This window comes from Pedobacter sp. AK017, assembly GCF_014200825.1.
Classification (GTDB): domain Bacteria; phylum Bacteroidota; class Bacteroidia; order Sphingobacteriales; family Sphingobacteriaceae; genus Pedobacter; species Pedobacter heparinus.
In genome coordinates this window covers 346029-403699 of record NZ_JACHCW010000002.1, presented here as the reverse complement: position 1 = coordinate 403699, position 57671 = coordinate 346029, and the positions used below count along the sequence as shown (strand labels likewise).

The 57671-nt window shown below is 40.9% G+C and carries 50 protein-coding genes and 2 tRNA genes (1 of these 52 only partly in view); 17 read left to right on the top strand and 35 right to left on the bottom strand.

The window, feature by feature from the left end; translation table 11 throughout:
• The 3 genes from HDC92_RS04905 to HDC92_RS04895 form a co-directional block, all read right to left on the bottom strand.
• A protein-coding gene (locus HDC92_RS04905; protein WP_183872689.1) for a SusC/RagA family TonB-linked outer membrane protein crosses the window boundary here: on the bottom strand, positions 1–2229 show its 5' portion. The gene continues 1302 nt to the left of window position 1, outside the view; only the first 2229 of its 3531 coding nucleotides appear in the window; its start codon is at positions 2227–2229; its stop codon lies beyond the left edge, outside the window.
• A gap of 232 nt (positions 2230–2461) precedes the next feature.
• Entirely contained in the window at positions 2462–3619 is a 1158-nt protein-coding gene (locus HDC92_RS04900; protein ID WP_183872687.1) for a FecR family protein, read from the bottom strand.
• Between the two features lie 89 nt (positions 3620–3708).
• Positions 3709–4290, bottom strand: coding sequence for an RNA polymerase sigma factor (locus HDC92_RS04895; protein WP_183872685.1), 582 nt, complete (start codon positions 4288–4290; stop codon positions 3709–3711).
• Between the two features lie 202 nt (positions 4291–4492).
• On the opposite strand from HDC92_RS04895, the gene HDC92_RS04890 reads away from it, so the two are divergent.
• Positions 4493–5251, top strand: a complete 759-nt coding sequence (locus HDC92_RS04890; RefSeq protein ID WP_183872683.1) for a LuxR C-terminal-related transcriptional regulator — start codon at positions 4493–4495, stop codon at positions 5249–5251.
• Between the two features lie 185 nt (positions 5252–5436).
• Here the strand turns inward: HDC92_RS04890 and HDC92_RS04885 are convergent, their stop codons facing one another.
• Both HDC92_RS04885 and HDC92_RS04880 read right to left on the bottom strand, forming a co-directional pair.
• Positions 5437–7275 carry a RagB/SusD family nutrient uptake outer membrane protein gene (locus HDC92_RS04885; protein WP_015809937.1) on the bottom strand — a complete coding sequence of 613 codons (1839 nt, stop codon included), beginning with the start codon at positions 7273–7275 and terminating at the stop codon, positions 5437–5439.
• Between the two features lie 11 nt (positions 7276–7286).
• The gene (locus HDC92_RS04880; RefSeq protein ID WP_015809938.1) at positions 7287–10706 is read right to left on the bottom strand and encodes a SusC/RagA family TonB-linked outer membrane protein; all 3420 of its coding nucleotides are present in this window, start codon (positions 10704–10706) and stop codon (positions 7287–7289) included.
• Between the two features lie 246 nt (positions 10707–10952).
• Here HDC92_RS04880 and HDC92_RS04875 point away from each other — a divergent pair, with 246 nt between their 5' ends.
• Positions 10953–11699, top strand: a complete 747-nt coding sequence (locus HDC92_RS04875) for a DeoR/GlpR family DNA-binding transcription regulator (RefSeq protein WP_015809939.1) — start codon at positions 10953–10955, stop codon at positions 11697–11699.
• A gap of 37 nt (positions 11700–11736) precedes the next feature.
• Here the strand turns inward: HDC92_RS04875 and HDC92_RS04870 are convergent, their stop codons facing one another.
• Positions 11737–12936: an anhydro-N-acetylmuramic acid kinase gene (locus tag HDC92_RS04870; RefSeq protein WP_183872681.1), complete on the bottom strand. Its 1200-nt coding sequence runs from the start codon at positions 12934–12936 to the stop codon at positions 11737–11739.
• A gap of 173 nt (positions 12937–13109) precedes the next feature.
• On the opposite strand from HDC92_RS04870, the gene nagB reads away from it, so the two are divergent.
• From nagB to HDC92_RS04855, 3 genes are all read left to right on the top strand, one after another.
• Positions 13110–15029 carry a glucosamine-6-phosphate deaminase gene (nagB, locus tag HDC92_RS04865; RefSeq protein WP_015809941.1) on the top strand — a complete coding sequence of 640 codons (1920 nt, stop codon included), beginning with the start codon at positions 13110–13112 and terminating at the stop codon, positions 15027–15029.
• Between the two features lie 68 nt (positions 15030–15097).
• The gene (locus HDC92_RS04860) at positions 15098–16252 is read left to right on the top strand and encodes an acyltransferase family protein (protein WP_015809942.1); all 1155 of its coding nucleotides are present in this window, start codon (positions 15098–15100) and stop codon (positions 16250–16252) included.
• Between the two features lie 29 nt (positions 16253–16281).
• Positions 16282–19146, top strand: a complete 2865-nt coding sequence (locus HDC92_RS04855; protein ID WP_183872679.1) for a M16 family metallopeptidase — start codon at positions 16282–16284, stop codon at positions 19144–19146.
• A gap of 61 nt (positions 19147–19207) precedes the next feature.
• Here the strand turns inward: HDC92_RS04855 and HDC92_RS04850 are convergent, their stop codons facing one another.
• A complete protein-coding gene (locus HDC92_RS04850; protein ID WP_183872676.1) occupies positions 19208–20767 on the bottom strand; it encodes a glycoside hydrolase family 10 protein in 1560 nt (519 codons plus the stop codon).
• Between the two features lie 180 nt (positions 20768–20947).
• Here HDC92_RS04850 and HDC92_RS04845 point away from each other — a divergent pair, with 180 nt between their 5' ends.
• Entirely contained in the window at positions 20948–21856 is a 909-nt protein-coding gene (locus HDC92_RS04845; protein WP_015809945.1) for a hypothetical protein, read from the top strand.
• On the opposite strand, the gene HDC92_RS04840 is transcribed toward HDC92_RS04845, so the two are convergent.
• Genes HDC92_RS04840 through HDC92_RS04825 form a run of 4 tightly spaced genes read right to left on the bottom strand, consistent with a single transcriptional unit; the run spans position 21848 to position 27604 of the window.
• Positions 21848–25573: a HAMP domain-containing sensor histidine kinase gene (locus tag HDC92_RS04840; RefSeq protein WP_317618083.1), complete on the bottom strand. Its 3726-nt coding sequence runs from the start codon at positions 25571–25573 to the stop codon at positions 21848–21850. The genes HDC92_RS04845 and HDC92_RS04840 overlap by 9 nt on opposite strands.
• Before the next feature lie 42 nt (positions 25574–25615).
• Positions 25616–26494, bottom strand: a complete 879-nt coding sequence (gene fabD, locus HDC92_RS04835) for an ACP S-malonyltransferase (RefSeq protein ID WP_183872674.1) — start codon at positions 26492–26494, stop codon at positions 25616–25618.
• Positions 26495–26548: 54 nt separating this feature from the next.
• Complete coding sequence (gene folE, locus HDC92_RS04830; RefSeq protein WP_015809948.1) at positions 26549–27181, bottom strand: GTP cyclohydrolase I FolE; 633 nt, start codon at positions 27179–27181, stop codon at positions 26549–26551.
• A 9-nt stretch (positions 27182–27190) separates the two neighbouring features.
• Positions 27191–27604, bottom strand: coding sequence for a 6-pyruvoyl trahydropterin synthase family protein (locus tag HDC92_RS04825; protein WP_183872672.1), 414 nt, complete (start codon positions 27602–27604; stop codon positions 27191–27193).
• A 72-nt stretch (positions 27605–27676) separates the two neighbouring features.
• Between HDC92_RS04825 and mqnB the strand changes: the two genes are divergently transcribed.
• Complete coding sequence (mqnB, locus tag HDC92_RS04820; RefSeq protein WP_015809950.1) at positions 27677–28309, top strand: futalosine hydrolase; 633 nt, start codon at positions 27677–27679, stop codon at positions 28307–28309.
• A 34-nt stretch (positions 28310–28343) separates the two neighbouring features.
• Positions 28344–29189 carry a menaquinone biosynthesis family protein gene (locus HDC92_RS04815; RefSeq protein ID WP_015809951.1) on the top strand — a complete coding sequence of 282 codons (846 nt, stop codon included), beginning with the start codon at positions 28344–28346 and terminating at the stop codon, positions 29187–29189.
• Between the two features lie 4 nt (positions 29190–29193).
• On the opposite strand, the gene HDC92_RS04810 is transcribed toward HDC92_RS04815, so the two are convergent.
• The 8 genes from HDC92_RS04810 to HDC92_RS04775 all read right to left on the bottom strand — a co-directional run bounded on the left by HDC92_RS04810 (position 29194) and on the right by HDC92_RS04775 (position 36052).
• A complete protein-coding gene (locus HDC92_RS04810; protein WP_183872670.1) occupies positions 29194–29571 on the bottom strand; it encodes a hypothetical protein in 378 nt (125 codons plus the stop codon).
• Between the two features lie 4 nt (positions 29572–29575).
• On the bottom strand, positions 29576–30811 hold the full coding sequence (locus HDC92_RS04805) for an FtsX-like permease family protein (RefSeq protein ID WP_015809953.1): 1236 nt from the start codon (positions 30809–30811) through the stop codon (positions 29576–29578).
• 22 nt (positions 30812–30833) lie between these two features.
• Positions 30834–31472, bottom strand: coding sequence for an MBL fold metallo-hydrolase (locus tag HDC92_RS04800; RefSeq protein ID WP_015809954.1), 639 nt, complete (start codon positions 31470–31472; stop codon positions 30834–30836).
• Between the two features lie 3 nt (positions 31473–31475).
• Positions 31476–32054 (bottom strand): gliding motility lipoprotein GldD, encoded by a 579-nt coding sequence (gene gldD / locus HDC92_RS04795; RefSeq protein WP_015809955.1) that lies wholly within the window; start codon positions 32052–32054, stop codon positions 31476–31478.
• 1 nt (position 32055) lies between these two features.
• On the bottom strand, positions 32056–32799 hold the full coding sequence (locus tag HDC92_RS04790; RefSeq protein WP_015809956.1) for a shikimate dehydrogenase family protein: 744 nt from the start codon (positions 32797–32799) through the stop codon (positions 32056–32058).
• Between the two features lie 28 nt (positions 32800–32827).
• A complete protein-coding gene (locus HDC92_RS04785; protein WP_015809957.1) occupies positions 32828–33595 on the bottom strand; it encodes a phosphosulfolactate synthase in 768 nt (255 codons plus the stop codon).
• A gap of 65 nt (positions 33596–33660) precedes the next feature.
• Entirely contained in the window at positions 33661–35064 is a 1404-nt protein-coding gene (locus HDC92_RS04780) for a tetratricopeptide repeat protein (RefSeq protein WP_015809958.1), read from the bottom strand.
• A gap of 346 nt (positions 35065–35410) precedes the next feature.
• Positions 35411–36052, bottom strand: coding sequence for a GIN domain-containing protein (locus HDC92_RS04775; RefSeq protein ID WP_183872668.1), 642 nt, complete (start codon positions 36050–36052; stop codon positions 35411–35413).
• Positions 36053–36330: 278 nt separating this feature from the next.
• Between HDC92_RS04775 and HDC92_RS04770 the strand changes: the two genes are divergently transcribed.
• Positions 36331–39225, top strand: coding sequence for a DEAD/DEAH box helicase (locus tag HDC92_RS04770; RefSeq protein WP_183872666.1), 2895 nt, complete (start codon positions 36331–36333; stop codon positions 39223–39225).
• Here the strand turns inward: HDC92_RS04770 and aat are convergent.
• Positions 39218–39853, bottom strand: coding sequence for a leucyl/phenylalanyl-tRNA--protein transferase (gene aat, locus HDC92_RS04765; RefSeq protein ID WP_015809961.1), 636 nt, complete (start codon positions 39851–39853; stop codon positions 39218–39220). The genes HDC92_RS04770 and aat overlap by 8 nt on opposite strands.
• Before the next feature lie 58 nt (positions 39854–39911).
• On the bottom strand, positions 39912–40883 hold the full coding sequence (locus tag HDC92_RS04760) for an App1 family protein (RefSeq protein ID WP_183872664.1): 972 nt from the start codon (positions 40881–40883) through the stop codon (positions 39912–39914).
• Positions 40884–40937: 54 nt separating this feature from the next.
• Here HDC92_RS04760 and HDC92_RS04755 point away from each other — a divergent pair, with 54 nt between their 5' ends.
• The gene (locus HDC92_RS04755; protein ID WP_015809963.1) at positions 40938–41816 is read left to right on the top strand and encodes a diacylglycerol/lipid kinase family protein; all 879 of its coding nucleotides are present in this window, start codon (positions 40938–40940) and stop codon (positions 41814–41816) included.
• An 8-nt stretch (positions 41817–41824) separates the two neighbouring features.
• Here HDC92_RS04755 and HDC92_RS04750 read toward each other — a convergent pair whose 3' ends face one another.
• From HDC92_RS04750 to HDC92_RS04715, 8 genes are all read right to left on the bottom strand, one after another.
• On the bottom strand, positions 41825–42475 hold the full coding sequence (locus tag HDC92_RS04750) for a TonB family protein (RefSeq protein WP_015809964.1): 651 nt from the start codon (positions 42473–42475) through the stop codon (positions 41825–41827).
• Between the two features lie 41 nt (positions 42476–42516).
• On the bottom strand, positions 42517–42900 hold the full coding sequence (rbfA, locus tag HDC92_RS04745; RefSeq protein WP_015809965.1) for a 30S ribosome-binding factor RbfA: 384 nt from the start codon (positions 42898–42900) through the stop codon (positions 42517–42519).
• 31 nt (positions 42901–42931) lie between these two features.
• Positions 42932–44122, bottom strand: coding sequence for a GTPase HflX (gene hflX, locus HDC92_RS04740; RefSeq protein ID WP_183872662.1), 1191 nt, complete (start codon positions 44120–44122; stop codon positions 42932–42934).
• Between the two features lie 22 nt (positions 44123–44144).
• Positions 44145–44936 (bottom strand): indole-3-glycerol phosphate synthase TrpC, encoded by a 792-nt coding sequence (gene trpC / locus HDC92_RS04735; RefSeq protein ID WP_183872660.1) that lies wholly within the window; start codon positions 44934–44936, stop codon positions 44145–44147.
• A gap of 2 nt (positions 44937–44938) precedes the next feature.
• Positions 44939–45526 carry an anthranilate synthase component II gene (locus tag HDC92_RS04730; protein WP_015809968.1) on the bottom strand — a complete coding sequence of 196 codons (588 nt, stop codon included), beginning with the start codon at positions 45524–45526 and terminating at the stop codon, positions 44939–44941.
• Positions 45527–45530: 4 nt separating this feature from the next.
• On the bottom strand, positions 45531–46934 hold the full coding sequence (locus tag HDC92_RS04725) for an anthranilate synthase component I family protein (RefSeq protein WP_036675333.1): 1404 nt from the start codon (positions 46932–46934) through the stop codon (positions 45531–45533).
• Positions 46935–47177: 243 nt separating this feature from the next.
• Complete coding sequence (locus tag HDC92_RS04720) at positions 47178–47621, bottom strand: hypothetical protein (RefSeq protein WP_015809970.1); 444 nt, start codon at positions 47619–47621, stop codon at positions 47178–47180.
• 112 nt (positions 47622–47733) lie between these two features.
• Entirely contained in the window at positions 47734–47973 is a 240-nt protein-coding gene (locus HDC92_RS04715) for a hypothetical protein (RefSeq protein WP_015809971.1), read from the bottom strand.
• Between the two features lie 128 nt (positions 47974–48101).
• Here HDC92_RS04715 and HDC92_RS04710 point away from each other — a divergent pair, with 128 nt between their 5' ends.
• From HDC92_RS04710 to HDC92_RS04700, 3 genes are read left to right on the top strand one after another with little or no spacing between them, the layout of a single operon-like run.
• On the top strand, positions 48102–48488 hold the full coding sequence (locus HDC92_RS04710; protein ID WP_015809972.1) for an iron chaperone: 387 nt from the start codon (positions 48102–48104) through the stop codon (positions 48486–48488).
• 54 nt (positions 48489–48542) lie between these two features.
• The gene (locus tag HDC92_RS04705; RefSeq protein ID WP_183872658.1) at positions 48543–51269 is read left to right on the top strand and encodes an amidohydrolase family protein; all 2727 of its coding nucleotides are present in this window, start codon (positions 48543–48545) and stop codon (positions 51267–51269) included.
• On the top strand, positions 51262–52572 hold the full coding sequence (locus HDC92_RS04700) for an amidohydrolase family protein (protein ID WP_015809974.1): 1311 nt from the start codon (positions 51262–51264) through the stop codon (positions 52570–52572). The genes HDC92_RS04705 and HDC92_RS04700 overlap by 8 nt, the downstream gene beginning before the upstream one ends.
• A 67-nt stretch (positions 52573–52639) precedes the next feature.
• Here the strand turns inward: HDC92_RS04700 and HDC92_RS04695 are convergent.
• Both HDC92_RS04695 and HDC92_RS04690 read right to left on the bottom strand, forming a co-directional pair.
• Positions 52640–52784, bottom strand: a tRNA-Asp gene (locus HDC92_RS04695).
• 69 nt (positions 52785–52853) lie between these two features.
• Positions 52854–52961 (bottom strand) — tRNA-Asp (locus tag HDC92_RS04690).
• Positions 52962–53113: 152 nt separating this feature from the next.
• On the opposite strand from HDC92_RS04690, the gene HDC92_RS04685 reads away from it, so the two are divergent.
• The gene (locus HDC92_RS04685; protein ID WP_015809975.1) at positions 53114–53587 is read left to right on the top strand and encodes an Lrp/AsnC ligand binding domain-containing protein; all 474 of its coding nucleotides are present in this window, start codon (positions 53114–53116) and stop codon (positions 53585–53587) included.
• Here the strand turns inward: HDC92_RS04685 and HDC92_RS04680 are convergent.
• The 4 genes from HDC92_RS04680 to HDC92_RS04665 form a co-directional block, all read right to left on the bottom strand.
• Positions 53584–53976 (bottom strand): XRE family transcriptional regulator, encoded by a 393-nt coding sequence (locus tag HDC92_RS04680; RefSeq protein WP_183872656.1) that lies wholly within the window; start codon positions 53974–53976, stop codon positions 53584–53586. The two genes, HDC92_RS04685 and HDC92_RS04680, sit on opposite strands and share 4 nt — an antisense overlap.
• Before the next feature lie 32 nt (positions 53977–54008).
• Positions 54009–54200, bottom strand: coding sequence for a type II toxin-antitoxin system HicA family toxin (locus tag HDC92_RS04675; protein WP_183872654.1), 192 nt, complete (start codon positions 54198–54200; stop codon positions 54009–54011).
• Entirely contained in the window at positions 54187–54564 is a 378-nt protein-coding gene (locus tag HDC92_RS04670) for a hypothetical protein (protein ID WP_183872652.1), read from the bottom strand. The genes HDC92_RS04675 and HDC92_RS04670 overlap by 14 nt, the downstream gene beginning before the upstream one ends.
• A gap of 99 nt (positions 54565–54663) precedes the next feature.
• Positions 54664–54882, bottom strand: a complete 219-nt coding sequence (locus HDC92_RS04665; protein ID WP_183872650.1) for a hypothetical protein — start codon at positions 54880–54882, stop codon at positions 54664–54666.
• 62 nt (positions 54883–54944) lie between these two features.
• Here HDC92_RS04665 and HDC92_RS04660 point away from each other — a divergent pair, with 62 nt between their 5' ends.
• The 3 genes from HDC92_RS04660 (at position 54945) to HDC92_RS04650 (ending at position 57592) form a co-directional block, all read left to right on the top strand.
• Positions 54945–55586 (top strand): DUF6266 family protein, encoded by a 642-nt coding sequence (locus HDC92_RS04660; protein ID WP_183872648.1) that lies wholly within the window; start codon positions 54945–54947, stop codon positions 55584–55586.
• A gap of 171 nt (positions 55587–55757) precedes the next feature.
• Positions 55758–56348 carry an RNA polymerase sigma factor gene (locus HDC92_RS04655; protein WP_183872646.1) on the top strand — a complete coding sequence of 197 codons (591 nt, stop codon included), beginning with the start codon at positions 55758–55760 and terminating at the stop codon, positions 56346–56348.
• Between the two features lie 95 nt (positions 56349–56443).
• Complete coding sequence (locus HDC92_RS04650; protein ID WP_183872644.1) at positions 56444–57592, top strand: FecR family protein; 1149 nt, start codon at positions 56444–56446, stop codon at positions 57590–57592.
• Positions 57593–57671: the final 79 nt, after the last annotated feature.

Below are 57671 nucleotides of genomic sequence, written 5' to 3'. Positions count from 1 at the left end.
ATTTGCAAAAAGAGAAACAAATCGATCATTTGATTCTGTAAAGCTTTGGTTATTAGGTATAACTGAATTTGCTTTAGTGATATAGTTTTTGTAGCCATTCACAAAATCAACAGGTATAGATGAACCGTAATCCTTGTCGTAACCATATACGTTATTACGTAATCCTTTTGCGTTCAAGTCTCTTAATTCGGCACCTATTATACCACTCAACTGATGTTTTTTTGACCAAATATTGTCATAACCCATTTGGGTTCTAATGTTATGGGAATCATAGCCAGAATTCGAATAATCCAGCATTCCACCTAATGGAATCGCTCTGGTTACAACTCCCGTAGTATAATTTATGCTGCTGTATTGGTTTATATAGTCCCTGGCAAAGTAAGTCTGCTGGGAATAATAATTTCTTGATTCAGTAGCTAAGCGATCATACAAATATTTGACCGAGAAATTGACTGACTTGGTCACATTAAAATCTATATCCATCCCTAAGCGACTATTCAAGGCATCACGAGTATTATCGGCATAATTCAATTCGTCTAAGGGTTTGTATGTCCAATCAAGCAATTTGCCATTTCCTGCAGTATCGATGTAGCCTCTTCTAAGTCTGTCTATTCTCATTGCATTTCCGTTTGCGTCCGTAAACTGTAAATATGGATAGTCCGTAAACTGAGACTGTATAGCATTGTTTACAGATTTAGAATTCACAAACCCAATACGTGTGGTAATGTTTAGCTTGTCCTTTATCAGCGAATAAGTATGATTTGCATTAATGCTCATTCTTTTATAGTTATTACCCTTATTACTCCCCATGTTATCATCGAAACCTAAAGAGAAGAAATATTTCTGGTTACCTGAACCTCCATTGATGTTAGCTGAATATTGCTGTATCAAAGGGCGGTTATAAAATAAATCAGTTATCTCGTCGCGGGAATCAATACTGCGATACCCATTGATTCTATTATTAGCTTCAGTACTGGTTATCTGGCCAGCAGAACGACTTACGAGGGTTTCTACAACTGGTGAAAGAGCGGGTCTGTTTAAATCCCCAATTGCAGTTGCATAATAGCCTCTTTCGTATAAATCAAGTTCCAGATCAATATAATCTGACGATGATATTCTAGGTAAATAGTAAAGATCGGGTATGTCTTTTAAAGTAATATTGCTGAATATATTCACTTGAGGAGGTTGGGAATTTCTGCCTTTTTTACTTGTTAAAACTATGACCCCATTGCCAGACCTTGCACCCCAAATTGATGCGGCAGCTGCGTCTTTTAAGATTGTTATATTCGCGATATCGCTCGGATTGATTGATTTTATATCACCTTCGTAAGGAAAATTATCTAGTATAATCAATGGCAAGCTGTTCGCCTGTATTGTACTTAAACCTCTAACTTGAATATTAATAGGATTCGCCTCAGAATAATCCCGAAGACTCGGCAGCAATTGAAATCCTGATGCTATGCCATTAATTCTGTCGATTATATCCGTCGATACGACTCTATTGATTTGATCGTTATTAAGTTGAACAAAAGAACCTGTAGCACGTTCTTTTGGGATATTTTGATAACCAGTACTATAAGTAACATTTACTTCGGAAAGATCACTAGTTAATAGGCGCAAAGATATGACCCCAAGTTCTTTTGCTACTTTAAGTTCTATCGTCCTGTATCCTATAAAGGAAATCTCCAACACCACCTTCTCATCCACCCCAATCAAAGTAAAACTCCCATTCTCATTCGTCCTGGTCATCTTATCTGTACCCTTCACCTTCACACTCGCCCCAACTAGCGGCGCACCCTGCTCATCCACAATCCTGCCCCGAACATCAATACCAGCCCAGCGATCAGCCAGGCGTTCCAGAAAGGTGGGGTCTTTTTGCCTAACAACAACAGATTTATCATTTATGGTGTAAGAAAAGTTCTGCCCTTCAAAACAAGTATTTAAAGTTGCTTCAAGGCTTGCATTTTTAACATGGATATCAATTGGTTTTGCTTGTCTGATGGCTTGCACATCAAACAGGAAATCGTATCCGGTTTGTACCCTTATTTTCTGTAAAATAATTTCAAGGGAGGCATTTTTTTCAGACAAGGTAATTTTCTGTGCAATTGAGCTTGCGCTCACCTGCATTAGGGATGCTATCAGTATAACGGTGGTTAGGCGCATAATCAGCAATATTTTATAGAGGTAGCCATAGGGCACACTCCATTTTTGTGTATAAAATGTATACATTTACTTTCAGTTTGGTTAAGCTTTGTCTTAAGTTTTCGAAGACGGAGACATTGCTGGTCAGTTGATATAATTTATTATTTCAGGCCAAACTTAACCAGGTTCCGGTAACAGGGATCTGGTTTTTTTGTGCCATCAAAGCCCCTCAGGGATTCTTTCTGTGGTCGTAATCGAATCTCATCATTCTCTCATCGCTTTTTAATTGGTTTATAATCTGTTAATTGTATTTCCTTTTTTACCGCGAAACATAAATTGTCTTGCCCTCAATTTTAAATTTAACCCGGTTGGTTAGCTCCATCATTTTTAATACTGCCGATACATTCCTTGAACGGGACACAACACCCCCCAATTCAATATCCTTAGGCGCATCTTTTGCATATACAACCTCTACATCGTACCACCTGGCCACCTTACGCATAATGTTTTCAATGCGTTCATCCTTGAATATAAACTCCCCGTTTTTCCAGTCTACAGTAGCATTTGCATCTACTTGTACGCAATTAATAGTGTTGTTGGTTAAAATAGCTTGCTGGTTTGGTTTTAAAATAGCAACCGCATTAGGGTATCCCGTCGCTGCGCGCTGTCGAGATGACGATACCTTCACGCTTCCTTCAAGTAAAGTGGCTTTTATACTTGGCTCATCCTCATAAGCACTAATGTTAAAGTGTGTGCCCAGCACTGTTGTTGTCAAATTTTTGGCAATTACTACAAAGGGTTGATTTTTATTCTTAAATACTTCAAAGTAGGCTTCGCCGCTCAGTTCAACTTTTCTTACTCCGCCACGCTCAATTAGCGGTGCATAATAGGTTAAACTCGATGCGGCGTTTAGCCAAACCTTGGTGCCATCAGGCAAACGCACCTGATAAGTTCCACCCCTAGGGGTGATTACCGTCATCTCGAACGAATGTGAGAGATCTCTCGTCGCTTCGCTCTGTCGAGATGACGACAAAACTTCCGTACCATCATTGTACTTCAAACTGTTCCCTGCAACAATTACCCCGGTTTTAACATCGCTTAGGATTATGGTTTTACCATTGGCAAGGGTAAGGGTTGCGGTGTTTTTACCCGGGGCAATGTCATTTGTATAGTTTGCAGAACCTGACCCTGGTTCAGGAGTAACTGGCGCTTTAAAAAAGAACACCCCGAAAACAATGGCTGCTACCGCAGCGGCAGCTATGGCAATGCGAGGCCACAGTTTATAACCCTGTGAAGGCAGTATTGAGCCTGTTATATTTCTTTCAAACTTCAGCCTGGCTGCTATAAGGTCTTCCGCACTTAACTCCGACATCTCCTCTTCTCCTAAATGGTGAAACCACTTTTGCAGCAGCTGCACTTCTTCAGGTGTGCACAATCCGGTTCTGTATTTTGTAAGTAATTCCTCAGCTTCTTTCATAAATAGTAAAAGCACTTTTCGCTTTCATATTACTAAGACGGCAAAGGGTATAGGGTATGGGTACAAGGAGATGAAAAATAATTACATTACTATTTATAAAAAAGTAACATCGCTATCCAAACCACCAATCCTAAACGCAACCGCAGGACTTTCAATGCTCTTTTCATTTGTGTAGCCACCGTATGTTCAGAAATATTCAAAACCTTCGCTATCTGTTTATGCGTAAGCTTATCCTTCCGGCTCAATTCAAATATCTCGCGCATTTTTGGTGGTAAAGCCTGGATTTCCCGCGCTATCAAAGATGACAGATCTTTCTCGCGCACCAGAAAATCAGACGATTCTGTTGAAATAGCTATAAAGCCCTGCAACGAAGCCAGATACCTGGCTTCTACTTTTTTATGCGCAAACAAATCCAGTGCTTTATTCCGCACCGCAGTAAACAGGTAAGATTTCAATGAAATATCAACAGAAAAATCTATACGTTTATTCCATAGCGCAATCAGCACTTCTTGTATAATATCCTGAGATTCTTGTTTATCGTGCAGTTTCTTGTGTGCATACACATACAACAAACTATGATACCGCTCATAAATTGCAGTAAACGCAGTTTTGTCTCCGCCTTTTAGTAAAGCCGTCAGTTCCTGATCAGTATATCCGCTATAAGCAGCCATGATGATATTTATTTCCCTTGTATATAAAATTACAGAAATTTTTCAGCAAGTGTATACATAAATTCCTATAAGTTGGTAACAATTAGTACTAACCACATTATTTACAACAAAAAAGGCGATCATCGCCCCTGGCCTGTTTCTTTTTTTTGACTATTGCACATTATTGAGTTAATTAGTAGCTGAAAATATTATTCAGGATTAAATGAATACCGATCTACAAAAACTTCATGATGTTTGGATGTCTAGCAGGGCTTTTCAAAACACAGATGCTCCAAAAATCAGTTTCGATGACTTAACCAATTCCATTGTCAGCACCGGACCATTCTATTATTATATCATTGATTTTTATGACATGGTACTTTCTCATGTCAGTCATTCAATTGCCGATATACATGGCCTGAATCCGCAAACGGTGACTTTTGATGATATATTAAACACGATCCATCCGGATGATATAGAATTTGTTGCCAATGCAGAGTCTTTTCTTCACCGGTTTTTTCAGGAAAAGATCCCTCCTGAGAGATTGCTTAGTTATAAAATGAGCTATAGTTTTAGAAGCAGGATGAAAAACGGAGAATATGTGCTGCTTAATCACCAGGCTTTGCTGCTCACACTGGACGAGAACGGGCGCTCAGGAAAGTCATTGAACATCCACACCCGGATAGACCACCTCAGTAAGTTCAATACCCGCCAAATCTCATTGATTGGTTTAAACGGGGAACCTTCGTTTATGGATATGTCTTTGGACAAATCCATTCATGACCTGCCAGTTTTTTCCAGACGGGAGATGGAAATTATCAGGTTGATTGCTCAGGGGCTGAACAACAATGAAATTGCTGAAAATCTGTTCATCGCGGTACTAACGGTCAAAAAACACCGGAAAAACATTTTGATGAAATCCAATTGTAAAAATACAGCCGAGCTGATCAGTAAGAGTGTGATACAGGGCCTGATTTATTAATGACAAATAGGGCATCTTGTACCTTTGTTCGGGGATGATTCGGCCTTTGCTCACAAAAAGCACCTTTTTCCGAAGGAAAGGCCGAACCAAGGCATAACCAGGGCTGACCAAAGCTGCCGGCAGGTCAAACAAAAAAGGGTGCCTTCCCAGGCACCCTCATTTCAAGCATTAACAAAAAACAGGGATTACCACAACTTGGTCTGCGTTAATTTATAACCTTTTTCCTGATACTGAACAATCTGCGTTTGCCCAACCGGGGCAAGATAAGCACGATCGGTAAAAGCATTTCTATTCGCTGCGCCGGTTACCATCCAGAAACCCACCATTGCGGCCGCATTGGTGCCATCATACGTAACAACAGTTCCGTCCAGCTTTCTTACTTTTACTGTTTTTGCAGTCGCATTTGCTGCAGTCAGAAAAGCAGGAACCTCTGCCTGAACATTTACCCATGGTCCCATTAAGTAATCAGGATTGGTAAAGTTCATATTACTCAATTTTTTCCAACGCTTCAGATCAAGTAAACGCGAATGTTCCAACATCAGCTCCATTCTTCTTTCCCTACGAATTTCCCAGATTAAAGCTGGTACATCTCCATCACGTGCAGGATCAGTAGGCAAAGCGGCCAAACTTAACGGCGCTGTTTTTACCACGCCTTTTCCAACAGCAACAGCATCTACCGGACGGTTGCGAATGGCATTAATTGATTTATCGATATCACCCTGGCCAACTGCAGCACCACCGTAATAGGTTGCCAGTTCAGCCTTTGCTTCTATCCAGTTCAATACCACCTCACCTAAGCGCATTACAGGCGCATCACTGGTATTGGTATTACTGCCCCAGGCAGCGGGATAACTCTTACCAATATAGGTAATGGCCTCTCTGGATGCATATTTAAAACTATACAATAACGTTGCTGAAGTTCCTAGCGCCCTGTCAATAAATGAAGCTTCAAACCTTGGGTCTCTGGTTTTTACCAGATCAGCAATGGCAAATGAACTTGCATTAGGCACTGCCGAATTTTGCCATACCTTACCGTCATTAACAATAAACGACTTAATAAACACCAGGTTCGCATCTACACCCGGCACCTCTGTGCCATTATTATAGGAGCCAATGGAATGCATGATACCCAAACCAGCATCGTATGTTCTATAAAAAATAACTTCGGGGTTACCTGACAGGTTATCTGAAGAGAACAAGGCTTTATAATCACTGCCAAATGTCCATTTTCCCGCCATCACATAATTCCCCGCCTCCACTGCAAACTCCAGGTATTTTTTTGCCCTTGCCGCATCCAGGTTATGATAGTGCTGAAAAGTTCCCTCAAACAACATGAATCTGGATATAAAAGAAGCCGCAACGTACCTGTTCAGGTTCTGCACATTCAAATCGCTTTCACGCATATTTGCCATTACATATTTGAAGTCGTCGTATACTTTGTCCATAACCAAACCACGATCATCTCGGTCTTTGTACATGGTAGGCAGGTCACTCTCTTCAATATCCTTATCAAAATAAGGCACATCCCCAAACACACTTACCAAACGGCAGTATTCATATGCACGGAAAAACCTTGCCACCGCAGTCCAGTGTTTATAGGCATCATCAGAAAGATTTGGCTTGGTAACATTATCTATCCGGTTAAGGAACAGATTCGCCTTACGGACCCAGGCGAAATCCCAGGTAGGGCCCGCATACGTACCTAACCAATCTGCAACTTCGGATGTAGATCCTCTTGTAGTTGGCACACTGCTTTCAAAAGCTGCCTGTACGTTTTTACTGGTCAGGTCATCTGAAAATGTGTATCCCCTTACCGGTGTATAATCAACAGTAAAACTGGTATTATATCCATTAAAATAATTGGCATAAAAACCATTGGCATACAAACGAAGATCATCTTCGTTTCTCCAGAAATTATCATTTCTGTAAGAAGACTGTGGAGGTCTGTCTAAAACCTCTTTATTACAAGAAACAAATAAAACTGTTACTGTAACCAGGCTATATATATATCTAAAATATCTCATATCTCTATGTATTAAAAGTTTAATTGAACACCAAACGATATACTTTTAAAAGCAGGTACCCCTGTGGCTGTACGACCCGAGTTATAATTGGAAATGTTCCACATAGAATAACCGTTGATCGCTTCCGGATCGATAGGCAGATCTCCAAGTTTATCCCATGTGATTAAGTTCTCTACAGCTGCATATACCCTAAGCGAGCTTAAACTTATCTTTTTCAATAAAGCAGGCGGGAATGAATAACCCAATGTTAAGTTTTTAAGCCTCAGATAAGCCATATTTAACAGGTACCGATCCTGAATCTGCATGTTATTTGCGTTATTACTAGCTCCGTTATTATAGGCTGCCGGATAAAAAGCACCGGTATTTTCTGGAGTCCAGTAATTTTCAGAAAAGGCTGCCGGCATTGCACCATCAGAAGAGTTATAGCCAGGAATGGCCAGGAACCCATCTCCCCAGATCTTACGACTGCCTACACCCTGGAAGAAAGCACTGATGTCAAATCCTTTATAGTCGGCCCCTAATCTGAAACCATATTCATATCTGGGATTGGCATTACCAATAATCTCCTGGTCGCCATGATCAGCCAGCAATCCTTTTCCATTGCTGATTTCACCATCCCCATTTACATCCACAAACTTAACATCCCCAGGTCCAAAATAAAAGTTTGAAGAGGTTTGCAGAAATGGCTGATAAACCGGCTTCTCACCATTAGGCCCAGGTTTTAATTTATAAGCTTTTTTACCAGCATTCAAAGCACTTTCAGCAGCAGTTAAAGTAATCAACTGAGGCTTTCCGTTGGCATCCAGGTCAAAGTCGCTCAGTTGAAACAACCGATCTGTGCGGTATCCCCAGATGTCACCAATGGTTCGGCCTACATAATTGTCATTCACCCCGGTAAGCGTACCATACTTGGTAATGGTAGTTTTTGCATCCGTATAATTGGCCTGGACATTAATTCCAACACCATTTCCAAACTTATGGTTATATTCAACAGCCAATTCTAAACCTTTAGTACTTAACTCCCCATAATTACCAACCGGCGCAGTCACACCAAAAGTAAGCGGGATCCCTTCCTTAGGAACAATGGCATTTTTTGTTTTCCGCTGATAAACATCAACAGTTGCAGTCAAACTATTATTAAAGAAGCCCAGGTCCAGACCAAGATTCTTAGTTTCAATATCCTGCCATGTAATAGAAGACTGTACGGCTGTTGGCGTTCCAACAAAAGGTGCACGTATTCCGCCACTGATCCAGTTAGAAAGTCCATTAGGCATTTGAGAGATGTACAAGCCCGGAGACACGGTCTGATCTCCGATAGAACCCCAGGAGCCCCTTACCTTTAACATAGACAGGGAAGGTTTAGCCCACTCCATAAATTGTTCTTCGCTGGCTACCCATCCTGCAGAGAAAGATGGAAACCACCGCCACCATAAGTCACGCGGAAACTTAGAGGTTCCATCATAACGTAAGTTGGCTTCCAAAAGGTATTTATTTTTGAAGGCATAATTGACACGGCCAAAATAGCCAAGTTGCGCCTCCTTATACAAATTTCCCCCACCTGTAGTGGTACCTGCCGCGAAATTAAACTGAGGATTTGAGATATCTGTAAGGTTTGTAATCTGCGTAAACTGCGACTCATTGGTAACAGCAACCCGGTTTAAACCTAATATAAATTTAAAATCGTGGTCTTCCTTTAATTTCAGGTTATAAGTAGTAAAAGCATTAATCGTATGGCTATACCAGTTACCCACAAATCTGTACATGTGGTCCGGGTTAGATCCTGAAGCAGTATAAGTTTCTTTTAAAAGATCAAATGCACGGATAGCACCAGGAGTAGTACTAGACACTACCTGGCCCTCTGAGTTCACATAAACAGGTTGTCCACTTGCATCTACCCTGGCTCTGGGCGCAACCCAGGAGTTTCTGGCAGTATACCTGGTACCCGGACGCCGCCAGGCTGTATCTTGTCTGGAATAGGTGTAATCAAAATCTACTTTCCAGTTTTTTGTGATGTTAACTGTAGCACCCGCATTCGCGTTAAAATAAGTTTGCAGAATATTGGCTGTATTGGCCGCGGCAGCTTCGCTTGCAGGGCTTCGTATCGGGTCTCCATTTTCATCATTACCAAACGGATATAACGGGCCCCAACGGTAAAGATACAACCATGGATCGGCGGTAGTAGAGTTGGTGATATAGGCATACTCCTTGTTTCTTTGAGAGAAAATAGCTCCTCCACGAACCGTAACGTAATCGTTAAGTTCACTTGAAACTTTTACCGAACCATTGTACCGGGTAAATTTATCCGATTTGGCAGGTTTCATCATACCGCTCTGGTTCAATGCAGCCAAGCCAATATTGTAACTGGTTTTACCTGTGGTACCACCAATTGACAGGTTATGCTGCTGGGTTGGCGCCCACTCTTTAACCATCAAGTCGTATGGATTATAGGTCCTCACCCCCATCTTCTGGTTATCTGGCCCCTGCACGTACCAATCTCTTCCAAAAACTGTAGGATCATTGGAACCTATTGTACCCCCATACTTATTCTGCCATTCTACTGCTTTTTGATAGCTGGCACGATCTACATAATAAAATGCTCCTGTAGGTGTAAATGTGCCAATACGCTCAGCAGCATCCACCGTATATTTTAAGGCACTAACCTCACCCATCCTCAGGTCTTTCCATGGATTCTGGAAAGAAAAGTTATTGGTATAAGTGATGGTAGGCTTGTCAGAGCCTGAGCCTGTCTTTGTAGTGATCAGTATTACCCCAAATGCGGCTTTGGCACCATAAATAGATGAAGCAGCAGCATCCTTTAACACAGAAATACTGGCAATATCAGCAGGGTTAACCAATTGAATACTGGGTATCTCAACGTTATCCAATAAAATTAATGGCTGTGCGGTACCTCTGAATGATCCAATCTGCCCCCTGATCTTAATCAGCGGATCTGAACCTACCTCTCCGCTTGGAACAACCACACTTAATCCTGACGCAACCCCCTGCAACGCTCTTCCAACGTCAGCAATAGGCCGCCCAGAAAGGGTCTTATTTACATCGATAGAAGTAACTGCACCGGTCAGGTTTGCTTTCCTTTGCGTACCATAACCCACCACAACAATTTCATTAAGCGCCTTGTCATCTTCTCTAAGGACTACATTAAGAGTTGTCCCGCTAACTGTTCTTTCCTGTGTTAAGGAGCCGATGTAAGAGAAGACCAGTACATCTCCTTTTTTTGCACTGATAGAATAGGTTCCGCTAGCTTTGGTCTGGGTACCAATCTGGGTTCCTTTAATTTTTACAGAAGCTCCGGGTATGGGCAACCCGTCACCTGATGACGTAACCATACCGGTTACTGTAATTTGTTGCGCAAACGTTTGCGTAAACAACAAAGAAATGCCCACAAAAAGTAATAGTAGTTTTCTTTTCATAAAAGCTTTTTTAGTTTAGTTAGCATTAGCTGGTCTGATTTTTAAAACACGCAATTACATGCATAAAAACAAAACCTAGAATAAATATCATAAATAGTTTTCACATTATTACAAAATATAATACTATTTTTATCTTAAAATACAAATATTTTTATCGAAAGCCGGACAAACTCTGCAAAAACACGCAAAAACACGTGCAGGTTTTATATACGAAATTTTAACCATTTTAGCCAAAAAATTAAACCAATGCTTAAAAAGGAACGCCATGATTTTGTGATGCGCCAGATCAATTTGCATAACCGCGTACTCACATCAGATCTTGTACAGTTATTAAACGTTTCAGAGGATACGATCCGACGGGACCTCCAGGAGTTGGCAGAATGGGGACAGCTTTCAAAAGTTCATGGCGGTGCACTGTCCAAGTCTTACCAATCTTCTTTTGACGACAGCGAAGTTTATGCGAAAGACGCTAAAATCATTATTGCTAAAAAGACGTTACAGCTCATCAAGGATGGGATGGTGATCCTGACCGGGGGCGGAACATCCATTATAGAGTTGGTAAAACGCTTACCAGAAAATTTAACTGCTACATTTTTTACCATTAGTCCTTTTGTAGCTATAGAGCTATCTAAGTATACCAGAGTTGAAGTTATTCTTATAGGAGGTTTATTTTCCAAAAATTCGCAGGTAACTTATGGGGGCCATGTCATCAACCAGCTCTCGGAGATCAATGCCGATCTTTGCCTGCTGGGAACCAGTGCCATACACCCGCAAGATGGATTAACTGATACAGACTGGGAAATCAATCAGCTTAAAAAAGCCATTTTCAGTTCCTCAAAAAGAGCAGCAATTCTGTGTATTTCAGAAAAACTGAACATCTCATTAAGATTAAAGGTCGCTTCATTAGAAAATATAGACTACCTGATCACAGAGCTTGAACCTGAAGCAATAGAACTTAATCCATATAGGGTGAAGACTTTACAGATACATTAAAATCGGCTATCTAACCAAATATTTTACTCAGAAATGACTATTCTGGCAAACAAACTTTTCCCATAAATACTGAAGGCACGCCTTCCCTATCCCCAAAATTGGTTTTACCGCCAACCATGGTTTCATTTGCCAGGACGGCAAAAAGTACGGCTTCCTTGGCATCGGGATTTATTTCCAGTTCATCTGTTGAAAAGAAACTGGCATTGTTAAGCGCTGTTTTAAGCTGTTTCAACAACAATGGGTTATGCATACCTCCGCCACTGATAAAGATTGAAGGTGTTTCTGCTTTTCCGAAACATTTTTCAATGGCATTGATGATCACATCAGCAGAAAACCTGCAGAGCGTAGCCATAATATCTTCTTTACTGATATGTTCTGTTTTAGACCTTGCCTGTGCCTGCGCCAGATATTCGAGGTTAAAAAGTTCCGGACCTGTTGTTTTAGGAAAGCCTGCGTGCAGAAATTCGGATTGCATCAGCTCTGCTAAAAGCTGTTCGTTTACCATTCCAGCACTCGCAATCCGGGCATCCCCATCATAATACAAGCCTTTATAATGTTGCTGTACAAACTGGTCCATCAATGTATTTCCGGGCCCTACGTCAGTCGAAAAAACCTTAGCCGCATCATTGTCGCCCGGCAAATAGGTAAAATTGGCAATGCCACCTATATTAAGCATAATGCGGTCTTCTCCTTTTTTAGAAAAAAGCAGGTAATCCCCATAAACAGCCAAAGGTGCCCCCTCTCCGCCAGCGGCGATATGTTTTTGCCTGAAATCGGCAATGGTAATGATACCTGTTTTAACCGCAATATGATCGCCGTCCCCTATTTGCAAAGTTGCATTCGGATAATCATCCAGTCTATGCAAAGATTTCGGCGCATGAAAAATCGTCTGCCCATGGCTCGCTATTACATCAATATCTGATGGCTTTAAACCCCAGGAAGCAATGGCCTCAAGAATCATTTCAGCATGCAGCAAACCTACCTTCTCGTTCATCAGGCATACCATTTGCAGATCAGCATCCCTTTTTGAAAAAATAGATTTTACCTCCGCCTTAAATTCATTACTATAGGAAACTGTTTTAAATTCTACCAGTCTTACCTGGGTTGCCGTTCCGCTACCTCTCACTGCACATAAAGCAATATCTAAGCCGTCCATTGAAGTACCCGACATGAGGCCTATGATTAACCGTTCCGGCTGCTGAATAATTTGAAAAAACTTTTCCCAGGTTGCGTTCATTTTGTAAACATTTTTCTACCGCAAGGTAACAAACGAAAATGGTTTTCTATTTCTTTTCAACCGTTTGCGCAGCAAAACCTCCGATAAATAAGTGGGATATACTTCTTAAAAAATTTGATAAAGTCAGCAGAGTACCTATATTTACTGCTCCGTACAAAATTTAAGAACAAAAAATGGCTAGATTAAATCTTCTGGAAGAAACTCGCTTTGAAAAACTGCCTGTTTCTGTCTTTGAAAACCCCAAAGAAGCATCTTTAAGTGTTGCCCACCGGATCGGGAACCTCATTAAAGAAAAACAAAAAAACAATGCCCAGGCAGTTTTGGGTTTGGCTACAGGCGCAACCCCTATTGCTGTGTATGCTGAGCTGGTTAGAATGCACCGGGAGGAGGGTTTAAGTTTTAAAAACGTAGTAACGTTTAACCTTGATGAGTACTACCCTATGCAACCGAACGCTGCACAGAGCTATGTTACTTTCATGAATGAAAATCTGTTTGATCATATCGATATCGATAAGAAAAACGTAAACATTCCTGATGGTACATTGAGCTTAGAGGAGATCCCTGCATTTTGCCTGAATTATGAGAAAAAGATTGGAGACCTTGGAGGACTGGACATACAGATCCTCGGTATCGGACGTACAGGTCACATCGGATTCAACGAACCTGGCTCTGCACCTAACTCAGGAACACGCCTGGTTACACTGGACGACCTGACCAGACGTGATGCGGCCAGAGATTTTGGCGGTAAATCTTTTGTTCCCACAAAAGCTATTACCATGGGGGTAGGTACCATTTTTAAAGCCAGGGAAATCATTCTGATGGCCTGGAACAAGAAAAAGGCACCCATTATTAAGAAGACCGTTGAAGGAGAAATCTCGAGTGAGGTACCAGCGACCTATTTACAGCTATCTGATAATGTTGAATTTATTTTAGATAAAGATGCCGCTTCCTTGCTGACACGTTTTGATACACCATGGTTGGTTAAGGATTGCATCTGGGATGAAAAGCTGACCAGGAAAGCGGTGATCTGGCTAGCCAATACGCTTAAAAAACCCGTGCTCAAACTTACCGAAGATGACTACAACAATAACGGTATGGCACAGCTTGCTGTTGAACAGGGCCCTGTTTACAACATCAATATTCATATATTTAATAAACTGCAACATACCATTACGGGCTGGCCGGGTGGTAAACCTAATGCAGATGACTCACAAAGACCGGAAAGAGCAGAGCCTGCTAAAAAACGCTCTATCATTTTCTCTCCACATCCTGATGATGATGTGATCTCTATGGGCGGGACATTTATACGCCTGGTAGATCAGCAACAAGATGTACATGTAGCGTACCAAACTTCGGGTAATACCGCAGTATGGGATGATGATGCCCTGCGTTTTGTAGAGTTTAACATCGATTTCTCAGAGAAAATGGGGCTTGAAACAGCTGAGTTAAAGAAACTGTATCAAAACATGCGTTCTTTTATTGAGCAAAAGAAACCCAACCAGATCGACACACCAGAAATACAAACGGTAAAAGGGCTGATCAGAAAAGGTGAAGCCATTGCCGGCGCACGTTATTGTGGTTTGGCAGACGACCACATTCATTTCATGGCATTGCCATTTTATGAAAGCGGCAAAAGCCAGAAGAACCCGGTTACCGATGCGGATGTGGTATTGACCATGGAGCTACTGCAAAAGGTAAAACCACACCAGGTATTTGCTGCTGGTGACTTTGAGGATCCGCATGGTACACACATTGTTTGTTTTAACATCATTCTGGAAGCCTTAAGACGCCTTTCGAAAACGGAGGCCTGGGTTAAAGATTGCTGGTTATGGATGTACCGCGGCGCGTGGCAGGAGTTTGAGACCTATGAAATTGAAATGGCCGTGCCGCTTAGTCCGCAGGAAGTTGAACGCAAGAAATTTGCTATTTTCAAACACCAGTCTCAAAAAGACAGGGCAGTATTCCCTGGTGATGATGCAAGGGAATTCTGGCAACGTGCCGAAGACAGGAACAGAGAAACCGCTCAGGCTTATGACAGTTTAGGTTTGGCAGAATATGAAGCGATGGAAGCTTTTGTCCGCTATAAGTTTTAGTTATATTTATTATATTTATATCCGCTATTGCTTAGGCGATAGCGGATTTTTTGTTTAAAATCATTTTTATGACAGCTCAAACAGCCCTGGATAAGCCAGTAAGATTATTATCCCTTGATTTTTTCAGGGGTGCTACCGTTGCCGCGATGATCCTGGTTAATAATCCCGGAGACTGGGGCCATATTTATGCCCCGCTTGAACATGCTGAATGGAATGGCTGTACGCCAACAGACCTGATTTTTCCATTTTTCCTGTTTATTGTGGGGGTGTCTATCGCCTATGCAATGGGCGGTAAAAAAGCCGATCCTTCATCTCATGGTAAAACTATTGTTAAGGCCTTAAAAAGGGCATCGATCCTATTCGGACTGGGTTTGTTTTTATCCCTTTTCCCTAAAGTTTTTACAGCACCTCTTGAAGCGTTTCAACAGGTACGCATTCCGGGTGTATTGCAACGTATTGCGGTAGTGTTCTTGATTTCAGCCATTATCTTCCTTAAAAACACAGAGAAAAATATCTTTAAAATTTTATTAGCTATACTGGCCGTTTACTGGGCTTTAATGACCTTTATTCCGGTACCCGGGGTCGGCTATGCCAACCTGGAGAAAGAAACCAATCTAGGGGCCTGGCTGGACAGGAGCATCCTTACAGAAGCCCATTTATGGAAATCGGCCAAAACATGGGATCCGGAAGGTATACTGAGTACCCTGCCCGCTATTGCAACCGGACTGTTTGGAATCTTGGTTGGCGTGTATTTAAAGCGCAAAGATGTGGATGCCGCAACAAAAATTTCCTGGTTGTTTTGTACAGGATGTGCCGCTGTAGCTTTAGGCCTGCTTTGGGACCTTCAGTTCCCGATCAATAAATCTTTATGGACCAGTTCATTTGTACTTTATACAGGTGGCCTGGCCACGATGATCCTCTCTTTATGTTATTGGATCATCGACGTTCAGCAATACAACCGTTTTACCAAGCCATTTGTGGTATATGGAGTAAATGCAATTACGGTTTTCTTTTTATCCGGTCTGATCCCCAGAATATTCCGCATGATTACAGTTAAGGGGTCCAACGGATCGGATATGAACCTTCAGTCCTGGTTGTATTCAGGCTTTGCGGCATCTTTTTCGCCCATCAATGCCTCGCTGGCCTGGGCCATTAGTTTTATTTTGTTCTGGCTTGTGATTCTATGGGTGATGTACAACAAAAAAATCATTATAAAAGTTTAAATTAGCCGCAACTAATTGAACCTTTTTTCATGAAAAAACCTTTTAATATCCTTGCGATATGCCTGGTGCTGAATTTATCATTTTATGCACCAGCGTATCCACAAAAGAAAACTGTAACCGCTAAAAAAACAATAGCTGTTGCTACGCAAAAAAATGAGGGAACACCAATTCCCAATGACCCTGATGTAAAAATTGGTAAACTGGCAAACGGTCTTACCTACTACATCAGGAAAAATACAGAACCTAAGAACAGGGCAGAATTATATCTGGCTACCCGGATTGGTTCGCTGATGGAAAATGACGACCAGCAAGGACTTGCCCACTTTACGGAACACATGGCCTTTAACGGCACAAAAGATTTCCCTAAAAACGAAATGATCAATTATCTGCAAAAGGCAGGTGTACGTTTTGGGGCCGATCTGAACGCCTACACAAGTTTTGATCAGACCGTTTACCAACTGCCTATTCCTACAGATAGTGTAGCTGTATTTAAGAATGGTTTCAAAATTTTGGCCAACTGGGCGGGTAAAATTGTAATGGAAGGAGATGAAATTGATAAAGAACGTGGTGTGATTGTAGAAGAAGACCGTCAGCGTGGTAAAAATGCCAAAGAGCGCATGAGTAAGCAATTGCTTCCCCTGCTCTTAAAAGACTCCCGCTATGCCAACCGTTTACCTATTGGTAAATTAGACATCTTGCATTCTTTTACACATGATAAGATCAGAAATTTTTATAAGGATTGGTACCGGCCAAATCTGCAGGCTGTAATTGCAGTAGGCGATTTCGACGTAAACGAAGTAGAACGGCTGATCAAAGCAAATTTTTCTGAACTGACCAATCCTCTAAACCCAAGACCTCGTGTGGCTTATGATCTTCCTGACAATATAGCTCCGCTGGTAAAAATAATCACCGATCCGGAGCAGCAATATAATGTTGCACAAGTAATGTACAAACAACGGGGCAGGATTATGAAAACCTCTGCCGATTACAAAAAAAGTCTGATGTACAATATGATCAACAGCATGTTGGGGGCAAGGCTGCAGGAGATCATGCAAAAAGGCAATGCACCTTTTATCCAGGCACAAAGCGGATACGGTCCATACCAGGGCGGCCTGGTCCCAGGTATCAATGCTTTTCAATCATTTGCCGTTTCAAGTTCGGGAGCTACACTAGAAAAAGCACTGACTGCTGTACTTGCCGAGAATGAAAGGATGAGCAAATACGGCTTTTTGCAGTCTGAACTGGATGTAGCCAGAAAAAACATCCTTGCCGGAAACGAAAAAAGGTTAAAAGAAAAAGACAAAACAGCTTCCTCCTCATTTGTACAGAAATACCTTAACAATTTTCTGACAGGCACCAGCATCCCTTCTACTGAATTTGCTTATGAACTGACGAATAAGCTGGTTGGAGAAATTACACTGGAACAGGTAAATGCACTTGCAAAAACACTGATCACTACAGAAAACCTAATCATTATTGTACAGGCACCCGAAAAAGAAAAAGCAAGCCTGCCTACTGAGGTGCAATTGCTTGCTGCCTTAAAAAATGCTGGCAATGGCGTAACTGCTTATGTAGACAATTCCTTAAACAAACCTTTGCTGGAGCAAAAACCTGCTGCCGGAAAGATTGTTAATGAACAGAAAATAGATCAGATCGGCGTTACAGAACTGACCTTAAGCAATGGCATCAAAGTGTTACTGAAACCAACAGATTTCAAAAATGACCAGATCATTTTCAGTTCTTTTTCTAAAGGGGGCACCTCATTGGCTACAGACGCCAATTTCCAGTCAGCCGAAACAGTTGGCCTCATTCCGCAAAGTGGTGTGGGCGACTTTAACCCTTCGCAACTGAACAAGCTTCTTGCTGGGAATACAGGAAGGGGCGGTGCTTATATAGATGGTTTATACCAGGGCTATCGTGGCAGCGCATCGCCCAAAGATCTGGAAACAGCTTTTCAAATGGTATATGCCTATGCTACAAATCCACGTAAAGATGCGGAGCTCTTTAACAAGAGCATCAGCGATTATAAAGTAGTACTGGCCAATAAAAGCGCTGATCCCGGAAGCGTTTTTGCAGATACTGTGCAGGCAGTATTATCTTCTTATCACAAACGGGGCATGCCTACAAATTTGTCTGACCTAGACAAAATCTCGCTAGATGAAAGTTTTAATTTTTATAAGAACCTGTTTGCAGATAACAGCGGGCAAACTTTTGTAATTGTGGGCGCTTTTAATATGGAAACCATTAAGCCCCTGATTGAAACTTATATTGCCAGTTTACCAGCCTCAGGGCAGGCACATAACTTTGTCGACAACGGAATATACCCTCCCCTTGGAAAAGTAAGTAAAACTGTTTACAAAGGACTAGAAGATAAAGCTTCGGTTGAACTGTATCTGCATGGGGATTATGAGTTTAATGCCCAAAACAATGTACAGCTGGAGGCATTAAAAGCGGCACTTGAGATAAAAATACTCGAACGCCTGCGTGAAAAGGAAAGCGGCGTTTATAGTCCCAGGGTTGGGCTGAGCATCAAGAAATACCCAAAAGCCCATTATTATTTTACCATTTCTTTTAGCTGTGCCACAGCCAATGTTGAAAAACTGATTGGAGCCGCATTAGATGAGGTTAAACAGATTAAAGATAGTGGCGCAACTGCAGATGACATCAGCAAGTTTAAATCGGAAGAACAGCGCCAGATAGAGCTGAGCCTGCGTGACAATAGTTACTGGCTGAGCTACCTGACCAACCGTTTGAAGAACGGAGAAGCTCTTACACAATTACTGGACGCCCAGCAAAGAATAAACAATGTTACTGTAGAAACTACCAGGGCAACAGCGCAAAAGTATTTAAACGAAGACAACTATATTCGTTTGGTATTACTGCCACAGAAATAAAGAAAATACGATCATCATCTCGATAAGAGGAGAGGTCTCTCCTCTTATCGAGATGTATTTTTTATTCTACACTGGCCAGCTCTTTTGTCTGCACGCCAACAGGACCACTGGGTTCACTTTCATTTTTTAACCTGTCCAATGCAGTAACCATGTAATTGTACCTTTTCCCCCGTTCTACATTAGTATCTATAAAGCTGGGAAAATCTTCAAAGCTGATCCTCATTATATTCCTCGCATCCAGCACATCGATTTTCTCTCCCTCATTAAAACGATAAATAACATAGCCCGAAGCTGTTTCACCATCGCTTGCTTTTAACGGCCTTTCCCATTTCAGATGAACCCCATCGGCATGCGCTTCAGCGTTAAGGTTAAGCGGTTGATTCGGCACGACATCATCAAGCCAGGGCATTTGAGGGGGGAGTGCCGGATACTTGTAGTAATTGTTTCTCAATGAATCTCCAAGAGCCCGCGCAACCGTTGAGAATGACTTGGAACTAAAAAAGACACTACCCTGGATCAGATTGCTCCCACGTATATGCCTGATCTGGTTGGGGATCTGGTTAGGAAAAGCCCAGGCCGCTTCTTTTCTGGTACTGCCATTATGGATCAGGTAAGCACCATGACCAATATAAACGTGCCTTCCGAAAGCATTGTTTGTCCACCAATCTGCGATAGTGGCAAAGGGTGCAGCCCTTCTGGTAAAGCTAAAGTAAACCTGGGGGTTGATATAATCAACCCAGCCTTCTTTTACCCATTTCCGGGAATCTGCATATAATTCTGCGTAATTGGATAGTCCATTGGTAGCCGAGCCCAAACTGTCCTCAGAAAGGTTTTTCCAGATACCAAATGGGCTCACACCAAACTTCACATATTTTTTATAATGATGAATGCTATCGTCCAGCTGTTTGATCAGCAAATCCACATTGTTACGGCGCCAGTCGGCAATATTGCTAAAACCATTAGGGTATTTATTAAATGTTGCAGCATCATTAATGTTCTGTCCGGCAATCTTATAGGGATAAAAATAGTCGTCAAAATGAATTCCGTCTACATCATAGCCTTTTACTACATCAAGAATTACCTGAACAATGTACTCCCTAACCTCAGGGATTCCAGGGTCAAATTGTTTTTTCCCGCCATATACAAAAAACAGGTCCGGCCTTTTTCTGGTCATGTGGTCCGGGCTCACTACTGCACTTGCACTCATCGTTGCCCGGTAAGGATTAAACCAGGCATGGAGCTCCATACCCCGGGAATGCGCTTCTTTAATGGCAAAAGCAAGCGGGTCATAACCGGGGGCCGGTGCCATGCCCTGTTTACCCATCAACCATTGGCTCCAGGGCTCTCTTGATTTTAAATAAAATGCATCAGCAGCAGGTCTGACCTGTAAAATGATCGCATTCATCCCGTTTGCTTTATGTTGTTCAAGCAGACCTATGAGTTCCTGTTTTTGCTGATCAATGCTTAGACCTGGTTTAGACGGCCAGTCTATATTTGCAACAGTTGCAACCCAAACTCCTCTAAACTCTCTTTTTGGAGCAATTTTTGATGGGGATTGTGCTATTAGGGAAATAGGGGTTATTATTACTGTTAATAGCGCATAGATTATGAGTTTAAACATCTTTTACAATTAGAGATAAAAATTTTGGTTTCATTTTGTCGTTTTCAGTCTACAGTACAATAGCTGATCTGCCAATTAAACGATTTTTTTTAAAGTCTCATACAAATTGAGTGTTTTTTTACTTAACCGTGCAATTAATTCTACTCCTTTTTTAAATTGTTTTTAGATTAGACCAGAGAAATGTCGAACCAAAATGATATTGTAAATAAAGGTGACCGCAATAAAATCTATTTTCTTGTTGTGGTTATTGTTGCATTATTAGGTACCAATCTTTATTTATATGTTAATGACAGGCAGCAGAACCAGCGTTTTGTGACTGTAAGTACAGAGAAGGACCGTTTAAAGCTTGAGGTAGAAAAGATAGAAGTGGAGCTGGATAAAGCAAATGGCCTGAATTTGGTGTTGAGTGATAAATTGCAGGAAGAGCAAAAGTTAGCAAGGGAAAAGATCGCAGCGCTAAAAATAGCCTTACAAAAGAGCTCGCTAACAGAAGGTAAACTGGCAGCAGCACAAAGGGAAGTACAGGAACTGAGGGAATTTGTTAAAAATCATAACGATCAGATTTTCAGGCTGGAAAAAGAAAATGCAGACTTAAAGAACCAGCGTGACAGTTTAAAAGAATTTGCTTATGCCGAAAGCCGCAAAGCGCAAGACCTGGCCAGGAAGAATTCTGAACTGAATGCCAAAGTAAAAACCGGCGCGTCCCTAAAGGCTACAAATGTTCAGGTTGCTGCCTACAAAGTAAAAAGCAATGGAAAGAACATAGAGGTGACTCGTGCCAGCACAGCAAAAAAACTAAGTGTGCGGTTTAGTATTGTACCCAATCAACTGGCAGAAAAAAACTATCATAAGATCTATCTCCGAATTTTTGACCCGGCAGGAAACCTGATTGCCGATGAAAATAATATGTTTGAAGCAGACGGACAGGAAATGCAATATACTTCATCTACTTCTATATCCTATAATGACGACAATACGGCCTATAAGATGGACTGGATTAATCCAAATGAATTTATAAAAGGGAATTATTCCATTATTTTATACACTGACGGCTTTACAATGGGCAAAGCTTCAATCCTTTTAAGATAAGGGAAAACTAAGATAAAATGTAGTTCCTATGCCTGTTACAGATTTAAAATCTACCGTACCACCTGCATTTTCTACCGCCTGTTTTACAAATGCAAGGCCCAAGCCTGTACCAGATGATTTGGTAGTGAAATTGGGCACAAATATTTTATCCTGTAAGTAAGGATCTATTCCCTTGCCATTGTCTTCCACTTCAATGAATACATGCGTATCATTGTGGTTGATCCTTACCTTGATCACACATTTATCATTTGCATTGCCGGCCTCAATTCCATTTTTAAGCAGGTTATTGAATGTTCTCAGCAATTGGTCCTTATCGCCAAGCACCTCTATATCCATGCGTGTATGATTAAAAATATAGATTTCCGCATCTTCCGCATTGGTAAAAACATTCCTGGCTTGTTCAATGATTGGCAACAGTTGTAATTTTTCCAGCTTAGTGTCGGGCATTTTGGCAAAATTAGAAAACTCAGAGGCAATGGTAGACAGGCTGTCGATCTGTTCAATAAATGATTTGTTAAACCGCTCAAATTTCTTTTCAAAATTTGGGTCCTGTTCTTTCCAGGATTTCTCAAGCAATTGTACCCCTAGCTTTAATGGCGTCAGGGGGTTTTTAATTTCATGGGCTACCTGTTTGGCCATTTCTCTCCATGCACTTTCACGTTCGGACCGGGCAAGTTTAGCTGCACTTTCTTCCAGTGCAGCAATCATCTTATTGTACTCTTTTATCAGGGATCCGATCTCATCATGACGGGACCATTGAATGGGCTGGTTTTTTTGCCCAAGTTTGGTTTTACGGATGCTGTCCTGTATAAAAGTTAGCGGACTCGTAATCTGGTTGGCAAGAAAAACAGCAAGGATACCAATGGCTACAAACACCAATGCATAAATATTGATCAGCGTATTGATAAAAAGACCTATTTTACTCTGATAATCCGCTTCATTTGCATAATAAGGTAAACCGATATAGGCTATCGTTTTATTTTGGGCATTTCGGATCGGTGCATAAGCTGAGGCATATTTAAAGTCCTCGCCAATATGTTCTGTAGGGTTAATGTACTCAGATTTTTGCTGGGCTTTAAGGTAGATATAAGCCTCGGGCCCCATTTTTTTACCTATGATACCAAAATCGTAAATTTTGGGGATCGAGGTAAACCGCACATTCCCGGCCGTATCATAAAGGTTCAGGTATGTAGCATTGATATTGGCAAACTGATTAAAATCGGCATTGCTCTGGTCCGTAACCTCAGGAATAACTCCTATACTAAAAATTTGCTTTTCGTAAGAAAGTTGTACCTTTCTGATTTTCTCTTTGATAAAATTTTCCTGCTGTTTACGATATTCTTCCCTGATGTAAAAATAGGTTGTCCAGCCAACGATCACCAAGGTAGCCACAACCGAAAGTACGATAGAGAACTGTATCCTGGTTTTATAAAGAATCTTATTGGCATTGATCATGAGTGACCTGTTGATATTGAACCAGCTACCCCAGCTTTCGTCAATATTTTTCAGCAACCAGATCAGGGCGTAAAGTGTGATTGAAAAGATGATGAAAACAAGAAAGAAAAACGACAGCGTAGCCAGCCTGGCCACATAAGAAACTTTCTCTTTACTGATCACGATCATTTTTGAGCTGGCAGGCATATATACCAGATGTGTGTATCCCAGGGTATCGGTTACGATTTCGCCCTTTCCTACCTTACCTTTAAAATCAACACTCGAAAGTTTATAGGTGTATTTACCTGATTGATTTACCAGCTTACCAGAATTGTAGAAAGCAAAAGAATAACTGCTATAATCATCCTCACCTTTAATTCTGCCATCGGCCAGTATCTCCGGAAGCTGGCTATTGAAATTATATTGCGGAGATTTAAGGTCTATCACCAATGTACCCAATATCCTGTAGTCAACAAATATGGGGATGATACCAAAATAGTTCTGATAACCAAAGGTATAATTCATCCTGTAAAAGAAATCTGATTCAGGTACTTTAACAGAGCCGGATTGGACCAGGTTTTTATAATAGCTTAAAGCTACCGGATTTTCTTTGGAAATTGCAGAATCCTGGCCGTTAAACTCATATAAATTATATTCAAACTGGGTAAGGTAGCCACCCAGCAATATTTTGTTAACATGTTTTTGCAGATCAAAAGTCTCCTCCAGCTTAGGTTGTTTAAAATATTCTGCAATAAACACATCTGTAGAAACGGCTTTTTCCAGGCTTTCGATAGAACTGATCACTTTAGGATCATCTGTCGAGCCCAATTTTTGGGCAATAGTATATCTTTTATTTTTTTCTTTAACATCGGTAAACCTGAGATATTTGATAGAGGTTATAAATGCCAGGCAAAAGAAGAGTGCAGCAAATATGCCAATAGAAAATTTCTTTTTCCTGATATAGATATTCCATGCCATAATAAAGATGAGCAGGGCATAAGCGATGAAAAATATACTAAAACCTGTATCCATCCTATAAATCAGGTAGACAAAAAAGGCAGACAGAAAAAGGATAAGTCTTTCGCGGTTAGTTACATTAAGCTGCAGCGTTTGCTGCATAAATACATTGCCCAGCAGGTAAACATCAAACCATACCAGGCATAAAATGATGATACTAACCCAGCTGATCCAACCAAGATTGATAATATTGGTAATGTTAAAATTTATTTTTGAATTGATGATAAATCCGAAAAAAACCTGATCGAACAAGAATGCCAATGCTGCAAAAGCAATTAATAAAACCAGGTGAAAGATCAGGCCGGCTACTTTGCTGTCCAATAGCCATTGCGGCACCTTGAATTTATCACTATAGGTGTACATGAACATTACAACCCAGGTGAAGGCAATTACATTGAGCAGGAAATCGCCCAGGGAAGGCAGGAAAAAGCTTTCTCCAAATATAGTCGGGCTAAATATCTGCAAATTAAATTGATGGTTAAACCACCCATATTCCAGATCTGTTACCCTAATGGCGACAAAAAACAGGATCAGCAACAAGGTACCTGCAATTGGCCTCCCCGCTCTGACCAACCAGGCAGAAAGGGAATTGAAAAACAGACAAAAGCTGAAAATTCCTATTACCCAAAGCCATACTTCAATGGTTGCGTAGATACTTTTGGAATAGCCCTGTTTTAGTTTAACTTCGAACAAAGGTTCACCCTTGATGTTTCTTATACCATACACTTCCCGGTCTGCATAGGTTGCAAGGGTTAATGAGCTGGAAGGGCAAAGATGCCGGGAAATGATATTTTCCAGGTACTGGTTCTGGATATCAAACTGACTTTTGATATCTATCAAAAAAATAATGGAATAATTTTCTGAGGTCTTTTTTATAATTTCATAAACGCCATTGCGCAACGTCACCACGGAGGTTCCCTCTTTAATGCCCTGCAAATTTGAGGGAAAGGCCCGGAATGAGCTCCAGAATTTAAGGTTCCCCTCTTTATATACCAAAATGTTAATACCCTGGCTGCGGTAAGTTTTAATAAAGTTTAAACCATGGTTTTCATCCTGGTCATACCTTTTGGCATTTTCTACCTGTTTATCATCTGATAAAAAATCATAGACAATCCGCTCCTTAGCTTCTAGCTTTTCCTGAAGCTGACGGGCCTCATAAGCAAGCAGTTCTTTTTTAGTAATAGAATGCTTTAAAGATAAAGCAGTAACGATACAACAAGCGCCCAGTATCAATAAAAGAAATCTGATTTTACCTCTTATACTCACGCTTGTTATATTTTTAGGTGTTCATTATAAAAACATTATGAGCTAACTGCTGGCAGAACTTGTCTGCACTGCCCTGCTCACCTTTTTTACCAGGCCTTGTAATACATTTCCCGGGCCAACTTCAATAAACTCATCCGCTCCATCCGCAATCATCCGCTCAATGGTCTGCGTCCACTTCACCGCACCCGTCAACTGGGTAATCAGGTTGGCCTTTATTTTTTGAGGATCCGTATTTGGCACAGGGTCAACGTTCTGATAAATTGGACAAACAGGCACTTGAATGGTTACTTTTTCGATCGCTTCCTGAAGTTCTAATCTTGCAGGTTCCATTAAGGGAGAGTGAAAGGCACCTCCCACATTGAGCTTCAATGCGCGTTTTGCTCCCGCTTCAGTCAGTTTCTGGCAGGCCAGATCTACACCTTCAATACTACCTGAAATTACGATCTGTCCCGGACAATTGTAATTTGCAGCTACAACAACCGCATCAATTTCCTGACAAATATTTTCAACGACCTCATCAGCCAGACCAAGTATAGCGGCCATGGTTGAGGGTTCCAGTTCACATGCTTTCTGCATGGCATTGGCCCTTGTAATGACCAGTTTAAGGCCATCCTCAAAAGACAGGGCAGAAGCGGCTACAAGTGCCGAAAACTCTCCTAAAGAGTGGCCTGCTACCATGTCCGGATTAAATGCATCGCCCAGCGTTTTAGCCAGTATTACAGAATGCAGAAATATGGCCGGCTGTGTAACTTTTGTTTGTTTAAGCTCTTCTTCAGAACCGGAAAACATAATGTCGCTAATCCGGAAACCTATAATTTCATTTGCTTTCTCGAACAAGATCCTCGCTGCTTCATTCTCGTAAAGTTCCTTACCCATGCCCGAAAACTGAGCCCCTTGTCCTGGAAATATATATGCTTTCATCTGTTGGTTTATTTTAATGAAGGCTATTTGCCCTATGTTGATGTAATTTTTTAATTAGTGAAGATTGGCTGTGATCAATCTTAAAAACTCTGCCCTTGTTTTGTCCTTTGCAAATTCCCCTGTAAATGCCGAAGTGGTGGTAACTGAGTTTTGTTTTTGTATGCCCCTCATTGCCATGCATAAGTGCTTGCATTCTATCACCACTGCAACGCCTGCTGGCATTAACGTATCCTGGATACAATCTCTGATCTCATTGGTAAGCCGCTCCTGTACCTGCAGTCTTCTTGCAAAGGCATCAACTATACGCGGAATTTTACTTAAGCCTACAATGTGCCCATTTGGTATATAAGCAATATGGGCCTTACCAAAAAACGGGAGCATATGGTGTTCGCACATAGAGAAAACTTCTATATCCTTTACCACAACCATCTGGCTGTAATCTTCTTTAAACATTGCTGAACGCAATATCTCTGCAGGGTTAAGGTCATAACCATGTGTTAAATATTGTAAGGCCTTAGCTACGCGTTCAGGCGTTTTTATTAAACCTTCACGGTTTGGATCTTCCCCCAGCTGGCCAAGGATGTCTTTATAATGATGTGCAACTGCAGCGATTTTGCCTTCGTTATAACGGTCTATTTTTATATAGCCATTATCTTCCTCATCTAAATGATTTGTATGATTATCCATTATGTACAATTATTGACCGAAATATTCCACAAAGTTATTTTCAGTCTCGTAAATTTTTATACTGTGCAGCTGCGCTCCCGATTCGGCGATCAGGTTTACCAGTTCTTCCCATATGGCAATAGCCAGATTTTCTGTTGAAGCAAGTTTGCCTTTCATAAAATCGACATCCAGGTTCAGGTTTTTATGGTCAATTTTATCTACTACATAAGTATTGGTAATGTCTTTAAGCCATTTAAGATCTACCAAAAATCCCGTTTCAGGATTAATTTCTCCTTTAACAGTTACATACAACTGATAGTTATGCCCATGCCAGTTTGGATTGGCACATTTTCCATAGACCTCTGTATTCTGAGCTTCGGTCCAATCGGGCCTTGACAATTTATGTGCTGCGTTAAATGATGCTTTTCTGGTTATATAAATCATTCTATGTTATATTATTGACAAATATACGCAGAAAGGTTAAAGTAGAAAGGTTAAATCTCTAACTTAGCCATCATGAAGATTCTAGTGGTTGCTGCCACCTGGCAGGAAATAGCTTTATTAGCAGTACACTTCCATTTGCCTGAAAAGGATTTTGTACGTACTTCGGATTTTGACCTGCTGATTACAGGTGTAGGAATGACGGCAACGGCTTATGCGCTGGGCAAGCACTTGTCGGGGGCTTACAAATTGGTTTTGAACCTGGGTATTGCAGGTACTTTTGACCCTGCCATTTCATTAGGAGCTGTTGTGAATGTGACGAGTGATGAATTTACGGAACTGGGCGCCGAAGATGGAGATGAGTTTCTGAGCATTGAAAAGCTTGGCTTTGGTAAGGCTAACTTTATTGCAGCAAATAACCTGTTGCATGCATCTGTTACAAAACTTAAAAAGGTAAAAGGCATTACTGTTAACCTTGTTCACGGCAACGAAAGCAGCATTAAAAAAGTACTTCAGCAAGCCAACCCCCAAACAGAGAGCATGGAAGGGGCCGCTGTGCTATATTGTTGTCATCAGGCATCCCTGCCTTGTCTTCAGATCCGCAGCATTTCGAATTATATAGTACGCAGAAATAAAGAAAGCTGGCAGATTGGCCTTGCCATAAAGGAACTGAATAAATGGGCTATTGATTTTTTGACAAATACATAACTGGTTTTTTGGGGGGCTTCTGTACCTTTACCCCATGAAACTTAGTCTTGGTTTTTCACCCTGCCCCAACGATACTTTTATTTTTGATGCGCTCATCCATCATAAGATTGATACGGAAGGTTTAGAATTTGAAGTCTTTTTTGATGACGTGGAAACACTGAACCAAAAAGCATTCCGGGCTGAACTGGACATTACCAAACTAAGCTTTCATGCTTTTGCCTATGTGGCAGAACAATATGCACTACTTGATTCGGGAAGCGCTCTGGGTTTTGGAGTTGGCCCCTTATTGATTTGTCACAAGGAAAACTTTATCCGAAACAGTGACCATTTAAGTCCCGATCTTAAAGTTGGAATTCCGGGCAGGTATACAACAGCCAATTTTTTATTGGGTATTGCATTCCCCCATTTGACTAATAAACAGGAAATGGTTTTCTCAGCTATAGAAAGTTCCCTGTTAGCAGACCAGATTGATCTTGGATTGATCATTCATGAAAACAGGTTCACCTATACTGAAAAAGGCTTGCATAAAATAGTTGACCTGGGAAGCTTTTGGGAACAGCAAACAGGCTGTGCCATTCCATTGGGGGGAATTGTGGTAAACCGAAAACTTGACCGGAAAACTATGGAAAAAGTAAACCGGCTGGTTAAAAAATCAGTAGAATTTGCCTTTGCCAATCCAAAATCAGGGCTTGAGTTTATCAGACTCCATGCGCAGGAAATGAGTGAGGAAGTGATGTATAAACACATTGACCTGTATGTAAACCAATACAGTGTTGAACTGGGCATTGAAGGAAGAAAAGCCATTGACACGATGTTTACCATGGCACTGAAAAAAGAACTGATCCCTCCGTTTAAACAAAGTATCTATCTGATACCTTAACCAATTAATTACAAGGCCCGTCCGGTATTTCCTTTGTGATCTTAAGAAGTTTAGTTACAACAAGCGTAGAGTCAAAATCGGCTGACATGCTTAAGCTATCTGATTTTATGGCATGACATTCCACCTCAATATAAACGGGTTCATAGGGCTTTTCAAAATTAAAATTATTGTAGGCCAGTTCCAGGGTCTTTGCACTGTCTGCAACCCAATACTCAGTTCCCTCCTCACAATCTGTAAATGATTTCATTTCCGGCCCGTAACTATATAAGCCCTTAAGTACTCTGCTGGCATGCTGCTTAACTTCTGCAGGCCTTCGATTACATGCCATTACCGTAACCGCAACGGCTATTATTAAAAATAGCAGGCTTTTAAATATATTCATGATTTTATAGATCTTGATTTAAATGGTTTATCTTCTTTACACTCAAATTAGATGACAAAGCTGATGCCATAAAAGAAAAAATACTCACGGTAAAGAATACGAGCAGAAAATCTTTCCATTTTAAGGCCACAGGATAAGCATTCGTAATCACGAGATTATCCTGGGACATTTTTATGAGTCCGAACTTCTGTTGAAGCAAAGAGAAGCCAAGTCCGATAAGCAGACCACATATACAACCGGTCATGGAAATCATCATCCCTTCCAGCAAAAAGATACGTTTAATTAACTTTTTACCAGCCCCCAAACTGCTCAATATGGCAATGTCTTTCAACTTGTCAATTACCAGCATGGTTAATGAACCAATGATATTGAATATGGCAATGATCAATATAAAGGTGAGAATGATGTATACGGCCCATTTTTCACTGCCCAGAATATTATATAAAACTTTATTCTGTTGTATCCTATCCTTTATTTCAAAGTTTTCCCCGATCTGATCTTCTATCTTTTGCCTGAACAGATCGGCATCCGCACCTTTATGCAGATTGATCTCGATGGCTGAAATGTTTAGCGGTTCTTCAAGCAGTTTTCTGGCAAACCTCAATGGGACTATAGCCATATTATCGAAATCCTGCTGCACTTCAAAAACTCCGGATACCGGAATAGAAAGAATCGTAAAATCATCTGCCGGATTGATTGAACTGGCCTGGTTCGCCTTCTTTTTAGGTGAAAAAATCTGCAGCGGATAAAAAGGATCTGTTGTATTTACCATCAAAAAATTTTGAATGGCCGAACCAATTACCGCGTAGTTCAGGCTCTTGCTTTCGAGCACAAAATTACCGTCAATGGTAATGCTGTCCAGGCTCTTGTTTTTCAGGTAATCTGTACTTACCCCTTTTACCAGCCCAACAGACTGTTTATCATTATACCTTAATAAAGCATTTTCCGAAAGCACTTCAGTAAAAGAATAGATTTCCTTATCCTTTCTCAATTCATTAAAATAAGTCGTATTGGGATTAAATGTTTTCCCTTTTAAAGGAGAGATCACTATTTGCGGGGTAATGGTATTAAACATTTTTAACACCACCTCTTCAAAACCATTGAATACCGACAGGATAATGATCAGCGCTGCACTACCTACAAAAACCCCTGCTACCGAAATGGTAGAGATAATGTTGATGGCATTGGTAGATTTTTTTGCAAAAAGATACCGCCGAGCTATGTAGAAAGGTGTATTCAATATTTATTTAATGGTATAATGCTTATTGTAAATAAGGATTGTGCTGTTTTTCAAAGCCTATGGTTGTAGACTGACCATGGCCCGGATAAACCCTGCAATCATCAGGCAATATAAACAAGTTATTTTTGATACTGTTGATTAATTGCAAATGGTTCCCTCCGGGAAGATCTGTCCGGCCAATGCTGCAATAAAACAGCACATCACCCCCGATTAAAAAGTTATCTGCCGCTGCATAAAAACACAAATGCGCCGGAGAATGGCCTGGTGCAAAAATAAGCTCCAGCTGGCTATTGCCAAAATTAACCTTTCCGGACTCAGGCAAAAACACTTCCGGTTCAGGCGAAAGCTCGTAATGTAAGCCCATTTGAGGTACATAACCAGGCATGGCCTGTAAAACATATAACTCTCCTTTATGAAATTGCGGTTTCAACCCCCAGTTGTCATAAACAAATTTATTGCCAAATACATGATCGTAATGGCAATGGGTATTTAGCAAAAGAACCGGTTTTAATTTTTTCTCTTTTATGAATTTAACTACTGTATTCTGCTCTTCAGCATCGTACATCCCCGGATCAATGATCACACATTCGCCCGTTTCATCAAACAGGATATAAGTGTTTTCGCTTATAGGATTAAAGGTAAATTGTTGAATGCTGATCATAAGTTATTTCCATTTAAATGTACTGATCATCCGGTCTATATCTTTTTTAATAAAATTGACTACCGGCTGAATGGAATCATATTGAGGGCGTTCATTGAAGTACAATGCGGCCCTAAAATAGTGTTTTGTACTGTCAGTTAAAAAAAATTGTACAGAAGATGCGGTATTGCCTTCTATTGCGTAATAAACCCCATATACCTTCTTTTCCGGATAGTTAATGATTTTCTGGTCTATTGCATTTGCCTTTACGGTATGTTTAAAGGCAAATGTCCGGGCATCCTCTACCAGGTTTTCATATTCTTTTTTTGAGGAAATATCATAATAGGTAAGATGTAAGCGGCCGTTAAACTGCGGAAACGACAGGTTGTACCAGCAGGGCTGGGTATCCCGGCTGCTATCATGCTGCAAAGTAGCATATTTTGGATAATCGAATGAAAAAGGGCAGTCTTTATTGTAAGGCTGATAGGCTTTTACCGGAAAATCTATTTTAAAATATCCTCTTGGCTTAGGCGAATAACTATTACTGTTACACGCAGAAAATGTAAGTAAAACAACAAATAAAAGAAAGAAATATCTGTTCATGTTATGGATTCCAAATCTCCCAGGAGCGGATGGCCTGCAGGTGCAACATCTCTAATCCGTTTTTTGTTTTGCCTCCCTTTTCTTTCACCTGTTTTAAAAACAGGGTCTCTTCAGGATTATAGACCAGATCGTAAGCCACATGGTTTTTATTTAAAGCACCATAAGGAATGTCCGGATAAGTATCTGTATCGGGAGACATCCCCAAAGGAGTGGTATTAATCAGAACGGTATATTCCCGAAGCATAGCCTCATCCACTTCATTGTATAAAATGCTGCTTGCTGATGGTTTCCTGGTCACTACCAGGAAAGAAATCCCAAGTTTGTTTAAAACATATTTTATAGCCTTTGCCGCCCCGCCATCTCCAAATACCAACGCTTTACGGTGGTGTACTTCCAATAAAGGTTTTAATGATTCTTCAAATCCATAAGCATCCGTATTGTATCCTTTAAGCCATTGCCCCGATTCATTTCGTATGATCGAAATACAGTTAACAGCTCCGATTTCTGTGGAAGCCTCATCCATCTCATTCAAATATGGCAATACCTGTACCTTATAGGGTATAGTTACATTTATTCCACAAAGTTCCCGATCCCCTGAGATCATTTTAGGAAAAAGCCCGATGTCAGCTATAGGGTAAAGCTCGTATGCACAACCCTCAATCTGTTCATGTTCGAATTTTTCTGTAAAAAACTTTTTTGAAAAGGAATGTGATAAAGGGTAGCCGATTAAACCAAATTTTCTCATTATTATTAGTAGGGATGGATTTAGGAAATTACTTCTGCGGATTCAAAAAATGATCAAAGGTATCTCCTCTTAAGCCCAACCGTATAGTCTCTAATGGGATCACCTCAGCAGGTGCAATATTTCCAATGTTTACATTAGCACCAAGTAACTTAATAAACCAAACCTGTTGTTCTTTCTGTGGCGCTTCCCAAATAATTGTTTCCTCTGGTATCTGCGTCAGGATCTCATCTACCAGGCCTTCACGAACCTCTCCGGATCCTCTGTATATACCTACATTCCCTCCTTCTCTGGCTTCTGCTATCACCTTCCAAGAACCCGCCTCAATTTCAGCATTCATCAGTTTGATCCATTTATAGGGGGCAAATATTTTGGTTGCGTCTTTAGAACCCACCTCAGAAATCACAGTAACCTGTTTGGCCAGCTTTTGGATGAACTCGCATTTCTGGTCGTGCTCTATTGTAATTGAACCATCCGAAACCTCGGCATACTCCATACCAAACTGATCCAGCACCCTGCAATAATCATCAAACTGGTTCCGTATAATGAATGCTTCAAAAAGTGTTCCTCCAAAATACGTAGGGATCCCTGCATCCCTGTAGATGCGGAGTTTCTCTTTCAGGTTGGGGGTAACAAAGGAAGTTGCCCAGCCCAGTTTCACAATATCAGTATGTATTCCGGCTACCTCTATAAAATCTTCAGTTTGTCTTAAGCTTAATCCTTTATCCATAACCATTGTAATTCCTTTATTACGTGGTTTTGCAGGACGCTCCGGTATATTATTCAATGGGTAATTCATATAGGTCACAAAGGTGAAAAAAAATTAGACAGTTTTATCAATACTATCTAATAAAAGGCACAATACTATTTTATATACCTATTGATAACGTCCACTATTGAGCTGTTATCTTGTAATTGAGGTAAATATTCAAACAAAATATAGTGCTTTTCAGGATCTGTAACCAGGGCTGTTTCAAGATATAAGAGGGCTTCGCTCTTTTTTCCAAGGGCAAATAAATAAGCTACCATACGATAATATAGCTCTGCGGCATCAGGATTATTTTTTATCGCATCAGACATCGTCTCTGAAGCTTCGAGTAGTTTTCCCTGCTCGTACAATACAGTTGAAAAATCAAGCCAGGCTTCTACATCTACCGGATTGTACTCCAAAACTTTATAATAGGCTTCAACAGATTGTTCTATCTGCCCGAGCTTATAATGGGCATCGGCCATGGCAAACCAAAAATCCGGATTCTCTGCATCCAGTTCCAGCGCTTTTCTGTAAAAATGCAGCGACTCAAAGTAGCGTTCCTCAAAATTCAGGGTAACACCTATGCCAAACCAGGCATCGGCCATCTTCGCATCCATCTTAACAGATTTTTTGTAGTATGAACGCGCTTCATCCATCCTTTCAAGCTTTTCATAACATTCCCCGATAGCACAATAGGTATCGGCATTGGGTGGTTCGTATTCAAAGGTTTGTTTATAAACCTCTATAGCTTCCGTGTAGCGGTCAAGCTGAACCAGTGCATTCCCTTTATTGTAGTAGGCAGAAGCAAAATTGTCTTTAATTAAGATGGCATAATCATAAGCATCAATTGCTTTCTCGAACAAATCCAGTTTATGGTAAGAATTGGCCAGGTTATACCATGCGGCATAAGAATACGGATCATTATCTATGTATTCCTGATAAAACTTAATACTTTCTTCCTGTTTATCTAAAATGTCATAACAAAAAGCAAGCTCATACAAACCGTCCTTGTTCTCCATGTTTTGCTCCAGGCTCTGTTTAATATATATAATCGCGCTTTCATAGTCCAGCATATTCTGGTATACATAAGCAATCTGCAAAAGAATTTCATCTGTTGTTTCAGCAAATTCCAATGCTTTCTGGAAATTATCCAATGCTTCAGAATAACGCTCAAGGCTATTAAAGATATTCCCTCTTAAAATATAGATCTCTGCTTCAGAAGCCTCCAGCATTTCCGCTTTCTGCAGCGACAGGAATGCCCTTTCTGTCTGATCGGTTATAAACAGCAACTGCGCCTGTTTAACCAGAAATACCGCAGCATAAGGATGCTGATTAAGTGCATATTCTATTACCTGAAGGGCCTTTACAGGGTCACTCTTCTCAATATAGTAATCAATAATATTCTCAAAAGCCTGGGCATCAAAAAAGTACTGATCCTGATTGCGTATCATCTCCTCGTAACGCTCAACAGACCGTTGGGCGTCATCACTAAAATCAAAGTAAAATTCCTCTTCCATGTATTGAATAATTAAAGAACTGCTCCCCTTGTTGCTAAATACATTATAAGTTTACAATTATTATGTGTTGGATACGCCAAATAATTTTCAACATACACACAACTTATCTGTTAAGTAGCTGATTATATTAATAATGCGAGAGGGCTATGATCAGAAATATTTTACAAAGGAACACAACATTATATTAAAACAAGTAAAATTCGGGTCACGAAACTCATTTAACTACCCAACCTGTCATCGTTTCGTTATTTTTTGTTGATTTGTATACCTGACCATTTTACTATATGTAGAAGGAAAACGGTAGAGAAACTTTTGCCCCACCTTAACTGTGTAAATAGCTTTATATTTATCTAATAATGCGCTCTGCGATTATAGTGTCTTTCAACATTCTGTTCCTGTAGCCTGGCAGCTGGTATTGAACCTCTTGTGTGGCTACTGTTGTTGTTACTGCTGCAAACTGTTCCATTTTTAATTTTGCTACCTTGTTTTTAACCAGGGTATGTTCATTTGTTGAGCCTTTCAGGTTTAGCGCCGAACTGTCTTTTATAACCGTATATAAACTTCCGGCATCCGCATTTACATAGGCTGTTGCCTCATCTTTCAGAAAAACCTGAAGTACGTTTAATGAAAACCTGCCCCTTGTAGTTACCGTAGCTGTATTGGCAGCGTCAATCCTTTGTAAGTCCTTCATAAATACGACTATAACAACAGGCTCCAGTTCGGTAGAGCTAATGTATAGTTTATCGCCTTTTTGCATGATCTTAGTAAGTTTTTTATTGTAATCCTGGTAAATTGCCACACTTTGTTTGTCGCACTGGACAAGTTCAACCCGGGCATTTCCCGTGATCACAACCTTATTAAAATCTATCGTTGAAGATATTTCCGGTTGATTATTTTTTTTATCAGTTACCGCCGAAGCAAATGCTGATGAGGAGAGCACAATAGCTGTTAAAGCTGATGCGAATAATGTTTTTACCAGAGTTTTCATATTTTTTGTTATTTTGTTAGCATACTTACCTATAAGTCACATTAAAACCAGAAACGTTACAGCGTTTTTTAAGCTTTTAGGCAAGATTGGCAGAATAACCGACCAACCTGCATTTTTTTTCGACCAACAGCCAATAAAGACATCAATGCAACGAATACTGATCAGTCTTTCGTTAAATAGTTAAAAAAACAGCGCAATTTTATTTGAAAGCATTTCAATTTGATGTAAGTTTAGAGATTTTTAAATGCTTATCCTCTGATTGTTTTAATCTCTTGCCAATGTTACGTGTAGATAGTGCCAAACCCTGCAAAATTGTATACTCTTTATGTAAACATGCATATTTGGGCTATTTGATTGAGCCCCATATTGTACAGTTAAATCCGCAGGGCGACTTTTCCTTAACCTATCAGCGTATTTTTTCACATACTGCAAAAGAATTCACCAAACATCTGACAGAAACTGATCTTAAACTCATCAAAATTCTGGACGAAACGGAGCAGGACTTCATTATCAAGAAATTTCACAAAAAAGCGATCAGACCGGTAGAATTTTTCAGCAAGTTTTTCAATGACAAGTTCTATGATAATGTTCGTCCAAAAATTGAAAAGAAATTATCCGAAGTTTTGGAGATGTTAAAAACTGAAGGCTCCTTATACCTCATGGACAAGGATGGATGGCCCGCGGAAAGAAAGATTGATATTGCTACAGAACCTTCAACTGTATTGTTTCATTTCAGGAGAAATGAAATAGAGACCCGCTATTTTCCAACCATTAAATACCAGGGATTACGTATCGATTTCATGTTTAAAGATGCTCAGGTGATCAGCAACCAACCTTCCTGGCTCCTGCTTAATGATATGCTTTATTTTTTTGAACAGGATATTGAAGGTAAAAAACTTCTCCCTTTTCTGAATAAGCGCTACATCACCATTCCTAAGGCGACAGAAGATGCCTATTTCGGAAAGTTTGTGGCTCCCCTGATAGAGAAATACCACGTTTATGCCGAAGGCTTTGATATCCGGACAGAAAAGCATGAGCCTATACCCGTTATAAAGGTAATTTATGTAGATGCCGGGATTTCTCAGCTACAGCTTAACTTTAAATACGGAGAGCATGCTTTTGCAATGGGCAGCGAGAAAAAAGTAACTGTACACCTTCATAAGGAACAGGACAATTATGTTTTTACCCGGGTTAAAAGAGACGCGGTCTGGGAAAAACAGAAGTTCAATTATCTTTTAAGTCTTGGTCTTAAAAAAACAAGCGCGCTTTACCATCACCTGGAAATCCCTGCAGAAATGGAGGAAGACCAATCTTATGCAATCATCAACTGGGTAAACGAACACCTTGAACAACTACAGGCTGAGGGCTTTGAAATAGAGCAGCACCGTGGAACCAAAAGGTTTTTATTTGCCGTAAATAAGATCAGCTTTGACATTAAGGAAGACAACGATTGGTTTGACATCAATGCCATTGTTTATTTTGGCGAGCACCCCATTCCTTTCATTTCATTAAAAAACCATATTCTGCACAAAAAAAGGGAGTTTCTTTTACCAGATGGGTCAATTGCCATTATTCCAGACAAATGGTTTACCCAATATGGAAGCTTGTTTAGTCTTTCGGATGGTAGCAAAGGATTAAAACTTAAAAAACATCATATCGGCCTGATCAATGAACTGGCTGAAGACGGCATCGCCAATATCACCCTGAGCAGGAAGCTGCAAAGGTTGAACGACTTTGAGAATATTGCCGATACAGAGATGCCCCTTAACTTTAAGGGCGATTTGCGGCTTTACCAAAAGGCCGGGTACAACTGGTTTAGTTTTTTAAGGGAATATAATTTTGGTGGCTGCCTGGCTGACGACATGGGTTTGGGAAAAACCATACAAACGCTGGCCATGTTACAGAAACTAAAAGAAGAAGACCTGGAGCAGTCTAAACACAGCACATCACTTATTGTGATGCCCACATCATTGATTTACAATTGGTTAAATGAGGCTAAAAAATTCACACCAAAGTTAAAGATCCACGCACATACCGGCACTTCAAGGAATAAGGATGTTGCCCGTTTCTCTGACTTCGACATCGTTATTACAACTTATGGCATTACTCGGGTTGACATAGAGGTGCTTAAAGACTTTTATTTCAGTTATATCATATTGGATGAAAGCCAGAACATCAAAAATCCTTCATCCAAATCTTTTAAAGCGGTAAGGGCCCTTAAATCCAGGCATAGGCTAATCCTAAGTGGTACACCGGTTGAAAACTCGGTCAGCGATCTGTGGACACAGCTAACCTTCTTAAATCCCGGATTACTGGGTACACAGGCCTTCTTCAACGAAGAATATGTGCAGGGCATTGAAAAGAAAAAAGACGAAGAAAAAGCCAGGAAATTACAGGCCATCATTAAGCCCTTTGTGCTCCGCAGAACAAAGGAGCAGGTGGCATCTGAACTTCCCCCTAAAACCGAACAGGTATTTTATTGTAACATGAGTGAAGACCAGGCTGCTTATTATGAAAAAACCAAATCAGCCTATAGAAATGATTTGCTGAACAGCATGGATGACGGCACTTATGCAAAAAAACAAGTCCAGCTTTTACAGGGCTTAACGGCCCTGCGTCAGCTGGCCAACCACCCCGTAATGATAGATGAAACCTATACTTCAGATTCGGGTAAGTTTGAGAACGTGGTCCATACTTTAGACAATGTGCTTAAAGGAGGGCATAAAGTGCTCATTTTTTCTCAATTCGTGAAACACCTCAATATCTTCAGACAATACCTTGAAGAAGAAAACATTTCCTTCGCTTACCTGGACGGTGCCACAAAAAACCGGGGAGAGATTGTTGCCGACTTCCAGAAGAATACCGCATTAAAAGTATTTCTGATTTCTATTAAGGCCGGAGGTGTAGGTCTGAACTTAACCGAAGCTGATTATGTTTTCATTCTTGACCCTTGGTGGAACCCTGCTGTGGAACAGCAGGCCATTGACAGGACCCATAGAATTGGCCAGGACAAAAAGGTTTTCATCTATAAGTTCATTGCAAAAGATACTGTAGAGGAAAAAATACTTGCCTTACAAAACCGTAAAAAAAGACTGGCCAGCTCGCTGATCACTACAGAAGAGAGCTTTTTTAAATCCTTGAGCAAAGAAGACATTAGTGAGCTGCTCAATTAGTCTTTAATAAGTTAAGATAACGTCCATTGCTGATCATTTCTGCACCTAAACTCATTAAATGATTGTTTGGCAGCTGGCAGTCTATGACATTGAAGTCCTTGTACCGACAAAGCCAGATCAAAGCCGCTTTAGAAGCATTGCTTGCTTTGCTAAACATGCTTTCCCCGCAAAAAACCTGATTGATCTGTACTCCATATAAGCCCCCAACCAGTAGCCCATCCTGCCATACCTCTACACTATGTGCATGCCCACGCTGATGTAAATCCAGGTAAGCGGTCTGCATTTCCTTCGTAATCCAGGTGCCATCCTGTTCTTTTCTATTAATTATGGCACAATTTTCCACCACTTCTTTAAACGCCTGGTCATAGGTAATTTCAAACAGCTTAAGCTTAAATATCCGGTCCATGCTTTTGCTCACCTTTACATTTTCAGGAAAAATCACGCAACGCTCAGCGGGCGCATACCAGCAGATCGGATCCCCCTCACTAAACCAGGGAAAAATTCCATTTTTATACGCTAAAATAAGCCTTTCGGGCCTCAGATCGCCCCCAATTGCCAGTAACCCATCGGGATCTGCAAGATCCGGGGCTGGAAAAACGATTGTTTGATCGTCTAACTTAAAAACCATTTACAATATTACGCACTAAAAAATTATCTCCATTATGTTCTTTTACAAATTCGAAACATTAGATCAGTCCCGCACTGAGAGCATCCGTTATGGCCTCCTCATTCGTTTCAAAAAGGCAGGTCCTGATGTTCCGGGCCTCAATTTTTTTCAGGAACTCACAGGTAAGGGCTTCCTTTTCTTTACGGATATTCCTGATGTAGACGGCTTCAATATTTTCAGGATACTTTTCTGCTATAGCTGTATAAATAGCAGGATCGCTTTGGGTATTGTCGCCAAGAAAAACAAACTTTTGGTTGGGAAAAGCATCCAGAATCCGCATTACCCGCATTAGTTTACCCTGATGGCCTGTTTTACCTGTTTTGATCAGGTCTTTCCAACGCTTGATCTGGTTCAGCAAAAATGCACCTTCAGGTAACTTGTTGTACCTGAAGGTTTCTACCAGGTAATCGTACAGGTTCCATTCACTACTGGAAACATAAAAAAAAGGATTTGGCTGATCAGCGCTGGTATGTGACAGTGACAGCGATTTATAGAGCGTATAAGTATCCTGGAAAGTTTTTCTCGTCCTCGGATTTTTGATAAACAGCTCTCTTAGCCTTCTTCCAATGGCTGCCGAATGGGAAACCATTACCGTATCGTCAATATCTGAAATGAAAGCATATTGGGTAATATGAGGTACAAATATCTGTCCGTGTCCTACTGCCATCACAACACCATGATCATTCAATGCCTCAACTTTAACACTATGCCAGCCTGCCTGAACATTTTCAATAGCCGCCCATTCAAATTTAAAGAACCCATCATATTCGGTTGTGTTGTATACCTGCTGCCCTTTAAAAGTTAACCTTACTTTAACGTAAGGATAAGGCTTTAAAATAAATAGTTTTAGCAGGTGAACAATGTTAACAAAAAGATTATTGCTATAAATCTGTCTCGTTCGGGCTTTAAAACGGAATACATGTCCGTATACAACCAGATTGTGCGTGTGCCCGTAACCATGATATACTTTAACGCTGACAGATTTATTCATTAATAATTAAAACAGAGTAGGGCAGCAGTTGTTTTTGCTATTAGATATTTACTGATGCATAAAAAGACTTCCAAATTAAAATTGCTGTTTATTGTGAACCCTGGCTCGGGAAGTGGAGAGATAAACTTCAGCGAGGTCATTGGCAATTATTTTGCCGAAAAAACACAGGATTTTGAGATTTACAAACTTACAAAAAACTGTTCTCTAACTAAGATCAAGGGTGTTATTCAGCAATCGATGGCCGATAGGGTAATTGCCGTAGGCGGGGATGGCACCTTAAAACTGGTTGCAGAGTGCGTACTGGAAACCAACATACCAATAGGCATTATTCCGGCTGGTTCTGCCAATGGCATGGCCCGCGAACTAAACATCCCCTCCAGAATAGAAGAAGCGCTTGATATCGCCATAAATGCCCCGGCTAAAAAGATACATGCCGTTATTGTAAACGGCGAGCTCTGTATCCATCTGGCCGACATTGGCTTTAATGCTTACCTGGTAAAGAAATTTGATGCCCTGCCGCAACGCGGAATGCTTGCCTATGCTAAAGCAGCCTGGACAGCCCTCTGGAATCATTATAAAATGGAAGTTGAATTTAAGATCAAAGATAAAACCATTCACTCAAAGGCTGCCATGGTGGTTATAGCCAATGCCACTATGTATGGTACGGGAGTTAAGATCAATCCTGATGGGCAACTGGATGATGACTTTTTTGAGGTCATCCTTGTTAAAGAATACTCCTTCATGGAAATACTTAAACTAAAGTTTACCAACCTGCCTTTTAATCCAAAAAACATCGAGTCCTTCCAAACTACCAATCTCAGTATTAAAACCCGGCATAAGGCCCATTTCCAGGTCGACGGAGAATATATAGGAAAACTGAACAACATTAAAGCGCACATCGTCAAAGATGCCATCCACATCATTGCACCATAATACCCCTTTTATCTGCAATACTTTTCCAGCATTTCATCCGCCAGGTCAGATCCCATGTATTTTACAAAAAGAAAGTCTTCGCAGGCTCCCTGTTTGTCCTGCTGCTGTATCTTTTTAAGCCCATCTGCTATTCTCTCCTTAAAATAAGCATCATCATAACCCAATTCCCGCTTTAAGGCAATAAAACGGGCTTCTTCCCCCGCTTTAATGTCGCCCTTTTCTTTATTCTTATAAAAGTTCTGAATTGAATTGGCCAGTGCTTCGCTCGACTTATAAACCGCAATTGCCCGTTTAATTTCCTGGGGATCCTTATCGGCACAGTTATAGCCTGATAATGTAAATTTCATAGGGGCTACCAAAAACACAGTGGTATCATGGTTTTCAGGTACAGTCCATTTGCCACTACTCAGCCTGATCAGTCTTAAGGCCTCATCATCCAGGTCTGTACCGATGCCCGAACTAATTTTTGAATAATAGACATGACCACTCTTGCTGAGCTTAAAGCTGATCGTGACAGTACCCTGAATGCAATTTTGCAAAGAATACTGGGGATAAATGTTATTTGCCGTAACAAAGGCTTCCAGCCCACCCTTTATAACCGGCTGGGCACTTACTGCAGGTACCAACAGTACAAAAAATGCAATCAGGATCTTTGTCATACACTAATTTACACATTTTAAAAAGAAATTAGCACAAGGGCTTATTCGCTTTCTTCACGCGCTCCGCTTTCTTCGCGGTCTCTCGAAATCTTGTCAAACAACTTGTCCATCTGTTCCACATACGTATTGGTATCATCCACAAAAAAAGTAAGTGTTGGAACCACCCTGGCCTGATGGCGGATGCGGGCGCCCAGCTTATACCTGATTTCGCCGGAATGAGAATTTACCTCGGCAACAGAAAGGGTGGTATTGCTGGTATTTAAAAAGCTTAGATAAACTTTTGCTACCGCCAGATCCGGAGAAACACGAACTTTAGTAATGGTAACCAGTGTATTCGGTAAATAAGCTGATCCTTCACGTTGAAAAATAGCAGCTAACTCTTCTTGTATTACACCGGCAAATTTCTGTTGACGTTTACTTTCCATAATTTTTCTCTTTCTTCTTTAACGGCATTAATTAATATAACAACTTATCATAAGGATACCGTTCAGTATGCATAGCCAGCACCTTACCATATAACAATTGCCTGAATTCTTCTAAATTCTCTTTGTGCAGGGCGGAAATAAATAGAGCGGGTGCATTTTCAGCCCCCATCCAGCTTTTCTTAAAGTCGTCCAAAGTAAGTACGATCTTTTCCTCATCTTCATGGTCCGGCTCAGGACTTACATAAGCATCAATTTTATTGAATACCATAATCGTATCCTTATCACGGGCACCAAGGTCTTTTAGTGTCTCATTTACCACATTGATCTGGTCTTCAAAATTAGGATGGGAAACATCCACCACATGAATCAGGATATCGGCTTCCCTTACCTCATCAAGTGTAGATTTAAAGCACTCTACCAGATGATGCGGCAGCTTTCTGATGAACCCTACGGTATCAGACAACAAAAAGGGCAGGTTTTCAATCACCACTTTACGAACAGTAGTGTCCAGTGTGGCAAAAAGTTTGTTTTCAGCAAATACTTCCGACTTGGAAAGCATGTTCATGATTGTCGATTTGCCCACGTTGGTATATCCTACCAATGCAACCCGGATCAGCTGACCACGATTTTTACGTTGTGTTTCATTCTGACGGTCAATCTGTTTCAGCCGTGTTTTTAAAAGAGATATCTTTTCCAGGATCATCCTTCTGTCACTTTCTATCTGTGTCTCACCAGGCCCTCGCATCCCGATTCCCCCTTTTTGACGTTCCAGGTGGGTCCATAAACGGGTTAACCGGGGCAGTAAGTATTGCATCTGCGCCAGCTCTACCTGGGTTTTGGCTTGTGCAGTTTGTGCCCTGCCGGCAAAAATATCAAGAATCAGATTGCTTCGGTCTAATATTTTAACCTGCAGTTCCTTTTCTATATTTCTAAGTTGCGACGGTGATAACTCATCGTCAAAAACAACCATGTCAATCTCTTCCGACTTAACATAAGCCTGTATCTCTTCCAGTTTACCTGTACCCACAAATGTTGCACGGTCTGGCTTCAGCATTTTCTGGGTAAATTCATGCTCCACCAAACCACCTGCAGTATCCACTAAAAACGCTAGTTCGTCCAGATACTCCCTGGTTTCCTCAGGCTTTTCACCAGGCCTGATTACCCCAACAAGTACTGCCCGTTCCTGCTTAACCGCTGTATCGTAATATTTCTGTCTTCCCATGTAAAATACAAAGATACAAAAGTTATACCGAGATCAATTGTGTGGCAAAGTCGCGCATTGCCTGTCCCGGATTGGTGGTTTTCATAAAGTTCTCCCCTATCAGAAAACCGTTAAAACCTGCGTTTTTCAGGTCTTTTATGGTTTCAACTGCACTTATGGCACTCTCCGATATCTTCATGAATTCATCCGGTATCTGCTCCACCAGTTCAAAAGAAGTTTGAATATTCACTGTAAAATCGGCCAGGTTACGGTTATTTACACCAATCGCATCTAAATCTTTACAAATACTGCGCTGCAGCTCTTCCTGGTTGTGTACCTCCAGCAATACATTTAATCCCAGATTTTTGGCCAGGGCCGACAGGTTTCTGATCTCTGCAGGTGTCAAAATAGCAGCAATCAGCAAAATAATATCAGCCCCAAGTGCCTTTGCTTCCAGTACCTGGTATTCATCTATCATAAAATCCTTTCTCAATACAGGAATTCTGTTTGCCGCCCTTGCTGCCAGCAAGTCGTCGGCATGGCCGCCAAAGAAATCAACATCTGTTAAAACCGATAGGGCCGAGGCCCCTGCCGCAGCGTAAGCCTGCGTAACCTCTTCAACAGTTACCCGATCATTAATGATGCCCTTAGATGGCGATCTCCTTTTAAACTCCGCAACAATCCCGGTCCTGTCCGGAGCCAGTAAAAAATCTTTAAAAACATAAGGATCACGGTTGAAGTGCAGGCCGGATTCAAGCTGCTTAACAGAAACGACCTGCTTTGCCTGTGCTACCTCTTCCTTTTTACGAATTACAATTTTATCTAAAATAGTCATATCTAATGCGCTAACCAGTTTTTCATCATTTGTTTTCCATACTCCGTAAGTACACTCTCCGGGTGAAACTGAACCCCACGTACATCAAAATCATTGTGGTGCAGGGCCATAATCTCTGCATCGGCATCCGTAGCGGTTACAGTAAAACAATCCGGCAAGCCTTCACTGCTCACTACCCATGAGTGGTACCGTCCTACATTGATCGTATCAGGACAATCCTTAAACAACAGTTCTGTCTTATCCAAAACTGTAATAGGTGTAGCAATGCCATGCATTGGGCGGCCCAGGTTCAGCAAAGTACCTCCAAAAGCTTCCGCAATGGCCTGCTGACCTAAGCAAACCCCAAAAATACTTTTGGTTGGGGCATACGCTCTGATCACATCCAGCAACAGGCCTGCTTCTTCAGGAATACCCGGACCAGGTGACAAGATTATTTTATCATATTCTGCCACATCTGCCAGCTCAAATTTATCATTTCTCCATACCTCTACATCTCTGCCAAGTTCATTCACCAGGTGCACTAAATTATACGTAAACGAATCGTAGTTATCAATAACCAATACTTTCTTTTGTATGCTCTCGTTGTTCATTTTCTTAAATATCTGTAGCCATCTGTATGGCCTTGCGCAAGGCCGCAATTTTGTTATTTACCTCATTCAGTTCGTTTACAGCAACAGAATCGGCCACTATACCTGCCCCTGCCCTGTAATACAACTGGTTATTTTTACTCATAAAAGTCCTGATCATAATGGCATGGTTAAACTGGTCGTTAAAGCCCATGTATCCAATGGCCCCGGCATAAAAATTACGTCCCAAACCTTCATACTCATCAATCAGTTGCATGGCCCGGTATTTAGGGGCTCCGCTTAATGTTCCCGCCGGATAAGTATCGGCAACTACCTTAAAGGCCGATACATTGGGCTGCAGGTTACCACTTACCTTAGACACCAGGTGGATCAGGTGAGAATAGTATTGAACTTCTTTAAATGATTTCACCTCAACCCCGCTGCAATGCCTGCTCAGGTCATTCCTGGCCAGATCTACCAGCATCACATGTTCGGCACTTTCTTTAGGGTCCTGTTCCAGTTTCCGCGCCAGTTCTGCATCCTCCTCGTCATTTCCCGTCCGCTTAAACGTACCTGCAATCGGGAAAATATTGGCTACATTATCTTTTATGGTGATCTGGGCTTCCGGAGAAGAACCAAAAAGTTTAAAACTCCCATAATCGAAATAGAACAGGTAAGGTGATGGATTAATAGACCTTAAGCAACGGTAAACATTAAATTCATCCCCCAGGAAGCCCTGATTGTAGGCCCTGGAAGGCACAATCTGGAATACATCGCCGCGCAAAATGTGCTTCTTCATCTGCTCTACCATTTCCATAAAACCCTCATTACTCAGGTTCGAATGCTCTTCTCCATCCGTTTTAAAGCTGTATTCCGGAAAATTTTTGTTCTGAATGATGTATTCTATCTTTTCAAGATCTTCATTATCATCCCCGTTAAAGGTATTTTTAAACAGGGTGACCTCATTTTTAAAGTGGTCTATTGCAATAATATACCGGTAAATATGGTATTGCATTATTGGAATTTCCTGATCCTTTGGCGATTTTGCAGTAAATTTAATGTCTTCAAACTCCTGTACGGCATTCCAGGTAAAATACCCAAACAAGCCGCTGGATATGTATCTTGTATCATCCACTACATCCGGCTTAAATGCTGCTTTAAAGGCATCAATTTCTGCCGTAAGCGTAAAGTCCTTCTTTTCCTCTTTTTTACCATCGGGAAAATAGGTTGAAAGCAGGCCATCCTGCAAAACAATACCGGCTATGGGCTCGGCACAAACATAGCTTACCGAGTTGGAACGACTATGGTAGTCAGAACTTTCCAGCAAAATTGTATTGGGGAATACATCCCGAAGGCGCAAATAAATACTCACCGGTGTGGTCGTATCTGCCAGTCTTTTCTTGTAAGTTGTTTTAATTATGTAATTACTCATATGCATCATTATTCTGAATCCGGTTCAGGGTCTTTTTAAAAATTAATCATATAAAAAAACCCGACGTGTGGTCTACGTCGGGTTCTCAATGTGGTTTGGTTTAGGTTGATAAACTATAAGGTACACAAAGCTGCGACTAGACTTTTTTGAAAAGTACTACGCCATTGCCAGGTGTGTATATTGTTAATCATGTGTCACAAAAATATAAATAAATCTAACAAACCAAAATTAATTTTATAATTTTTATGAAACACCGAAGAAAGACCGCGAGGGATCGGCATTAACCATGGCTACAATTGCAGCTATAATTAAGAGGAGTGCCAGGCCAAAATAAAGTGCTACCGACCTGTGTTTTACTACTGCATCTGTACCTTTTTTAGACCGTGCATTTCCTACAGTAATCAATATAACAGCAAAAATCATCATGCTGATGTGTTCCATTTTCCAGTAACGGCCAAGGGCAATACTGCTATCAACCTTATACCAGTCGTTCATAAAGTAGAGGATCAAACCTAATAAGAGCTGAATGTGCGCGGAAATCAATGTAAAAACATTTAGTTTTCTGTTTCCTTCTGTATATGGCTTTTTACCAAGCCAGCCTGAAAGTGCCTGAATAAGAGCGATCACCAGTAAAATTAAAACCAGGTAACGCCAGCCCGAGTGTGCGCTTTTTAAAATCTGATACATAATCGTTTTTCTTTCAAACTTAACCAATTACTTTCTCATTCGTAAAAAACAGAAATAGTAATTTATTTTTAGAATCATTATTAATTACAAAATTCTATTTTTATTTCAGCGCTCATTTAATTGCAGTGATCTTGTAAAGCGGAAAATCAAGCGGCTGTTCTTTTCCCCTGATCAGTTTATATTCATAAAACCGGTCCAGATATTTTTTGAATCGGTCCAGCGAGGGCATTGCAGCACTATAATCTTCATCATATTCAACAGTTTCTCCAACTTTAAGTGCAGCTTCCGGGTCGGAGGCTTTATGGAGCTCCGTTAAATCGTTAGGGTTGATATTGTGTCTTAATTCATCCATGGCTTTTTTTATCAAACCTACACTATAAAAAAGCAATTACGCTATATGCCCCTGCTATTGTCGTTAATCCCCCCTTCAGATATCAAAAATCCAAGCGATATTTGTTTTAGCAATAAAAACGGAACCATATGGCTACAACAAAATTTACATCAGTTGACGAATACATCGGCACTTTTTCCAAAGACATACAATCACGGTTACAGGACATCAGGCAGGTCATTAAGGAAAATGCACCCGATGCAGAAGAAATGATCAGCTACAACATACCCGCATTTAAATTACAGGGCATGCTGATCTTTTACTCCGCCTATACCCATCACATTTCCATTTCTATACCACCCTCTAAAGTATACGAAGCCTTTAAAAAGGAATTATCCGTATATAAAGTCAGTAAATCGGCCATTCAGCTGCCCAACGACAGTCCTTTACCACTAACATTGATAGGAGAACTGACAAGGTTCAGAGTAAAAGAAAATGTGGAAATGGCTGAGTCAAAGCGGGTAAAAAACCTGTAATAGGCAGGATAAATCATTTTTTTATAATAGATTTAGCCATTATCTAAATTATTTATGAAGAAAATCCTGCTCCTCTTCGCCTTTTTGTTAGCTGTAAATTATCTTTTTGCACAGCAAACTTATCCGGTTAATGGCACTTACGATATCCGACAGGGCTTATACGCCTTTACAAATGCCAGTATTGTAATCAGCGCTCAAAAAACCATTAGTAATGGTACACTATTGATTAAAGGACAAACCATACAAGCCACAGGTAGTGGACTGGCTATTCCTAAGGGCTACGTTGTGATCGACCTTAAAGGCAAATTCATTTATCCCTCACTTATTGATGCTTTTACCAGTTATGGAATGCCAGAAGCTACACGGACAGGAAGCAGTGGCCGGCAATCTATTTTTACCTCTACCAAAAAAGGGGCCTATGGGTGGAACGAAGCCATAAAGGCAGAAACCCAGGCCAGCACCATGTTTTCTGCCGATAATAAAAAGGCCGACGAACTGCGTAAAGCTGGTTTCGGCAGTGTTAATGTGGTTAACCGTGATGGCATTGCCCGCGGCACATCGGCCGCAGTAACTTTAAGTGATGAAAAAGAAAACAATACCATATTGAACCCCCAGTCGGCCGCCAATTACTCTTTTAACAAAGGGACCTCACAAAACGACTATCCAACATCTTTAATGGGGGCAGTTGCATTGTTGCGTCAAACCTATTACGATGCACAATGGTACAGTAAACAGAAGGAGGAATACAACATCTCTTTGGATGCCTTTAATAAGCAGCAAAACATTCCCCAGATCTTTGAGGCAGATGGCTGGCAAAATATACTGCGCGTAGATAAAATCGCTAAAGAGTTTGGCAAATCATATATTATCAAATCCAACGGAGATGAGTATCAACGGATAACTGCGGTTAAAGCAACCGGTGCCAGCCTCATTGTTCCGGTAAATTTTATTCGGGCATACAACGTGGAAGATACGGTTGAAGCAAGGGACATTAGCCTGGCCCAGATGAAAGCCTGGGAACTGGCCCCTACAAACCCCGCAGCACTTGAAAAAGCCGGCATCAGGTTTTCACTCAGTACGCATGGCCTCGAGAGTGTTAAGGATTTCTGGCCAAACATTGCCCAGGCTATCAACAATGGGTTAACAAAAAAACAAGCCTTACTGGCCCTTACAGAAATTCCGGCTGCAATGATTGGAATAGCCGATAAGACAGGCACGCTGGAAACCGGTAAGCTGGCCAATTTTATCATTACATCAGATAGCCTCTTTAACAAAGAAACCGTTATTGAAGAGAACTGGATACAGGGTAAGCGTTTTATCGTGTTTAAAAAAGATACCGGGAAAGACACCTCAAAGCTTGTGGCCAAAAAACAGGAAGAGCTAAAAACGGATAGCCCGGGAGCACTATTGTTCCCTTTTGCCCGTTTTGGCAACCTCGCCCCACTAAAGCAGGAAAACGTTTTGCTGAAAAATGCAACCATATGGACCAACGAAAAGGAAGGTATCCTGCAAAATGCAGATGTGCTTATAGAAAATGGCAAAATCAAAGCTGTTGGCAAAAACCTGAATGCCGGTAATGCTAAAGTAATTGATGCTACAGGCAAACACATTACCGCGGGAATGATAGATGAACACTCGCACATTGCCATGACCGGCGGTATCAATGAAGGGGCCCAGGCCTCTTCTGCAGAGGTTAGGGTGGGCGACATCATCAATTCTGAAGATATAAACATTTACCGCCAGCTTGCAGGTGGTGTAACCACTTCACAAATTCTCCATGGTTCTGCAAACCCCGTTGGCGGCCAATCACAACTCATTAAACTCAGATGGGGGAAACTGCCGGATGAACTTAAATTTGAAGGCGCTGATGGTTTTATAAAGTTTGCACTCGGAGAAAATGTGAAGCAGAGTAATTTTAGTGGCAGTGGCGCACGTTTTCCGGTAACCAGAATGGGGGTTGAACAAACCTTTGCAGATCAGTTTACACGTGCCAAAGCCTATAAGATTGAAATGGCAAAGAAAGGCAATATGGCCCGCCGCGACCTGGAACTTGATGCTATTGTTGAAATACTGGACAACAAACGTTTCATTACCTGCCACTCTTATGTACAGTCTGAAATCAACATGCTGATGAAGGTAGCCGATAGCCTTGGCTTCAGGATAAATACTTTTACCCACATTCTGGAAGGATATAAAGTGGCCGACAAGATGAAGGCTCGTGGCATCAGCGCTTCTACATTCTCTGACTGGTGGGCATACAAAATGGAGGTAGCAGAGGCCATTCCCTATAACGGGAAAATACTGCACAACATAGGCATCACAACAGCATTTAACTCTGACGATGCTGAAATGGCCCGGCGTCTAAATCAGGAGGCCGGGAAAGCCATTTTATACGGAGATGTCCCGGAAGAAGAGGCGCTTAAATTTGTAACCTTAAACCCGGCAAAAATGCTGCATATAGACAACCGGGTTGGCAGTTTAAAAGTTGGTAAAGATGCAGATCTCGTAGTCTGGTCTGCCCATCCTTTATCCATTTATGCAAAAGCAGAAAAGACCTTCATTGATGGAATCCCTTATTGGGATATAGAACGTGATGCCGAACTCAGAAAAACACAAAATGAAGAACGGGCAAGACTGATCCTGAAGATGAAAGAAAGTAAAGATAAAGGTTCCAAGACCCAACGCCCGAAAGCAGAAATACAGCGGCAATTCCATTGCGAAACGATTGAAGATTATTCTATTGAGCTGAATGAGTCAGAAAGGAGCCATAACCATGAATAAGTACATTTTAATCCTCTTACCATTAGCCATTAGCCTGAACTGTCTGGCGCAGGCCAATATTTCTCCGGCAAAACCACAGGATACAAGAACAGTGATTATGGGGGCAAAACTACACATCGGTAACGGACAGGTTGTAGAAACCGGATACCTGATATTTGATAAAGGAAAAATTACCGGTGTAGGAGATGCTACAGTTGCCCGTATTGACCTTACAGGCGCCATAGTAATTACCGCAAATGGTAAACAGGTATATCCGGGTTTCATAGCGCCGGTTACCAATCTCGGACTGGTAGAGATCAGTTCAGTAAAGGCAACATTGGATTATAATGAAATTGGCGAACTGAACCCACACATCAGGGCCCTGGTAGCCTATAATACAGATTCAAAAGTACCCGCTACCATAAGGAGCAATGGTGTGCTGATGGCTCAGATTACCCCTCAGGGTGGCACCTTGTCGGGCAGCTCATCAGTTGTACAGCTGGATGCCTGGAACTGGGAAGATGCAGCAATAAGAAAAGACGATGCCCAGCATTTAAACTGGCCGGTTACCTCAAAATTCAGCAGTTCGGGAAACAGGGCCATGGCCCAGGCCGAAGTTTTTAAAGAGCGCACACAGCAGGCGATTAATGACCTTGAACAGCTCTTTGCAGAAGCAAAAGCTTATGCCGAAACAGATAAACCAGCAGTGGTAAATGCCCGTCTGGCTGCCATGAGGCACCTGTTTGATGGTTCGCAAAAACTGTTTATCCATGCAAATGCAGAGAAAGACATCATTACTGCAGTAAAATTTGCAAAAAAATATGGCATTACACCGGTCCTGGTTGGTGGGGATGAAGCCTATCTGGCTATCCCCTTCTTAAAAGAGAACAATATTACGGTGGTGGTAAAGGAGCCACACAATTTGCCCAATAACAGCGACGACGATGTAAACCTGCCCTATAAAAATGCAGGTTTACTGGCCAATGCCGGAATCAATGTGGTGATGAGCCTGCACAGCTACTGGCAACTGCGGAACCTGCCTTTTATGGCAGGAACAATAACGGCCTGGGGTCTTGACAAAGAAAAAGCTTTACAAACCATTACCTTAAACACCGCTAAAGCATTAGGTATTGAAAAGATTGCGGGTAGCCTGGAAATCGGTAAGGATGCGACTTTCTTTATTTCGTCCGGGGATGCGTTGGACATGAAGACCAATAAAGTGGAAAGAGCGTTTATCCAGGGCAGGGATATCAATCTGGATAATCTTCATAAACAATTAGACAAAAAATTCAGTGACAAGTACCTGCTGAAAAGCTTAAAATAAGACAAAAAAAAGAGTGACCCCATCCAAGGTCACTCGTTTTTAACTAACTTATTATTCATAAAAAAACTGGCTGTTGGGGAAGGAGTCGAACCTTCAAGGGGTAGTTAGCTACAGTTCAAAAATTAATTTGTGGTCAACCCATAAACTGCGTTTATCCATTTATCCCCACCACCGAGACAAGAAGGCGTGTCTGCCAATTTCACCACCCAACATAATATAAAGTACTAATTCATTAAGTTTAAGATTTGGTTTAGGTTGATTCTGATCTTAAACTTAATTAGCTGTAGGGGAAGGAGTCGAACCTTCAAGGAGTAGTTAGCCCTTACGGGTTTTCCATTTTCTCCACCACCGAGACAAGGAGGTGCGTCTGCCAATTTCACCACCCTACAGAGTATAAGCAAATGTTAAAGAACTATTTTTTATTACTTGCTTGATACAAATGTAACAACAACCTCAATACGTTGCAAATATTTTAATCATTTAATTTTATTTTTATCATATTAATAATTATATTTGATTATCGTTAACAAATATCAAAATCATGCTTAGAAAAGAAAGCCAAAATTTAGAAATTGATAACCTGGATATAGACATCTTGAAGCAATTGATGCATGACGCAACCAAACCTTATACTGAAATTGCCAAAGATCTGATCGTTTCGGGCGGTACCATACACGTTCGTATGAAAAAGCTGCAGGAGATGGGCATCATCAAAGGCTCACATTTAATTATTGACCCGCAAAAAGCCGGTTATGATGTAACAGCCTTCCTCGGTATCTATCTGGAAAAGGGTATCCAATATAAAGATGCTGTAGAACAGCTGAGCAAAATTAAAGAAGTTGTAGAGCTTCATTACACTACCGGGGCATACAGTATGTTTGCCAAGATCATCTGCAGGGATACCAGCCACCTGAGGCATGTGCTGAATGAAGAAATACAGGCAGTGCCCGGAATTCAACGTACTGAAACATTGATATCACTGGAAGAAAGCATCCGAAGGCAAATTGAGCTTTAAAATGCTAATTCCAATGAAGCCAATTCACTACCCAGTTGTTTTATTCCATTCATAATTTTCTCAACCTGTTTATGCCCTGGTTTTTTATGCCCGTTAACATACTGAGACAATAAAGTTTTGTCCATCCCAATTCTGGAACCCAGTGCACTAGCATTAATGATTTTATAATACTCGAAAAATTGTGCTATATCTAATTGGATGCAGATATCATCTATGGTCACTTCAGGTAATCCTTTTAATTCAGCTACTGAATTGTATGCATCCACCATATTAATCCTTAATTCTGAAATATTATCTCCTGAAGTTGCTGCAGGAATATTATTATCCTCAGCAAAAGCAGAAAAACCAGTTCCGGTTTTTTCTACTACAAATACGATCTTTTTCTTCATCCGTTTGTTATTGTTTTTAATTAAAAGCCAGTTTATTTAATTCCAGCCCGTTTTAAAATTTTGTGAGCAAGCCCGGTGCCTATTTCTTTCGCTCCATGTTTGGCGATAACTTCTTCGCTTCCCGGTTTATCAGGGTGATGCCAGTATTCATGACTCCCTTTAGCGTCTCTCAAATAAACATATCCAACCTTCTTCAACTTTTTAAGCAACTCACTCCATTTCATGTTGTGATGATGTTTTAGTTAAAGAATAGCGTTGATATCCTAAGGAAACAAAGGTAAACAAAAGTTTATCTTTATCAAGCAAAAAAGTAAACTTTTTAATACCTTCTCTTAGTAACGCTAGCCGGCCAAATGGATTTCCGCCTGCAGTAGTTTTAAGCCCGATTGCATTAGTCTTTTCTGACCATTCCTTAACACTCAATTTATAACTATGCAACCCCGACTGACTTTTAATTCCATCGAATTCGATGGATCTTCCCCTATCTTTATACAATGCTATACCCGTTAAGGATATGTAATCGTTATTACTTTGCTGAAAAATAGAAATTTCAATTCCTTTTACTGTGATCTGCTGTTTTTTGTTCATGAATATAAAGATTAGTTCTTACGAATCTAATCTGGAATTGGCCCTACAACCACAGAATTCCAAAACAAAGTTTTTTAGTACAAAAAGCTAGATTTTAGCTCAAAATATTGAAACTACCGTCATCTCGGCGATAGGAAAGATCTTTCCTATCGCCGAGATGACTTTGAGTAAAAAAACCCAATAACCTTTCCCTGCTGTAAAGTTACTTTCCTTCTCTCCTACCCGGCTGTTGTTCGGGTATTGTTTGGATGCCAGCCGGCCTGGGCCTTTCAATGGCCTGTTTTTGCGCCAGCAAAAATGTAAAATAACTTTACTCACAGTAAAGCGCATTGGAGATGCAAATTGACCACATTAGCTTAGTGCCAGAATTAAAAAAAGTTATGGCAAAACTAAACAATGGCATTTTTGGCGCTATAAGCGGTAAAATAGGCAATATTGAAGGCTACATCAGAAAAGGACAACCCTTAGTACGACTTAAAAAACGGAAAACCAATATCCCGCCCAGCTTAAAACAACTGGCTGTAAGGCAAAAAATGAAGGTAGTAAATACCTTTATCGACAGCATGACCAGGTTTGTAGCTGCAGGGTTTGAACTGGCCGCAGCAAATGAAACCTATACGGCAAACAACGCCGCAAAATCTTACCAATTGTTGAATGCAGTAAAAGGCGAATACCCTGATTACAGCATAGATTACCCTAAAGTGCGGCTTACCGAAGGGACATTGCCAGTGGCTGATGATCCGCAGGTGCAGCCACTGGCCAATGGCCTGCTGTTTACCTGGAGTTTTGACATAAACGAAGACTATTATTACCAGCGCCAGCAGGTAATGCTATTGGTGTATGCACCGGAAAGCAACAGAGCTTTTTATACGCTAAGCGGAGCAAGAAGAACCACAGCTGCCGAAACTATGGAACTTCCTGATGATTTTAAAGGCCAGGTATTGGAATGTTACATCAGTTTTGTAGCCGATGACCGAAAGGCGATATCAAATAGTGTTTATATTGGGCAAATAACGTATTGATTAAAAATTAATTTCCATACCTAAACCTGCTTTGAGCACAACTCAAAGCAGGTTTTTGTTTGTAAGTACCTGAGTGTCAAAAGTACACCGTGTGGTTTTTTCGGTTGAAAATGTATAGAATTGCAGAATATTCGTTAAATTTATATACAAGGGATTTAATACAAAAGGGAAATGAGTGCTTACAGCACATATCATGATGACGAACTTGTTGCTTTATTAAAGCAGGGGGATCATGGAGCTTTTACCGAAATTTATGAAAGGTATGCACCTAAGTTATATTATCAGATAAATCAATTGCTACGTGATGGCGATGCCTCCCAGGATTTGGTGCAGGACATTTTCATTGCGATCTGGAATAAAGCACACAACATTAAGGCTGGAGCTAATTTTGCGGGTTATCTATACGTTGCGGCTCAAAACAGCGCTATAAAATTTATGCGCAAAGGACATTTGCACATCGACTATCTGGATTCATTAGCCGAACTGGAAGAAAATTTAAGTGAGGAGTATGGTAAAGATTATGACGTAGAGGTTTTATATGAGCTAATCGAAAAGGAGATCAGCAATTTGCCTGCTAAAATGAAGGCCATTTTTGAACTAAGCCGTCAAGGAAATCTGTCGTACAAAGACATAGCTGAACAGTTAGATATAGCTGAAAATACTGTGCGTAAGCAAGTAAGCAATGCTTTAAAAATAATTCGGGGCAACGTACACAAATATGGAACATCGGGGCTGATTATGATTGCATTAATGCGGAATTAAGTTAATGTGAAATTAGTTTAAAATAATTCTACTACTTTTTGAATGTTTTGGGTATTACTTACAGATCAGCTTACAGAAATGATCATTAAGCAAAAATGGATAAGCAAAGGGCCGAACAACTTTTAGATAAATATTTGCAGGGAGAAGCTACTGAGCATGAAAGAGCATTGGTAGAGTATTGGCTGATACAAAGGGCAGGAAAAAGTAAATCAGAGTTAGACGAGTTGCCATATGTGCAAAGACATGCTGAAATGTGGGAGATAATCTCAAAATCTATAAGTGTAAGTACCCCCAGAATAAAACTATGGCCACGTATTGCAATTGCTGCCGCTGCGGTAGCAGCCATTGTTTTTGGCGTGTTCTTTTTTAAAGCGCCAGGTAAACCTGAACCTGGTTCAGGATCTGCAAACTATACAAACGACATTGCCCCGGGTAAAAACACCGCAACCCTTACCCTTGCCAATGGTAAAACCATAATCCTAAGCGATGTTAAAACCGGGGTAATTGTTGCAGGGAACAGTTTAAAATATAATGACAACACCGTCATCTCGACCGAAGGGAGAGATCTCTCGTCGCTTCGCTCTGTCGAGATGACGAGTTTAAGCACCCCGCGCGGCGGCATGTACCAAATCACTTTACCCGATGGCAGCCGAGCCTGGCTAAATGCGGATACAAAAATTTCTTTCCCTTCACAATTTATTGGTAAGGAACGCAAAATTTTGATAATAAATGGAGAGGTGTATTTTGAGGTGGCTAAAAATAAGGAGAAGCCTTTTATAGTAGTAGCAGATCAACAAGAAGTAGAGGTACTGGGTACGCACTTTAACATTAGTGCTTATAAAGATGAAGGCAGCACTAAAACCACTTTGTTGGAAGGGAGTGTGAAAGTCTCGTCACTTCGAGGGAAGCGCAGCGATGAGGAAACAGTAATATTAAAACCCAATCAGCAATCTATTGTCACGGGTAGCTCGGGGATAAGTGTAAAAACGGTAGATGCTGAAGAGGCCATAGCCTGGAAGCAGGGGGTATTTATTTTTAACTCAACCCCACTCGATCCGATCATGAGGCAGGTAGCCAGGTGGTATAACGTAGATGTAATTTATGAAGACCCTGAACTGAAGACCGAGCTGATGGGAGGAGCTGTATCCAGGTACGATAATGTATCGAGGATATTGAAGACACTGGAAAATACCGGGGCTGTGAAATTTAAAATAGAAGGCCGAAAGGTAATCGTAAGCAAGTAATCATCGGGGCCTAACCAACCCCAAATTATAAACTGTTAATGCTCCCAGAATGCAAATGGCGCTTTCAGCTAATTAACAG

Excerpts from the sequence above, each read along its gene's own strand:
- HDC92_RS04900 (WP_183872687.1), bottom strand. The coding sequence starts at position 3,619 with ATGAAAGAAGCTGAGGAATTACTTACAAAATACAGAACCGGATTGTGC.
- HDC92_RS04895 (WP_183872685.1), bottom strand. The coding sequence starts at position 4,290 with ATGGCTGCTTATAGCGGATATACTGATCAGGAACTGACGGCTTTACTA.
- HDC92_RS04890 (WP_183872683.1), top strand. The coding sequence starts at position 4,493 with ATGAATACCGATCTACAAAAACTTCATGATGTTTGGATGTCTAGCAGG.
- HDC92_RS04885 (WP_015809937.1), bottom strand. The coding sequence starts at position 7,275 with ATGAGATATTTTAGATATATATATAGCCTGGTTACAGTAACAGTTTTA.
- HDC92_RS04880 (WP_015809938.1), bottom strand. The coding sequence starts at position 10,706 with ATGAAAAGAAAACTACTATTACTTTTTGTGGGCATTTCTTTGTTGTTT.
- HDC92_RS04875 (WP_015809939.1), top strand. The coding sequence starts at position 10,953 with ATGCTTAAAAAGGAACGCCATGATTTTGTGATGCGCCAGATCAATTTG.
- HDC92_RS04870 (WP_183872681.1), bottom strand. The coding sequence starts at position 12,936 with ATGAACGCAACCTGGGAAAAGTTTTTTCAAATTATTCAGCAGCCGGAA.
- nagB (WP_015809941.1), top strand. The coding sequence starts at position 13,110 with ATGGCTAGATTAAATCTTCTGGAAGAAACTCGCTTTGAAAAACTGCCT.
- HDC92_RS04860 (WP_015809942.1), top strand. The coding sequence starts at position 15,098 with ATGACAGCTCAAACAGCCCTGGATAAGCCAGTAAGATTATTATCCCTT.
- HDC92_RS04855 (WP_183872679.1), top strand. The coding sequence starts at position 16,282 with ATGAAAAAACCTTTTAATATCCTTGCGATATGCCTGGTGCTGAATTTA.
- HDC92_RS04850 (WP_183872676.1), bottom strand. The coding sequence starts at position 20,767 with ATGTTTAAACTCATAATCTATGCGCTATTAACAGTAATAATAACCCCT.
- HDC92_RS04845 (WP_015809945.1), top strand. The coding sequence starts at position 20,948 with ATGTCGAACCAAAATGATATTGTAAATAAAGGTGACCGCAATAAAATC.
- fabD (WP_183872674.1), bottom strand. The coding sequence starts at position 26,494 with ATGAAAGCATATATATTTCCAGGACAAGGGGCTCAGTTTTCGGGCATG.
- folE (WP_015809948.1), bottom strand. The coding sequence starts at position 27,181 with ATGGATAATCATACAAATCATTTAGATGAGGAAGATAATGGCTATATA.
- HDC92_RS04825 (WP_183872672.1), bottom strand. The coding sequence starts at position 27,604 with ATGATTTATATAACCAGAAAAGCATCATTTAACGCAGCACATAAATTG.
- mqnB (WP_015809950.1), top strand. The coding sequence starts at position 27,677 with ATGAAGATTCTAGTGGTTGCTGCCACCTGGCAGGAAATAGCTTTATTA.
- HDC92_RS04815 (WP_015809951.1), top strand. The coding sequence starts at position 28,344 with ATGAAACTTAGTCTTGGTTTTTCACCCTGCCCCAACGATACTTTTATT.
- HDC92_RS04810 (WP_183872670.1), bottom strand. The coding sequence starts at position 29,571 with ATGAATATATTTAAAAGCCTGCTATTTTTAATAATAGCCGTTGCGGTT.
- HDC92_RS04800 (WP_015809954.1), bottom strand. The coding sequence starts at position 31,472 with ATGATCAGCATTCAACAATTTACCTTTAATCCTATAAGCGAAAACACT.
- gldD (WP_015809955.1), bottom strand. The coding sequence starts at position 32,054 with ATGAACAGATATTTCTTTCTTTTATTTGTTGTTTTACTTACATTTTCT.
- HDC92_RS04790 (WP_015809956.1), bottom strand. The coding sequence starts at position 32,799 with ATGAGAAAATTTGGTTTAATCGGCTACCCTTTATCACATTCCTTTTCA.
- HDC92_RS04785 (WP_015809957.1), bottom strand. The coding sequence starts at position 33,595 with ATGAATTACCCATTGAATAATATACCGGAGCGTCCTGCAAAACCACGT.
- HDC92_RS04780 (WP_015809958.1), bottom strand. The coding sequence starts at position 35,064 with ATGGAAGAGGAATTTTACTTTGATTTTAGTGATGACGCCCAACGGTCT.
- HDC92_RS04775 (WP_183872668.1), bottom strand. The coding sequence starts at position 36,052 with ATGAAAACTCTGGTAAAAACATTATTCGCATCAGCTTTAACAGCTATT.
- HDC92_RS04770 (WP_183872666.1), top strand. The coding sequence starts at position 36,331 with ATGTTACGTGTAGATAGTGCCAAACCCTGCAAAATTGTATACTCTTTA.
- aat (WP_015809961.1), bottom strand. The coding sequence starts at position 39,853 with ATGGTTTTTAAGTTAGACGATCAAACAATCGTTTTTCCAGCCCCGGAT.
- HDC92_RS04760 (WP_183872664.1), bottom strand. The coding sequence starts at position 40,883 with ATGAATAAATCTGTCAGCGTTAAAGTATATCATGGTTACGGGCACACG.
- HDC92_RS04755 (WP_015809963.1), top strand. The coding sequence starts at position 40,938 with ATGCATAAAAAGACTTCCAAATTAAAATTGCTGTTTATTGTGAACCCT.
- HDC92_RS04750 (WP_015809964.1), bottom strand. The coding sequence starts at position 42,475 with ATGACAAAGATCCTGATTGCATTTTTTGTACTGTTGGTACCTGCAGTA.
- rbfA (WP_015809965.1), bottom strand. The coding sequence starts at position 42,900 with ATGGAAAGTAAACGTCAACAGAAATTTGCCGGTGTAATACAAGAAGAG.
- hflX (WP_183872662.1), bottom strand. The coding sequence starts at position 44,122 with ATGGGAAGACAGAAATATTACGATACAGCGGTTAAGCAGGAACGGGCA.
- trpC (WP_183872660.1), bottom strand. The coding sequence starts at position 44,936 with ATGACTATTTTAGATAAAATTGTAATTCGTAAAAAGGAAGAGGTAGCA.
- HDC92_RS04730 (WP_015809968.1), bottom strand. The coding sequence starts at position 45,526 with ATGAACAACGAGAGCATACAAAAGAAAGTATTGGTTATTGATAACTAC.
- HDC92_RS04725 (WP_036675333.1), bottom strand. The coding sequence starts at position 46,934 with ATGAGTAATTACATAATTAAAACAACTTACAAGAAAAGACTGGCAGAT.
- HDC92_RS04720 (WP_015809970.1), bottom strand. The coding sequence starts at position 47,621 with ATGTATCAGATTTTAAAAAGCGCACACTCGGGCTGGCGTTACCTGGTT.
- HDC92_RS04715 (WP_015809971.1), bottom strand. The coding sequence starts at position 47,973 with ATGGATGAATTAAGACACAATATCAACCCTAACGATTTAACGGAGCTC.
- HDC92_RS04710 (WP_015809972.1), top strand. The coding sequence starts at position 48,102 with ATGGCTACAACAAAATTTACATCAGTTGACGAATACATCGGCACTTTT.
- HDC92_RS04705 (WP_183872658.1), top strand. The coding sequence starts at position 48,543 with ATGAAGAAAATCCTGCTCCTCTTCGCCTTTTTGTTAGCTGTAAATTAT.
- HDC92_RS04700 (WP_015809974.1), top strand. The coding sequence starts at position 51,262 with ATGAATAAGTACATTTTAATCCTCTTACCATTAGCCATTAGCCTGAAC.
- HDC92_RS04685 (WP_015809975.1), top strand. The coding sequence starts at position 53,114 with ATGCTTAGAAAAGAAAGCCAAAATTTAGAAATTGATAACCTGGATATA.
- HDC92_RS04680 (WP_183872656.1), bottom strand. The coding sequence starts at position 53,976 with ATGAAGAAAAAGATCGTATTTGTAGTAGAAAAAACCGGAACTGGTTTT.
- HDC92_RS04675 (WP_183872654.1), bottom strand. The coding sequence starts at position 54,200 with ATGAAATGGAGTGAGTTGCTTAAAAAGTTGAAGAAGGTTGGATATGTT.
- HDC92_RS04670 (WP_183872652.1), bottom strand. The coding sequence starts at position 54,564 with ATGAACAAAAAACAGCAGATCACAGTAAAAGGAATTGAAATTTCTATT.
- HDC92_RS04660 (WP_183872648.1), top strand. The coding sequence starts at position 54,945 with ATGGCAAAACTAAACAATGGCATTTTTGGCGCTATAAGCGGTAAAATA.
- HDC92_RS04655 (WP_183872646.1), top strand. The coding sequence starts at position 55,758 with ATGAGTGCTTACAGCACATATCATGATGACGAACTTGTTGCTTTATTA.
- HDC92_RS04650 (WP_183872644.1), top strand. The coding sequence starts at position 56,444 with ATGGATAAGCAAAGGGCCGAACAACTTTTAGATAAATATTTGCAGGGA.